This is a genomic window from Paenarthrobacter sp. YAF11_1, from assembly GCF_052113445.1.
In the GTDB taxonomy this organism is placed as follows: Bacteria; Actinomycetota; Actinomycetes; order Actinomycetales; family Micrococcaceae; genus Arthrobacter.
The window spans coordinates 1-56,906 of sequence record NZ_JBFRDF010000013.1 but is presented as its reverse complement, the minus strand read 5'-3'; the positions used below and the strand labels follow the sequence as shown (position 1 = coordinate 56,906).

The following is a 56,906-nucleotide window of genomic DNA, read 5'->3' as shown; positions in this document are numbered from 1 at the left end:
GGCCGCGTCGAGCGCCCGCAAGCACACCGCCATCACGGTGGATGCCCTCAATGCTGCGGCCGACCGCTTGGATATGGCCATAGCGGGCGTGCCCAACGGTCTTCTGCCCAGCGGGCTCAATGACGAACAGCTCGATTGCCTGGACCAACTCCGGGAAGCCACACGCGCAGCACTGTCGGATTCGAAGACGGACTCTTCAAACGCGGTCGACGGCGGCAGGCAACTCGCGCGGTCACGGCTCATGCTCATTCTGGAGCTGTGCGAACGGATGCTCGCGGCCAAGGAGAACCGTGAAGTGGTGTGGTTTTCCCGCAACAGCACGTTCGATCCCCAGCAGGGATACTCGCAACCTGACGAGACCGCTCCGGCCCTGATCAACATTGCGCCCCTGAGTGTGGCGGGACGCCTTCGTGAAGGTCTCTTCGCTGGTCATACAGTTGTGCTGACTTCCGCCACGCTGGCCATCGGCTCGGCTTTTGAACCGGCCGCAGGTGGACTTGGGCTGATTGGCGATGGAGCACCAAGCTGGACCGGGATCGATGTCGGCTCGCCCTTTGATTACCCCAAACAGGGTGTGCTCTACGTGGCCAAGCACTTGCCCAAGCCTGGCCGTGGAACCTCGCCCGAGGCCCTGGATGAATTGGAAGACCTCATCCGCGCTTCCGGTGGGGGAGCGCTGTGTCTTTTCTCGTCGCGGCGGGCGGCTGAGGAAGCCGCCGATGCCATGAGGCTTCGCCTCGACGTCAGTATTCTCTGCCAGGGTGAATCCACCATGGCAGCTCTGGTGAAGCAGTTCGCCGACGAGCCCGATACCTGCCTCTTCGGCACGATGTCGCTGTGGCAGGGTGTGGATGTCCCCGGCGGTTCGTGCCGCCTTGTGGTCATCGACCGCATCCCGTTCCCGCGTCCGGATGATCCGTTGATGACTGCCCGCTCGCGTGCCGTGGCACAGTCCGGAGGCAACGGATTCATGGCTGTGTCAGCAACCCACGCTGCCATCCGTCTGGCCCAAGGGGCAGGCCGGCTCATCCGTTCCACGGGGGATAAAGGGGTTGTGGCGGTCCTTGACTCCAGGCTCTCAACAGAGCGCTACGGGGGCTTCCTCAGGGCAGCCCTGCCGCCGTTCTGGGCGACGACGGACCGAACCGTGGTGCGGGGCGTGCTGGAGCGCCTGGGCCCTGCCAAAGCCTCCTAGAGGGATCGCAGGACCGAAACGACCTTGCCCATAATGGTGGCTTGGTCGCCGAGGATGGGTTCGTACTGGGTGTTCTGCGGAAGAAGCCATGTGTGGCCGTCGCGCTGGCGGAAGGTCTTCACCGTTGCTTCGTCGTCCAGCAGTGCGGCAACGATGTCTCCATTGACGGCGTCGTTCTGCCTGCGGACAACTACCCAGTCGCCATCGCAGATCGCGGCGTCGATCATCGAGTCGCCGGCTACCTTGAGCATGAACAGTTCGCCGTGGCCCACGAGTTGCCGGGGCAGGGGGATGACGTCCTCCACTGTCTGGTCAGCAAGGATGGGACTGCCGGCAGCGATCCGACCGACCAACGGGACCATGGCGGTGTCGCTGGCGCTGGCAAGCTCGGTCACGGCAAAGCCACCCGTGCTGCGAAGATTGGTGGGCGCTTCCACTCCCGGAATGGGGCCGCCATCGAGGGTCAATGGCATGAGGACTTCCATGGCCCGGGGGCGCTTTGGATCGCGGCGGAGGTAACCGAGCTTTTCGAGCTGGGAGAGCTGGTGTGTAACGCTCGACAGGCTGGCCAGGCCCACGGTGTCACCAATTTCACGCATGCTGGGCGGATACCCGTTGTCATTGACTGACCGCTGGATGGTCTCCAGGATCTTCTTCTGCCGGACGGTCAGGCTCTTGGGACTCTTTTGAGGCTGCTGGCTCCGCGGGGGTGCCCCGCCGCCGGTGGCTTTCGCTGCCATGTTCGCCAATGCCTTTCCATTCCGCCCGGAGTGTGCCCGGGGTCGTCGGGTCTGCAAAAAATGTCAGACCCTCCTGTTCCACTGAAACAGTGCTGTTTCTTCACTCAAACGTAGGGCAGCCACAGGCGTTTATCAAACATTTGTTCTAGCGAGTCTCGACACCGTTCGTTGATAAGTGCTAAAAATGTCTTAGCAAGGTTCGAATATGTGTTCTATAAACCTGGCGCTGACACCGGATGTTCGAACGAAGTGTTCGAACATCCGGGGTTGGACAGGGGAACGCACAGAATTGGCAGCCATGTACCGGGATCCGGCGCACGGCAATAGCTCAGAAGGGCTCAGCTCATGTCCGCAATCACTACGTTCGCTGATTTCCGCACCACTCAGGCGCCTGCGCGTCTGCGCCTGACCCGACGGGGACGGATGGTCTTCTTTGGCATCCCGGCCATGCTGCTGGTGGCTGCGCTGCTGAGCCTGGCTGGTTTTATCACGTCACCGGCCAAGGCCTCGGACTCGCAGGGGCAACTCCAGCCGCCCGTCGCCGTCTCGGTTACGGTCCAGCCGGGACAGTCCCTCTGGGGCATTGCCGGTGCCGCTGCGCCTGAACGGGATCCCCGCGATGTCATTACGGAGATCATTCAGCTCAACGACCTCCGTGGCGGCCGTATCCAGCCCGGCCAGCAGTTGTTCGTGCCCGCAAACTAGTGTGTTCCGTCCCGTGTGGGGCGGGCGCCCGGCGTCACAGTTAGTTCGGCAGTCCCGGCAGCCCTTAAACTGTGGTGGTGAGTGACCAGCTTGAGCGACTTGACCGACTACCCCTCCGGACCAACCTGCGTGGACTGAGCCCGTACGGCGCACCGCAGCTTGATGTCCCCATTTTGCTCAATGTCAACGAAAACACCCATGGCGTCCCTGCCGATGTGCAGGCGGCCATCACCGAGGCCGTGGCCGCTGCGGCCACGGGGCTGAACCGTTATCCGGACCGGGAGTTCACCGAACTTCGTGAAGCCCTGGCCGAGTACCTTGGCCACAATCTCGCTCCGGACAACATCTGGGCAGCCAATGGCTCCAATGAGGTTCTGCAGCAGATCCTCCAAGCATTTGGCGGGCCCGGCCGGAAGGCGCTGGGATTCCCGCCCACGTACTCCATGTACCCCTTGCTGGCCAGTGGCACGGATACCGAGTACGTCCGCGGGGTCAGGGCTGAGGACTACGGCTTGGACGCTGCCTCCGCTGCTGCGCAGGTCCGCGAAACCGGTGCCAACATCGTGTTCCTGTGTTCGCCCAACAATCCCACGGGAACAGGCCTGGGGCTGGATGTCGTAGAGGCCGTTTATGAGGCCGGAGAAGCCAGCCAGGCAATAGTGATCGTGGACGAGGCCTACCACGAGTTCGCGCACGACAATACCCCCAGCGCCCTGACCCTGCTGCCCGGTCGCGAGCGTCTGATCGTTTCCCGCACCATGAGCAAGGCCTTTGCCCTTGCCGGTGCCAGGCTGGGCTACATGGCCGCAGCTCCCGAGGTTACGGATGCCATTCGGCTGGTCCGCCTTCCGTACCACCTGTCGGCTGTTACCCAGGCAACCGCCCTGGCTGCGCTTAGCCACCGGGAAGCCCTCATGGCCGACGTCGAGGACATCAAGGTCCAGCGCGACCGCATCGTGACCGAGCTTCTGCGCATGGGCCTCAAACCTGCGGAGTCGGACTCCAACTATGTTTTCTTCGGCGGACTCGAAGATCCCCACGCGATCTGGCAGGGCCTGCTCGACGCCGGTGTGCTGATCCGCGACGTCGGTATTCCCGGCCACCTCCGGGTCACGGCGGGAACCGAACCGGAAACCACGGCCTTCCTGGCAGCGCTGGAAGCGCTGCTGGACGGCCGGGCGTCACAGCCCGCCTAAACTTGTCCATAGACCCAACCCACTCTTCGTGTATAAGGACGTCCCAATGAGCGAAACCGGCGCCACGCCGTCCGCTGCCCGCACCGCGCGCATGGAGCGCACCACCAGTGAATCCTCCGTCCTGGTGGAGATCAACCTGGACGGATCAGGTGTCTCGGACATCAGCACCTCGGTTCCGTTCTACGACCACATGCTGACGGCGCTGTGCAAGCACTCGTTGATTGACATGACCGTGAAAGCCACCGGCGATACCCACATTGACGCCCATCACACCGTTGAAGATGTGGCCATCACCTTTGGCGAGGTGCTGCGCACGGCTTTGGGCAACAAGGCCGGCATCCGGCGCTTCGGCGAAGCCACGGTTCCTCTGGATGAGGCACTGGCTCACGCCGTGGTGGACGTTTCGGGCCGGCCATACCTGGTTCACGGTGGAGAGCCGGCCGGCCAGGAGTATCACCTGATTGGTGGTCACTTCACCGGTTCGTTGACCCGCCACGTTTTTGAGGCCATTACGCTGCATGCCGGGATTTGCCTGCACATGAACGTGCTCGCCGGCCGCGATCCCCACCACATCGTGGAAGCGCAGTTCAAAGCCTTCGCCCGGGCGCTCCGTGCCGCGGTGGAATCCGATCCCAGGGTAGAGGGCATCCCCTCCACCAAGGGGGCGTTGTGAGCGTCCAGGTCCTTAAGGACGGGGCAGTGGCCGACACCATCGCATCGGTCAAGCCCGAGTCCCCGGAAGGCAAGCCCACCGTTACGGTGCTCGACTATGGTTCGGGCAATGTACGTTCAGCCGTCAGGGCGCTGGAACGTGCCGGTGCCCATGTAGTGCTGAGCTCCAAGCCTGAAGACGTGCTCAACGCGGACGGACTGGTGGTTCCCGGGGTCGGCGCGTTCGAGACCGTCATGAAGGAGCTGAAGGCCGTTGATGGCATCCGGATGATTGGACGCCGGGTTGCCGGCGGCCGGCCCGTGCTGGCCATCTGCGTCGGTTTGCAGGTCCTGTTTGAAGCCGGTGTGGAACACGGCACCGAGTCCGAGGGCATGGCCGAGTGGCCAGGCAAGGTGGAACTCCTGCCTGCTCCCGTTGTCCCGCACATGGGGTGGAACACCGTGGACGTCCCGGAAGGCTCCAAGCTTTTTGCCGGCGTCGAGCAGGAACGTTTCTACTTTGTGCACTCGTACGGTGTGCAGGAATGGAACTTCGATGTTGTGCAGCCCCGCATGGCCCCGCCGCAGGTGACGTGGTCCGAGCATGGTGCACGGTTCATTGCCGCTGTTGAAAATGGCCCGCTGTGCGCTACGCAGTTCCACCCGGAAAAGTCGGGGGACGCCGGGGCGCGGCTGTTGCGGAACTGGGTGGACGGCCTCAGGAAGACCCCCACTCCAGCGGCAGAAGCCTCCGAAAGCGGTGCTGCCTAGATGTGGTCTGTAGTCCTCATGGGCCTTGCAGGCGTGCTGGTAGGCGGCGGTATCTCCTTCCATCAGCAGAAGAAGCCCCGCTGGGTTTCCATCTCTTTCTACGTGCTGGCAGGCTTGTCCCTGTTGGCCGCCTACCTCCTGACGCTGCCCGGTAACTGAGCCGGTCACCAAGAACCCGCGTCAAACCTCGAACTCCAAGGACCCACATGACCACCTCCGCCCAGCCCGTTCTGGAACTCCTTCCCGCCGTCGACATCGTTGACGGCCAGGCAGTCCGCCTCCTCCAAGGAGAGGCCGGCTCGGAAACCAGCTACGGAACGCCTCTGGAAGCAGCTTTGAACTGGCAGAATGCCGGTGCTGAATGGGTTCATATGGTGGACCTCGATGCCGCTTTCGGTCGCGGTAACAACGCGGACCTCATCAGTGAGGTAGTGAAGCAGCTGAACGTCAAGGTGGAGCTGTCCGGTGGCTTGCGCGATGACGAATCGTTGGAGCGAGCCCTGGAACTGGGTGTCGCCCGGGTGAATCTTGGCACGGCAGCGCTGGAGAACCCCGAATGGACCCGCAGGGCCATTGACCGCTTCGGTGACAAGATCGCCGTCGGACTTGACGTCCGCGGTACCACCCTTGCCGGGCGCGGCTGGACCAAGGAGGGCGGCGACCTTTGGGAAGTCCTGTCCCGCCTTGAGGATGCCGGCTGCGCGCGCTACGTCGTCACGGACGTCACCAAGGACGGAACCTTGCAGGGGCCCAATGTGGAATTGCTGCGGCAGATGGTGGAGAAGACCGGAAAGCCTGTTGTCGCCTCGGGGGGCATTTCCAGCCTGGAGGATCTCCGCATCCTGCGTGAACTCGTTCCGCTGGGCGTAGAGGGTGCGATTGTGGGCAAGGCTCTCTATGCCGGTGCCTTCACGCTTCCCGAAGCCCTGGACGTCGCCGGTCGTCGCTGATGCCCCACGACGCCGGACACCCGCACGGTCACCAGGGGCACCCTGGTGCCGGGAGCCGGCACCTGCCGGGCCATATTGCTGCCGCTCTGGCCGGGGCCGGGGGAGCGACAGACTCTGCCGGCCAACCGTGGGCAGGCAGGAGCCTGAGTGGGGACGACGCCAGGATCCACAACTTTGAGGACGACGACGGAACTGCCGACGCCGGCTACGTCACCGCCCTTGCTGCGTTGATCAACGGCACCGGAACCGAGGCCGATGTTGTCGCCTCGCTGGCTACTGCACGGGTGTTTGTTCCCGTGGTTGCGCAGCTGGCCGAGGAAGCTGTTGGCGTTGACGGACTGCATGCTGACAAGCAAGCGGATATGGCATTGGTCACACTCAAGGCGCCCGATGGCCGCAAGGCCATGCCTGTGTTTACTTCGGCTGCAGCGCTCGAGGCTTGGCATGGGGACGCCCGTCCTGTGGCGGTTTACGCGGCCCGCGCTGCTCTTTCCGCGGTTTCCGAGGGTGCACAGTTGCTGGTGTTGGATCCAGGGTCGGACTTTGCGTTCGTGGTCCGCCGCCCGGCCATGTGGGCCCTCGCCCAACAGCGGGACTGGACGCCGTCATACCTTGATGATCAACTGGAGTCTGCTCTCGCTTCAACAGTGTCAGTTTTCCGGACTGTCCGCCGGCTGGAGACGCAGCCCGGCGCAGGCGTTGCGTCGCTGACGGCTGATGGACGGACGGTGTCCGGCGGTGGATCGGGTCCGGAGTTGCGGGTGGTGCTCTTCCTCGAAGATGGCCTCGACGCTGTGGCTGTGCAAACGCTGGTGGCCCAACTCAACGAGGCGTGGGCGCGGATGGAATCCTTCGCTGAGGGCGTTGACTCCATTGAAGTGAAATTGCAGCGTGCGGCGCAGGAGCCTGGGCCGCACTAACGGCAGCCGGTTCCCCGGCCTGCCCCGGGGGAACAAGAGGATTTAGCCAGTGAATTTCGCTCTCTACAAGGAGATGCTGTCCATCCGCCCTGTCCGGCGCTTGCTGGTGGTAGGCATGATCGCCCGTATTCCGCATTCTGCGGCCGGCATTCTCCTCACCCTGCACATCGTCCTGACTTTGGGCCATGGCTACGCCGCCGCCGGTGCGGCAGCGGCTGTGATGACCATTGGCATCGCCCTGGGTGCGCCGTGGCGGGGCCGAAGGGTGGACATGGTGGGCCTTCGGAAGGCCCTGATCCCGTCGGTGGTCTCCGAAACCGTGATCTGGTCGATCGTCCCGCACGTATCTTATGAATGGTTGCTGCCGCTGGTCTTTGTTGGCGGGCTCTTTACCCTGCCGATCTTCAGTGTTGTGCGTCAGTCACTGGGTGTCATGGTGGAGGGGGAGCAGCGCCGGTCTGCGTTCGCCCTCGATTCCATCGCCACGGAACTCGTCTTCATGATCGGCCCGGCCGTTGGCGCCATTGTTGCCACGAGCGGTTACTCGGCGATAGGTCTGACGGCGGTCGGGATCTCGGTTTCCGTGGCCGGGCTGTTCCTCATGTGGTTCAACCCGCCAACGCGAAGTGAAGCGGCCTGTACGCCGGAGGAGTCCGCGGACCGGGCAGCAGCGGACCTTGCTGCGGCGGAGGCGGCCATGGTGGCGTCAGCGCCTGCCCACGTGCAGGAAGCGGCATCGGAAATGGCGCCCTCAACCTCGCGCAGTGCAGCCCTCCGAAGCCGCGTCGCCAGGAATTTCACGTGGTTCACCGTCTCCGTGGCTGCTCTCTTCGCGGTGGCGGCGGGTTCAGGTATGGTGCTTAGCGGCTCGGATGTGAGCATCGTAGGCTTGCTGGAGCGCGGCGGGCACGAAAACGAAATCGGCATTGTGTTCTTCTTCTGGTGCGCCTCATCCGTGGTGGGCGGATTGATCTACGGCTCCATGAAGCGTTCCATTTCGCCCATGCTGTTGCTGTTGGGGATGGCCGCACTGACTATCCCCATGGGGTTTGCCCAGGACACCTGGACCCTGGCCTTCCTGTCACTCCTGCCGGGCTTGTTGTGCGCACCCGTCCTGTCCGCTTCGTCGGAGAAGGTCGCCGACCTCGTGGACGAGGAACGCCGCGGCGAAGCAATGGGCTGGTACGGCTCTGCCCTGACGGCCGGCGTTGCGTTGGGCGCTCCCTTGGCCGGCGTTTTCATCGACACTGTGGGTCCTTCAGCGGGATTCGCAGCCATCGGTTCGGCAGGCGTCGTGCTCTGTATCGCGGGCCTGCTTTTGACGTCGTTGCGTCGACGCTCCGCCCGCGTCTGACGCGCCAAGCAGAGGAAAGCACGACGGCGGGTCAACCACATGTGGTCGACCCGCCGTCGTTGAAACCTGTGGCAGTTGCCGGCTAGTTCACCGGACCGGTGAACTTTTCACCGGGGCCCTTGCCCGGAGCGTCGGGAATCAGCGATGCCTCGCGGAAAGCCAATTGCAGAGAGCGGAGCCCATCACGCAACGGGCCGGCGTGCTGTGAACCGATTTCCGGGGCGGCTGCGGAAACAAGGCCGGCAAGGGCCGTGATCAGCTTGCGGGCTTCGTCGAGATCCTTGAGGTCCTCGGCGTTGGGATCATCCGCCAGGCCCACCTTCACGGCAGCTGCGCTCATCAGGTGAACGGCGCCAGTGGTGATGACTTCTACGGCCGGAACTTCAGCGATGTCGCGGATCTGCTGGGAAACCCCGGCATCAGCGGCTGGGGAGGCGGCGTTTTCGCTGTAGGAGTTGCGGGAATTGCTGTCTTCAGTGCTCATACTGGTAAGCTTGTCACAGACCGACTGGAAGTCGTTATTCATGGCCAGAAGTTCACGGCCAACACCAGCAGTAATGCTCCCGCCACGTGCAATGTGCACTTGGTGGGTTGTTTCTGTAGAATTGTCTTTCAGTTTGCAAGCGGAGTTCTCTCCCACCCGCGTCAGCCGTTTCCCTCCAGGGACGTGATCCCTTTCGGGACAAGAGGTTGCCGGGTACCTGGTCGGACACGTGGGTGGCACAGCCACCCATAGTGCGTACTTCCCGTTAGGGGAGTGCAGCCGATCTTCGAGGCCTTCGATTGCACCAGCAATTGGGGGCCTTCTCTATTTGCCGGTGAAATCACCACAACCACAGGAGCTTTAACATTAGCGAGCCAAGAATCAATGAGCGTATCCGCGTCCCCGAGGTGCGGTTGGTCGGCCCTGCCGGCGAACAGGTAGGAATTGTCCGCATCGAGGACGCCCTGCGTCTTGCTGCCGAATCCGATCTCGATCTCGTTGAAGTTGCCCCGCAGGCTAAGCCTCCTGTTTGCAAGTTGATGGACTTCGGCAAGTACAAGTACGAGGCTGCAGTCAAGGCCCGCGAAGCCCGCAAGAACCAGACCAATACGGTTCTGAAGGAAATTCGCTTCCGCCTCAAGATCGACAAGCACGACTACGAAACCAAGCGCGGCCACGCACTTCGCTTCCTCGGCGCCGGTGACAAGGTCAAGGCCATGATCCAGTTCCGCGGTCGTGAGCAGCAACGTCCGGAGATGGGCATCCGCCTGCTCCAGAAGTTTGCTGAAGATGTTGCCGAGGTTGGCATCGTTGAGTCCAGCCCGCGCATTGATGGCCGCAACATGGTCATGGTGATCGGTCCGCTGAAGAACAAGGCCGAAGCGAAGGCAGAAGCCCGCCGTGCCGCCCAGCGTGCAGAAGCCAAAGCCCAGAATGAGGCCAAGGCGACGGGACGCGTGGACACCAATGGTGACCAGGCTCCCCTGACGCAGACCCTGGGTGACCTTCTTCCGGCCGGCCTGCTGGCTGGCGAGGAAGAGACCACGCAGGAAACTGTGGAGGCTCCCGAGGTTGAAACAGCCGTTGCCGAAGAGGCCCCGGTTGTTGAAGAAGCCCCGGCAGCTGAAGAGGCAGTGGCAGTCGAGGAAGCTCCTGTTGCAGAGGAAGCTCCGGCGCCTGTTGTCGAAGAAGCCCCCGTAGTCAAGGAAGCCCCGGCTCCCAAGGCTGAACCGGCCAAGGCAGCACCTGCAAAGACCGCACCGGCCGAAAAGGCTGCGGCAACCAAGGTCGCTCCGGCAACCAAGGCCGCTCCGGCCGAAAAGGCTCCGGCAGCGAAGGCTGCCCCGGCCGAAACGCCGAAGCCTGTGGTTGCGGCCACTCCGAAGCCCGCGGTTCCTGCGGTTCCGAAGCCTATGGCCAAGCCGGCAGCTCCCAAGCCGGCAGCTCGGCCCGCGGCCCCCAAAGCCGCGCCGAAGCCTGCTTCACGCAAGACCAACTAACTAGTTCAACGCCGCGGAGGCTCCGCCTCCACCGGCAAGCAACCAGCATGCAGGCCCTCGCAGGCCGGCTGCGCGAAAGAATCGCGGACTTGTCCGTGGATACGTAAGGAGATCGGTTCCCATGCCGAAGATGAAGACCCACAGCGGTGCTAAGAAGCGCTTCAAGCTGACCGGTACCGGCAAGCTGAAGCGTCAGCAGGCCAACCGCCGTCACTACCTGGAGCACAAGTCCTCCAGGCTGACCCGTCGCCTCGCAGGCGACAAGCTCGTCTTCAAGGGCGATGCCAAGGTCATCAAGAAGATGCTCGGCGTCTAAGTTCCAAGTTCTTTGGTTGCTGCCATCCGGCTGCGACCAACTACACCAAAAGCCTTCTCAGGCCGGCCGGGTTTCCGGCAGTAGCAGCTTGGGATAAAGATTTCTGAAGGAGTACGCACGTGGCACGTGTGAAGCGGGCGGTAAACGCCCACAAGAAGCGCCGGGTTGTCCTCGAACGCGCAAAGGGTTACCGCGGTCAGCGTTCGCGCCTGTACCGCAAGGCCAAAGAGCAGCTGCTGCACTCGTTCGTGTACAGCTACGGTGACCGCCGTAAGAAGAAGGGTGACTTCCGTCGCCTCTGGATCCAGCGCATCAACGCTGCATCCCGCGCCAACGGCCTCACCTACAACCGCCTGATCCAGGGCCTGAAGGCCGCTGAGGTTGAGGTTGACCGCCGCATGCTGGCCGAGCTGGCTGTCTCTGACGCCAACGCTTTCGCCGCTCTGGTGAACGTTGCCAAGGCTGCACTGCCGGCTGACACGTCCGCTCCGGCTGCCAAGGCCGTAGCTGCTCCGAAGGCTGCAAAGGTTGCTTCGGCCGCCGCTACGGCAACGGCTGTCAAGGCTGTCGTTTCCGAGAAGCCCGCCATCGATGGCGCAGTTGCCGCTGATGGCGACGAGGCTCCGGAAGGCTACGCCATCAAGGGCAACGCCGAGTCCAAGAAGTACCACGTTCCGGGTTCCACCTGGTACAACACCACCGCTGCTGAATACTGGTTCTCCACAGTTGAGGCTGCAAAGGCTGCCGGCTTTGAGCCTGCAGGTGGCGAAGCCCGCCAGCAGATCAAGAACTAGTCGCAACAGCCACTAAAGTTCTTATATGAACGAAACCGGGCGCCCGCAAGACTTTTCGATGACCAACCCCCGAGCTGATCGGGTGAGGGATGTCGCCAAGCTTGCCGGGCGCCCGGCGCGTTTAAAACGCGGACGCTTCCTCGCGGAGGGTCCGCAGGCGGTACGCGAGGCGTTGAGCCTGCATCGTGAGCGCACGACGGCGGGAGGTTCCGCCGTCGTGCATGAAGTTTTTGCCAGCGAAGCGTGCTTGGACCGCCTACCGGAGCTTGCAGACCTCGCGCAGGGTACGCCGCTCCGGCTGGCGAGTGACGAAGTTTTGGCTGCCATGGCGGATACGGTCAACCCGCAAGGGATTGTGGCGGTCTGTAGTTTTGTGGACGTGACCCTGGAATCAGTGCTGGACGCCAGTCCGCGCTTGATCGCGGTCATGTGCCAGGTACGGGACCCCGGCAACGCAGGCACGGTCCTTCGCGCAGCGGATGCCGCCGGTGCCGACGCCGTGGTTCTGACGGGTTCCAGCGTGGACATCTACAACCCCAAAGCTGTCCGATCCACCGCTGGTTCCTTGTTCCACCTCCCAGTGGTGCTTGGAGTCGATGTTGAGGATCTGGTGGTGCGCTGCAGGGAGCGCGGTATCGGTGTCCTGGCCGCGGACGGCTACGGAACCGTCAACCTGGACAAACTCCAGGACGAGAATGCTGCCCGGAGGCTCGGGAATGATTCTGTAGCCTCTGAGTACGCCCTTGAGGCGCCTACAGCGTGGCTGTTCGGCAACGAGGCTCAGGGTTTGTCAGACGACGAGCTGTCGCTGGCAGACCACCGCGTGGCTGTGCCGGTCTACGGGGCGGCCGAGAGTTTGAATCTGGGCACGGCGGCCACCGTGTGCCTCTACGCCAGCGCGCGTTCCCAACAGGGCGCCACTGTGGGGAATGTGTAAACAGTGCATCGCCGGGTACGGTAATGCTTGCGAGATCAGCCGATGACGACTCTTCTTGTCTCTTTCCTCAGTTTCCCTATCCCGAAGAGGTGAAGCTTTCGTGGCTGCAGGTGGCGGTACAAAAGCGATCGTGGCGGCTCTCGCCGCCAATCTGACCATTGCCGTTTTGAAGTTCATAGCATTCTTCCTGACGGCGTCGTCGTCCATGCTCGCCGAAGCCATCCACTCGGTGGCGGACTCCGGCAACCAGCTCCTTCTGCTGGTGGGCGGCAAGCGCGCCAAGCGGGCCGCCAGCCCGGAGCATCCGTTTGGCTACGGCCGCGAACGATACATCTATGCGTTCATCGTTTCGATCGTGCTGTTCAGCGTCGGCGGCCTTTTCGCCCTGTACGAAGCCTGGGAGAAGTTCCAGCACCCGCACGGCATCGAAGGTGACTTCTGGTGGGTTCCGCTGGCTGTCCTGGTGGGTGCCATCCTTGCTGAGTCGTTCTCTTTCCGCACGGCTATCATCGAATCCAACCACATCCGCGGCAAGCAGTCCTGGGTCAAGTTTGTCCGCAACGCCAAGCAACCCGAACTTCCGGTGATCCTTCTGGAGGACTTTGGCGCGCTCCTGGGCCTGTTGTTCGCACTCTTCGGCGTGAGCATGACCCTGGTCACGGGCAATGGTGTGTGGGATGCTCTGGGCACCGCCATGATCGGACTTCTGTTGGTGGCCATCGCTGTGGTCCTCGCGTTGGAAACCAAGTCCTTGTTGTTGGGGGAGTCGGCTACCAAAGAGGACGTCCAGCGCATAACCGACGCTTTGGAAGCGGGCGGCACCCGCATTATCCACCTGAAGACCCTGCACCTGGGGCCTGAAGAGCTGCTGGTTGCCGCGAAAATCTCCATGGAGGCCTCTGAGACCGGTGAAGAGATTGCCAAGGGGATCGACGACGCGGAGCAGCGGATCCGCGCGGCCGTCCCCATCGCGAGAGTCATCTACCTGGAACCCGACATTGAGAGGGTCCAAGCCCCGCAGGCCTAGGGGTACCTCGCCAACTGTTTAACAAAAATGGGCTCCGCAGGTGCGGAGCCCATTGTCGTTGTACGCCCAGCATGGGCATTTGCTTGGAGGTGTGAGTCCTCTGAAGGAGAAGGTGGTTTAACTTCTAGCCAATGGCAACTGCGTCATCGTGAGGTGGGGTGGGAAGGAAGCCGGAGGCAAATCCCTGCACCGAGGGACACGAACCGCATAGAAGGCATGCTGGTTGGGGTAAGCCAGCAACGGATGGTGAAGCCCGTTCCACCGAAACGGCCAGTGTGTAAATGCGGCGGCGGCAGGGTGAAAGTGAATGTTCTTATCTGGGGAGATCTGTCCCAGTGCGTCACCTGTTTGTTGGGTGGAGCGGTGCGGCTCTAAGGGCCGTCACTGATGGGGCAGGAGTCAGCTGAGGTCATAGTACCGGCGGGAATCTTCATGATTGCCGGGAAGGGCTGAACGCTGGGAATTGATGGTTTGAAGCGGTGCTTCTCGTGTGTTCCACAAGAATCGCAGCCAACCCACGGGAGTGGTGGGACAGAGAGTGAAGGAGCGAACGGTGAATCCGGGATGGCCCCTGTCTGTGCGTAGTGAGGACCCGGCGGGTATCGGGGAGAACATCAGGGATGCATCGGACCGGTGGGAGGAAGTATTCTCCCGACGGAATCTGATGATCGCGTTGAAGCGTGTTGAGCGTAACCGGGGTGCTGCCGGTGCTGACGGGTTGCGCACGGAGGAACTCCGTGCGTGGTGCTTAGGGCACTGGGCAGAAACGCGGGAGGCGTTGGACGCGGGTACTTATGCGCCGGGCCCGGTTCGTCAGGTGATGATTCCCAAATCTGACGGCGGGGAACGGAAGCTGGGGGTACCGTCCGTGCTGGATCGTTTGATCCAGCAGGCAGTCGCGCAAGTCCTGTCTCCGGTCTTTGATCCGGGGTTCGTGCCGGTCTCGTATGGGTTCCGGCCGGGCAAGAGCGCTCACGATGCGGTGAAGGTTGCCAGGACGGTGATCGGTCAAGGGTATCGGTGGGTGGTCGAGGTTGATCTGGATGCGTTCTTTGACCGGGTGAACCACGACGTGCTGATGGCCAGGGTTGCGCGGAAAGTGAAAGACAAGCGGCTCTTGAAGCTGATTCGGCGCTATCTCGAAGCGGGAATCATGGCTGATGGGGTGCGGCAACCGACGCAGGAGGGAACCCCGCAGGGGTCACCTTTGTCGCTGTTGCTGTCGAACATCATGCTGGACGATTTTGATCAGGAGTTCTGGGCTCGGGGGCACCGCTTCGTGCGGTATGCCGATGACATCAGGGTCTTTGTGAAGTCCGAGAGAGCCGCGGAACGGGTGCTGGACCAGGGCACGAAAGTTCTGGAGAAGGACCTGAAATTGAGGGTCAACCGGCAGAAGTCCACGATCAACCCGGCAAACGTAGCTACATTGCTGGGTTTCGGGTTCTACTTCGTCAAGGGCGGGGTGAAGACCCGGATCGCTCCGAAGGCGTTCAAACGCATGAAGGACCGCATCAGGGAACTGACCTCGCGCAAATGGAGCATCTCCATGGCTGACCGCATCCAACAACTGAACCGCTACATCCGGGGATGGATGGGCTACTTCCGGCTGTCACAGACACCGAAGAAGTTCGCCGCCCTCGATAAATGGTTCAGACGAAGGATGCGCCAAATCCGCTGGAAGGAATGGAAACTCCCGCGAACTCGGGTGGCAAATCTGCGGCGTCTTGGGATCAGGCCGGACCTGGCCTACCAATGGGGCAACAGCAGCCGAGCCTACTGGCGGGTCGCGAAGTCGCCCATTCTTCACAGAGCCCTGCCAGCCGAGTACTGGGCAGGGCACGGCCTCATTTTCTTTCGCGCTGCGTGGGACCGCTTTCAAACGACCTAGCGAACCGCCGTATGCGAGGCCCGCACGTACGGTGGTGTGAGAGGTGGGACGGGAAACCCGTCCCACCTACTCGATTCACTTTGGCTATTCAGGCTTTGCTGCCTGGGACACTGAGGATCGGATCAGGTGGCGAGTGGTCGTTTGCGTTCCAAGAGGCCGCTGAGCAGGGCCACGCCCAGGCCCAGAATGGCCAGTACCGCGCCTACAAGCGCGGGCGCTACGTAGCCCCAACCCCACGCGATCACGGTGCCACCCAGGAAGGCTCCGAGGGCGTTGGCGATATTCAGGGCCGAGTGGTTCAGCGACGACGCCAGGGATGCGGCTCCCGGGGCAGCGTCCAGAAGCCGGGTCTGCAGTGCGGGGGCCAGCATCGAACCGACGCCTCCCACAACGAACGCCATGATGAACGCCGCCCATGCCCAGTGCGCCGCAATGGCGTAGACCACCAGGGCTACGGCGATGCCCGGCATGACCCAGTAGATGGTGCCCATGACGGATTTGTCGGCGATGCGTCCGCCCACGATGTTGCCCACCACCATGCCTAGGCCGTAGAGGGCCACGACAGCTGGAATCAGGCTCTCGGGGATTCCAGCCACCGAGGTCATGGTGTGGGCAATGTAGGTATAAACGGCAAAGAATCCGCCGAAGCCGATGATGCCGATGAGCAAGGCCAGCCACACCTGCAGGCGCTTGAGGGCACCAAGTTCACGACGGATGCTGGCGTCCGGGTGGGCTGCTTCGAAGGGCACGAACTTCCACACCATGGCAACGGTCACGAGCCCGATGGCACCAACAATGATGAAGAGAAGCCGCCAGCCAAAGGTTTGTCCCACCCAGGTGGCCAAGGGCACGCCGATAACGTTGGAAACTGTGAGGCCGGCCATCACCATGGAGATCGCCCACCCGCGCTTGGTTGGAGCAACGAGCCCGGCGGCGATGACGGCGGCCACGCCGAAGAAGGCCCCGTGCGGAAGTCCCGAGGCGAAGCGGGAGAGCAGCATGAAGCCGTAGTCGGGTGCGATGAAGGATGTCAGGTTCGCCAGTGAAAGGAACAGCATGAGTCCCAAGGCGAGGTGCTTCTTGGGGAGCTTTGCCCCGAAGGCGGCGAAGATCGGTGCGCCGATGACCACGCCAAGGGCGTAGGCCGAGATCAGGTTTCCTGCCTCGGGTGTGCTGATGCCGAGTCCCTCCTCCACTTCCTTCAGGAGGCCCATCATGGCGAACTCGGTGGTACCTATGGCGAACCCGCCCATGGCCAGCGCCAGAATGGCCAGGCCAAGGTGGCGCCTTGTTGCTTTAACGGCGGTGGGCGGGGACACAGTGGTAGTCATAAACCTATTTCTTGAGGGTGCCTTGCGGGCTGGGGGAATGTGGAGAAAATCCGATATCAAGTTTAGTCCCGTGGCTTGTCCTTGACGCAGGAATGTGACGATGCCCATCAAACGGCCGCCCCTAGACTGGGGGAGTGACTGCACTGATAAACGTTGTTGGCGCTGCGATCGTCGACTCCCTCGAAGCACCCACCCGCCTTCTTGCTGCGCGCCGCTCAGCACCACCGCAGTTTGCCGGTATGTGGGAATTTCCCGGGGGCAAGGTGGAAGCCGGGGAGACTGCCGAGGCAGCCCTGCACCGCGAATTGGCCGAAGAGCTTGGCATTGAGGTTCAGCTGGGACACGAGTTGGAGTCAGGTCAACCGGAAGGGTGGGTCCTGAACGAACGGGCCGCCATGCGGGTCTGGTTTGCGGAACTGACAGCCGGCGAGCCCGCTCCGCTGGAAGACCACGACGAACTGCGGTGGGTGTCACTGCTGGGCGGCGACGAGGCTCTGAGCCTTCCCTGGATCCCGGCGGACTTCCCCATTGTCAGGGCTCTGCTGGACCGCGTAGTCGCACCTGCTTAAGAGGGTCAGCTTAGAACAGTGGCTGCTGTCCAGGAAGTGTGCCTGCGCCCACTTCAGGGGCAGAAGATTCCCGCGCCGGGCGGGCGTTGCGGTGGCTGAATCCTGAGGTCCGGGTGTAGCCGTACTTCGCTTTGAAGTGGGTGATGCGGCCGGTCAGCCAGGTGCTGTATTCCTTGGATACGTAAGAGCCTTGGCCGTAGAGGCGGCGGTACTTGCCTGCGAGTTCGGGGTGCTGGGCCGCCAGCCACTGCATGTACCACTCCCGCGTTCCTGGCTTCAGGTACAGCGCTCCGGCGGTGACGCCAGTGGCGCCGGCTTTGGCGAGTTCGCTGAACAAGGAATCGAGGGCCTCGTCAGAGTCCGTCAGCCACGGCAGGATGGGCATCGCCATGACGCCGCAACCCAGTCCAGCATCCCGGAGCCGGGAAATCAGTTTGAGCCGCGCCCTGGGCGAAGGGGTGYCGGGTTCCACAAGCTCAGCGAGATCTTCATTGGTCATGGCGAGCGAGATTCCGAGGTCCACTGGCACCATGGTGGCAGCGTGCTTGAGCAGGGGGATGTCCCTCGCCAGCAGGGTGCCCTTGGTCAGGATGGAGAATGGTGTGCCCGAGTCCGCCAGTGCCCGGATGATTCCGGGCATCAGGGCGTAGCGGCCTTCGGCGCGTTGGTAGGGATCGGTGTTGGTCCCCAAGGCCACCTGATGCCGTTCCCAGGACGGTTTGGCGAGTTCCCTGCGGAGGACTTCGGCTGCATTGATCTTGACCACCACTTGGGAATCGAAGTCACGCCCGGCGTCGAACTCCAGGTAAGTATGGCTTTTGCGGGCAAAGCAGTAGACGCACGCGTGGCTGCAGCCGCGGTAAGGGTTTACCGTCCACTCAAACGGCATGGCAGAACCCGAAGGCACCTTGTTGAGCACTGACTTTGCGGTGACCTCATGGAAGGTGACTCCGGAGAATTCGGGTGTTGAGATGGAACGCACCAGCCCGGCCAGCGGCAGCAAGGCATCCATGGCCGGGGCAGGGCCTGGAGCTGACATGCCGCCATCGTCGGACGCCGGCCCACGGTTGGGTGAAAGTGCTTGTGCGTCCCATCTCATGGACTCCATTCGAAGGTATGTTCGAATAAATGTCAAGGACCCCCACAGCGAATTGCCACAAGCCGCGGGCTGGGCGTTGCTAAGGTTGGCCCATGATTCTGCTGACTGGCTTCGAACCGTTCGGCCGGGACGATGTCAATCCGTCCTGGCTCGCCGTGCGCCGCGCACAGGACATCCTCCGGGCTGAAGGCCTGGCCGTCGAAGCCCGGGAATTGCCGTGCGTTTTTGGCGAGTCAGCCCAAACACTCAGCGAGGCAATAGCCACCACTAGGCCAGCGCTCGTGATCTGTGTGGGCCTGGCTGGCGGACGCGCACGGATATCCCTGGAACGAGTGGCGATCAACTGCGATGACGCCCGGATCCCCGACAACAAGGGCCAGAAGCCTGTGGACGAGGAAGTGGTCCCCGGCGGCCCGGCAGCGTACTTCTCCACCTTGCCCATCAAGGCTGCGTTGCGGGACCTCCAGATTGCTGGAATCAAGGGCGAAGTTTCGCAGTCGGCAGGAACCTATGTGTGCAACCACCTTTTCTACGCCTTGATGCACCTGCTGGCATCGAGCCCAACCATCCGCGGCGGCTTCGTGCACATCCCCTATCTCCCGGAACAGGTGTCCCCGGAAAGCGATACCCCGTCTATGCCCCTGGAATCCATGGCGGAGGGTCTTGCCGTCGTGGTACGGACGGCCTTACGGACGCAAGTGGACGCTGCCTTCAGTGCTGGCGCCCTCCACTAGAGAAGTTCCCATTCCACGGTGACGCTGGCCGTGACGGAGGACTCTCCGGCCTCAACAGGCATCGATTCAGCGGAGAACGATGCCCTGACCATCCCGCCCAAGGGGATGGGGGCGCCATGTGCGGGCTCCTGGGCAATGGATTTCACCTGCCCCAGCCGGGCAGAAGCCAGCGATGCGTACTGTTGTGCACGGGCCAGTGCGTCCAGCCACGCCGCTTCCTGTGCCTGTGCGGTCACCGAGGTTGAATCGGCGAAGCCTTGCTCGATCCCATTGATCCTGATGTCGTCGCCACCGGCCGCAACGGCGGCCCCGATGGCTGCCGGCGCGTCAGCGTGCGAGCGAATTCCCACCTGCAGGGTAGTGGATGCTACATATGCCGTGACCTTCTGGCCTTGTCCTTCCACCCACACCAGCTCCGCCCGAAGGTTCAGGCCGCTGGTCCGCAGGTCGACGTCGGTGACGCCGCCCTCGCGCAAACTGGCCGCGACAGCCCCGGCTGCCTGACCGGCGTCGTCATAGGCCTTGGCGGCAGTGTCCCGGCGCGTTTCCACGCCGAGCGTCAAAGTGACCATGTCCGGAACTGCTGCGGCGCTCGCAGTCCCCGTAACAGTGATGGTGCGTTTCATGAGGCCTCGATTCCGTTGCCGGCAGGTTTGTCCCGCCGATGGTGGTCAGTGTCAATGTATCCGCCGGCCGCGAGCCCCGCCTGGCGCTCGAAGAAGTTGTTCGACGCCGGGTTGCCGCTGCGGAGCATGGACCAGCCGGCGGCGATGCCGTAGAGGGCAAGGAACGGCAGGCCCAGGCAATAGGCGTATTGGGTGCTGTGCCGTTCCTCGTGCCCCAGCAGCACGGCATTGCTGCCTGCCATCCCGTGGGGTGCGCGGTACAGAATGACGTTGCCCAGCGTGAACGCCCCGGCGTGAGGGAGCTTCCAGCGATAACCAGCCGCGATCAGGAGTCCGCGCGGCCCGCGCGACACCGTGGTTCGGGATGCGACGGCGACCACCAGTCCCAGCGGCGTGGACAGGTTCGCGACATTGGCGAGCTGCCGTAAGCGTTGCGCGGGTGTCATGAGGCCAATGCTAGACCCGCCGTGTATGGCACGGCGCGGACGGCAAGGTTACGCTGATCGGGCACCCGCCGGTGCAGGGGGAACCACTATGGGGGAAGAGGATTAATGAACGCGAAACGCGCCATGGGCGTCATCGGTGTCCTGATCGCGGTGATGGTGGCTTTGACCGGTTGCGTCAAGCTCAACATGTCCGTCAAGGTCAACAACGAAAAAAGCGTGGACTACGAGGTTGTCTACGCCATTCAAAAAGCCGTACTGGGGGATAAGACCTTCGACGAGTTCATGGACTCGAACGGAAGCGGCGGCGAAATGGACATCCCCGAAGGTTCCACGGTGGTGGACTACGAGGACGAGAAGTACAAAGGCAAGCGCATCACCGCAGCCAATCTCGATCCTGCCAAGCTCGCAGAGTCCTCCAGTTCCGAAAATCCCTTCCAGTTGAAGAAGGAAGGCGATTTCTACGTCCTGACCATGGGTGGCGTGACGGGTGCCGACAATGGGGATCCGTCGGCGTCAAACATGGCAAAGTCCATGTTCGACGAAGCCTCCGTCAAGTTCACCTTCCCGGGCAAGGTTGTTGAGGCCCAGGGTGCCACTGTGGAGGGGAACACCGCGACGTTCGACATGTTGTCCGTGAAGGAATCAGTGGTCCAAGCCAAGGCCGAAGCCAATGCGGGCGTCCCGATGTGGATCATCTGGATCCTGGTGGCCGTGCTGGTGATCGCCGCTGGGTTGGTGCTCCTGTTCGTGCTGCTGCGCAGGAAGTCCGCGCAGCAAACGCCCGCGCTCGCAGGTGCTGCGCCCTACGCCCAACCGGCCGACGCGCTCCACCCAAGCGCCTACCCCCAGCAACCAACGCAGTCACCTCAAGCGGACTGGGCAGGGCAGGGCTACACCCCGGGGGCGCCGCCGGCCCAGGTGCCGCAGCAGCCTGTTCCCCAGCCCCCAACGCAGCAGCCGCCGGCGACGCCACCCGTCCAACGGTACGACGACGGTCAGTCGCCACCGCCGCCGCCGGCACCGCCCGCCTAGGGCCGGAGGGCACTCATGGCGACTTCCGTCGTCGTGCCGTTCACATAGCGGGACGCGCCTTGCTGGGTTAAATCCCGTCCGTGACGTTCAACTAGACTGGAGGGTAGTGCCTGCCGCCCGCGGCAAGCACTGCCCTTTCGTTTTGAAGGCCTGCCTTGCCGGCCGCTCCCTACTCGTAGCTAAGAACAGTAGATGACTGACACTTTGCCAGGCGCTGCCATCCCGAACCCGCTGGATGAAGCCGCTATCACCGCCGCCGTCGAGGACGCCATTGCCGCAATAGCGGCAGCCTCCTCCCTCGAAGAACTCAAGGCTGTCCGCCTCGCCCACACCGGCGAGAAGTCGCCATTGAGCCTGGCCAACCGTGAAATCGGTGGGCTCGCCAAGGAGCACAAGGCTGCGGCCGGCAAGCTCATGGGGTCCTCCCGTGGCCGCGTTAACCAGGCGCTCGCAGCCCGGACCGAGGTTCTGGAAGCAGAGAACGACGCCCGCATCCTGGTAGAAGAAACCGTGGATGTGACGGCCGCTCCGCGTCGTCGCCGGGCAGGTGCGCGCCACCCGCTGTCCACGTTGCAGGACCGCGTCTCGGACATCTTCGTTGGCATGGGCTGGGAAATCGCCGAAGGGCCCGAGGTGGAGTCCGAGTGGTTCAACTTCGATGCTTTGAACTTCAAGCCGGACCACCCTGCCCGCGAAATGCAGGACACGTTTTTCGTAGAGCCTCCTGAGGCGCACTTGCTGATGCGTACCCATACATCGCCCGTGCAGGTCCGCTCCATGCTGGAACGTGAAGTTCCCATCTACGTGCTGTGCCCCGGCAAGGTGTTCCGCACTGACGAACTCGATGCCACGCACACGCCTGTCTTCCACCAGTTCGAGGGCCTTGCGATTGACAAGAACCTGAGCATGGCGGACCTGCGCGGCACGTTGGAGCACTTCGCCCGCCAGATGTTCGGCGACGAAGCTTCCATCCGGCTGCGCCCCAACTACTTCCCGTTCACGGAGCCTTCCGCCGAACTGGACATCTGGCACCCGGGTGCCAAGGGCGGTCCCCGCTGGATCGAGTGGGGTGGCTGCGGCATGGTCAACCCCAACGTCCTCCGGGCGGCCGGGATCGATCCGGACATCTATTCAGGTTTTGCTTTCGGCATGGGCATCGAGCGCACGCTCATGTTCCGCAACGAGGTCGGCGATATGCGCGACATGATCGAAGGCGACGTACGTTTCAGCGAGCACTTCGGGATGGAGATCTAACAGTGCGTATCCCACTTTCCTGGCTGCGTGAATTCGCGCAGGTTCCGGCCGATGCTACGGCCGAAGACGTCATGGCTGACCTGGTCAAGGTTGGCTTTGAAGAAGAAGAAGTCCACCGTCCCACGGATGAACTGACCGGCCCTGTTGTGGTTGGCCAGGTTCTGAGCCTGGACAAGGAACCGCAGACCAACGGCAAGACCATCAACTGGTGCCAGGTCCGCGTCGTTCCCGAGGGTCAGGAGCAAACCCTCACCGGCAAGGGCATTGATCCTTCCGGCGTGCAGGGCATCATTTGTGGTGCGCACAACTTCGTTGAGGGCGACAAAGTGGTTGTCACCCTCCCCGGCGCAGTGCTGCCTGGAAACTTCCAGATCTCTGCGCGCAAAACCTACGGTCACCTGTCCGCGGGCATGATCGCTTCCGTCCGTGAGTTGGGCATAGGCGACGACCACGACGGCATTCTGGTCCTCTCAAGCATCGGCCTGGACCCGGAAATCGGCACCGACGCGATGGAACTCCTGGGTCTCTACGATCAGGCAGCGGAAATCAATGTCACCCCGGACCGCGGCTACGCCTTCTCCATCCGTGGCGTAGCGCGCGAGTACGCCCACGCCACCGGAACCACCTTTGTGGATCCGGCGTCGAAAGTCACGGCTCCGGCCACCCTGCAGGGTGGCTACGGCGTCAAGCTCAACGACGACGCTCCCATCTACGGCAGGCCGGGCTGCGATCGCTTCGTGGCCCGCACGGTCCGTGGTGTGGATGCTTCGCGTCCCACGCCGCCGTGGATGTCCGCCCGCCTTCGATTGGCCGGCGTTCGGTCCATCTCGCTTCCGGTTGATATCTCCAACTACGTGATGCTGGAGCTCGGCCAGCCGAACCACTGCTACGACCTCGACAAGCTCGCGGGCGACATCGTGGTGCGTCGTGCCGTGGCGGGGGAGAAGATCACCACCCTCGATGACAAGGAGCGCACGCTCGACGTCGAGGACCTGCTGATCACTGATGATTCGGGTGCCATCGGCATCGCCGGGGTCATGGGCGGTGCCCACACTGAGGTGTCCGATTCCACCACCAACATCCTGGTGGAAGCCGCCCACTTCGACGAAGTGTCGATCGCCCGTTCCCGCCGCCGCCACAAGCTGCCGTCCGAGGCTTCCAAGCGCTTCGAGCGCGGGGTGGATTGGCACGTCGCCAACATTGCCGCCCAGCGTGTGGTGGACCTCCTGGTGGAGCTCGCCGGTGGCACGGCAGATGAGGCCGGGACCGACGTCGGAACCGCTCCTGACGCGGTCACCATCGAACTGCCGGCAGAGTTCGCCGCTGCCCGGATCGGCATCGACTTCACTGAAGAGCAGATCACCACCTCGCTGGTGGACCTTGGGACCACCGTGGAGAAGACCGCCACTGGCTACCTGGTGACGGCTCCAAGCTGGCGCAACGATCTTGAAACCAAGGAAGACCTTTCCGAGGAAATCGCGCGGCTGGTGGGCTATGACAACATCCCGTCCACCCTTCCGGTGGCGCCTCCGGGCCGTGGCCTGAGCCGCAGCCAGCAGCAAAAGCGCCGGGTTGTCCAGGCGCTGGCTGATGCCGGACTTACCGAGGTGCTGTCCTACCCCTTCGTCTCCAAGGCAGCCAACGACACGTTCGGTGTTGCTGCTGAAGGAGCGGCGCGTCCGGCGTTGAAGCTGGCGAACCCGATCAGCGAAGAGCAAGGTTTCCTTCGCACGTCCATCCTGCCGGGCCTGATCGAGGTTGCCCGCCGTAATCACTCGCGCGGATTCCGCGATCTTGCACTTTATGAGGCCGGTTCGGTCTTCCTCCCGGGCGAAACGCTGGGCACGGATTCCATTCCGCCGCTGGGCGTCAAGCCTGCCGATGAGGTTCTGGACGGACTGTACGACGGCGTCCCGCACCAGCCGCTGCACATCGCCGCTGTTTTCACCGGCCATGATTCTCCTGCCGCGGCCACGCACACACCCCGTGCGTGGGACTGGGCTGATGCCTTGGACGTTGCCCGCCTCATTGCCGACGTGCTCGGTGTTGAACTGGTAGTCAGCCAGGGCAGTCACCAGGCCTTCCACCCGGGCCGCGCAGCCCAGCTCGCGCTGCGCAACGGAGATGTTGTTGGATACGCAGGTGAGCTTCACCCGAAGCTGCTGGCTGCACACGATATGCCTGCACGTTCAGTGGCGCTCGAGATCAACGTGGAAGCACTATTCGAGGCTGCTGCGGACGTGATTGTGGCCAAGCACATCTCCGGGTTCCCTGTAGCGACGCAGGACGTTGCCTTGGTTGTCCCGCAGGACGTGCCGGCGGACCAGGTCCTCTCGGCACTGCGTGAAGGTGCTGGCGAACTCCTCGAAGACGTCGCGTTGTTCGATGTCTACGTGGGTCCTGGCATCGAGGAAGGCAAGAAGTCACTGGCCTTCGGCCTCCGCTTCCGTGCGGATGACCGCACGCTGACGGCGGATGAGGCTTCCGAAGCCCGTGCCGCCGCCGTTGCTGTTGCCGCCGAGCGCTTCGGAGCCGTCCAGCGCTAGCACTCCGTTTATCGAGTGAATCCCCGGGACCTGATGGTTCCGGGGATTTTCTTTTTATTGAGATAGAGCTCCCAGCATCTTGACAGACCATTCACGCATGTATGACAGTTTTGTCATGCACATGTGAAACATGTGTATCACATCCCTCGCACGGTTCTCCTCTGAGCCGTCCCTTGAAAGGTACCCATGAAGAAGCAGAACGTTGCTTTGCTTGTTGGAGCTGCAGTGATGGCTCTGACGTCCTCGCTTGGTGGAGCCGCTGTCGCGTCAGAGTCGACGCCGCAAGTAGCCGCCGCCGAGGTCCAACCTGTTTCGCACACCGTGAACCCGTCGCAGGCTTCGGGATCCGCCGCGTCGCCGCTGGCAGACAAGTACACGATTGCCGCACCTTCCAAGAATGGCGGAGCGTCCACGGACTCAGTCATTGGTGCTGATGGCCGCGTCCGCATCACCAACACCACGGCGGCACCGAACAGGTCCATCGTTCAGATCGAGTTCAACGGCGGCTACATCTGCTCCGGTGCGTTGATTTCCGACGACACTGTGCTGACGGCGGGTCACTGTGTCCATGAGGGTGGAACAGGCTCCGAGGCCGACTACTCCTGGGGCGTCAAAGTAGCTCCCGGCCGGAACGGCTCTACCGACCCCTACGGCACCTGTGGTGCTACCAAGATTTACACCGATCAGCGGTGGATCGATTCTGCCAATACCAACGCTGACTGGGGCGTCATCAAGCTCGACTGCACCATCGGCAACACCACTGGCTGGTTGAACTACACCGGCACCACCGCCAGCCTGAATGGCACCAACGTGACCGTTCGTGGTTACCCGGGCGATAAGGCTTTCGGCACGATGTGGTCCATGACCGGCCCCATCGAGACCACCACCACGGAGAAGGTCTACTACAAGATGGACACCTACGGCGGGCAGAGCGGTGCACCCGTCTACAACAGCTCTAACACCATCATGGCCATCCACACCAACGGCGGAAGCTCCAACTCGGGCACCCGCATCACGCCCACGCTGGCGAACTACCTGACGTCGGTGAAGTAGCCCGCTTGGGTTAATCCAGCCAGCAGTGTTCCCCGCAGCAGATTCATGGCTGCGGGGACGCGTGCTTTGGCGCATAGAGGAGCCCGCCAAGCACAAGCTACATTTTGCAGGGGACAAAGTTCTCTATGGGGTAACGGGTGTGTGGATTGGCCCGCGGGCGACCTTCCCTTGGCTGACCACGTTCTTGGCTAGGCGCGACCCACCCCTGTTAGACTCGGGCGGTGAAAGCTGCCGCAATTTTGGCGTTTCCTCGCCGCTGCTTCAGGGCGCTCCTGTCATTGCAGGGGGTTGCATGAGTCGAAACTCATTTCCGTCCAACTCTCATTGTCACGGGTTCTCTACCGGAGGAGACTATGAGGCTACGGCATCCCATCTCGGACCGCCTGCGAGGCCACCCGGCTGCGGGGCCTCACAGTAGCTTGTAGTGGCCTGGTGGATCAATGAGTTCTATGACACCCATCGAAAAGGCCGCTCAGCGGTCACGCCATCTCTTGCCCTTGCTGACTATCGCACTGATTGGATGTCTCGGCGGGTGCGAGTATGAGTCCTACGACGAATCCCTGCCGTCTGCCAGTTCTCCGATGACGGAGGCTCGCACCGTCCCACCGCTGCCTGAGAATCGCGACCCTCGCACGGTCCCGCCGCTGCCGAAGAGTGGCGATATCGATGCCGGCACGTATCTAGTACCCGTCGACGGCTACAAGGAGCCTTTCGAGATCACCGTTCCAGGCGGCTGGTCTGCTCTCGACGGCAACAGCCTGGGCAAGGATGACCCGGAACACCCGGCTGAATGGGCCGTCCACCTGACTCTTGGGTCCGCGTTCTATGTGTCGATGGACGCATGCAACTGGAGGGGTGCCCTTGCCGATGTCGGTCCTGCGGACTGGGCCTTCACTAGGGCTATGGCGGCGCAATCGTCAACGGCAAGCACTCCTCCTGTCAAGATCATGGTGGGCGATTACCCCGGCTTCGAGTTCGACCATTCCGTCGAGGGCGACGTGGACATCCCGGCCTGCGACAGCGGCAAGTTCTGCATCCACTCAGAAATGATGTACCACTGCACACACTGGTACTCGACTCAGAATGAACACGAGACCTACCGGGTGGTCGACCTGAACGGCAAGCGGGCTGTCGTCGCGGTGGGCTATATCGACGAATCGATCAATCCGGAGCTGAAAAGAGAGGCGCGCGCCGTTTTCGACTCGATCGTGTTCGAGTCCTACAAAGTGACCAGCTGATCCGATAGGCGATCCCGCCCGCGGTCTCCGACTCCTTCTCTGAACTCACCCGGGTGTCTCATAGCCTCAGTGTCTCGAAAAGCTGGGGTTTCGAGGCGAGATCGAGCCGGCGCCGGAGGAGGATGCCTGCTGGTCCGCAATAGCCTTGGGAGAGTGATTCGAGGGCGACAAGCCGTGGAAGGGCGTTGCGCTTCTAGGATGGTGATACGACAAGGACTTGAGGGGGATGCATGACGCTGGGTCTGGTCTTCATAGGGATCGGCCTGGTGTGGCTGTTGTTTAGGAGACCAATCGCGCGCCGGCAGCACTGGATCAGCTCACAAATGATTGGCCGGAGAGGGGAGCACTCTGAATCCGAACCTCCGCATGAAGCCGGTGCGGAAGCAGATGGGGAGCGGGTCAGGGGCTTCGAGATGCTCGGAGTGTTCTTCTGTTCAGTGCTGATCGTGGGTGGTCTGCTGATTGTGGTGCTGACGCTGATCTTCAGGCCCCCATGGGCAGGGGAGTAGATGGGCGATCCGTTCTTAGGGCTCGTCGGCGCATTCCTCATACTTAGCGGCCTGGTGCTGTATCTGATGCGCAACTTGATGGCACGATCCGGCGTTGATGGTTGGGCGTGGTTGCCCGAGGGCACGCAGTTCAAGACGTATGAGTATCAACTCGTTCTGTCGAAGGTAGCGGCTGCTATTCCGGCAATGTCAGGGGTGGTCTTCTTAGGCGTTTTCCTGTGGCCAAGGTAGTGCGTCAGTTGGCGGGAGAACACCTTGACTGAGCCGGACGGGTTCAGGTTCCGCACCGAAGACGCGGACCTGCGCGAGGAGATCGATGAAGGCGTCAAGCGCTGGCATGACCGCGCTGTTGCCGCGGGCCAGGAGCGGGTCCTTGCCCGGACCAAGGACGGTGATCTCTACAGCTACCACTGGGACGAAATCACGTTCGGCGGTAAGTACGTGCCAATAGTTGAGTCAGTTTGGTCCATGACAATTTTCGCAGGGGTGATGGCCGCCATGACTCTTACAGCGCTGGTGGTCTACGTTCCGTTCTCAGCTTCGGACGGTCAATGGGGGCGGTTGTTGGTGCCAGCTGGCTTTGGTCTCTTCGATTGGCTTCTGGTCTTTTGGGCACGTCAGGACTGGGCTGCCCGGGCGCGGCGGGAGGAACGTGGTGTTCCTGAGCCAAAGACGGGCAAGAGGCCGGTGCAGATTGACTTCGGCTGGCCGCCACCACGAATGCGGGGACGGGGAGACGCTTCTCGTCTGTGAGCGTCAGCGAGTGATGCGGTTGCCGATCAAGGGTTGTCGGCACAAGCGCACAGGTGGAACACCGCCAGAGGGGTCAAGACGGGCGTTCATCGTGCTGTTGTGAAGACGGTCCAGAGCGAGCCGGCAACGAACATGACTCCCATCAGCATGTACATGAATCCCATGCCTTTGATGGTCGGTACGTCAGCAATCGTGAAACCATCCGGGGCGATGTTCTTGCTTTCCCTATAGAGAAGGGACCACGTTGTGGCGGTGTTCCTGATGTCCCTGAAGATGCAGAATCCCAGAGAAAACACTGACACTCCGGCCAACGTGATGGGGATCAAAACGGCCCAGAACGGCAACTTCAAGGCCGCCAGGATGAACGACAAAATGAAGAACGCAGGAAAACAGAGCATCAGTGCTTTGGCCGGCTGGGGCCACTCGACGTAGATCCGCCGCATGAGTCCAAGGTTCCTGATGATCACTCCTTAGTTCGTTGCCAGGAACTTAGGCAAGCTTTCCGGCGCCAGTACCAGCTCCGGAGAAGAAACCAGCAGCCCGGAAGCTACGCCTGTTTCTGCTCCGGTAGTTGCGTTCTGCCCGTCTCATAGTGAAGTTCGTCGCTGTTCTGCATAGTAAACAGCTTGTCGGCGACGAGCTGTGACAAAGCTTCGTTGCAGGACACAGCGAAGAACCGCGGAGACATGACATCAAGGATGCATCCGAGCTGGGCGAGTTCAGTAGCCAGCGGTTGCCAAGCATCCGGGTCGTCCGTTTTCAGCATGATACGGAAGGTGAAGTTCGATGCGTCGTGGTCGAGTCCTGTGGCAACGACGGCGTCCTCTTCTGAGTGCATGACCTTCACCCTGTCGCCAAAGTTAATGTCGTAGAGATACGCCGGCACTGCCAGAACAGTGGCTGTGCCGTTTGCTTCAACTCGGCCGCGAAGTCCTTCCCACATTTGCTCGGTCTCCGGTTCCGGAGGCAGCGCAAACCAGATGGTGTCAGGCGCTTCCAGGGCTTCGGGAAGCGGCTGGAAGGAGCCTTCGTGCCAACGCGCCACGACGCTGGGGTGTTGCCGATAGTCAGTCACCAGCTGAGACTACCGAATAAAGTTGAGCGATAAGCCAGCGGCGCGGGCGCCCTCGTGCGGAACGAATACACTGGGGCGAAATGGCCGGGGTCTTCTCGCTGAGATCAAGCGCCAGCACGTAGTTGTATCCCGCATCTAGAACAGGCAACGATCAATGACAATTGGCGACTGCGTTTCCCCGCCGACTGAGCTACATCTGCGGGATGGCCGCAAATGAAGCCGCCCGCACGCGAAACCTTGACGGTGATCTGGGACGCCGACGGCGGACAAGAGGAGATTCCGGGATTCATCGTTTATGGGCTGGTCGATCCGGAGCGTTGGGTTGAAAGGTCCTTCCCGCTCGGCTTGTGGTCTGCCGGAACGGATGCAGCAGAATCCCGTCTTTACGGTGAGTTCTGGGAAGTGAAACTTTGGGATGTAAGGGTCCAGGAGTTTTTGAGTGGGAAAGCCTGGACAACGGCCGTTCATGGGACGTTGCAGACGATCATCGATGCCGGATGCAGAGTGGCCTGGGTCAGCAGCGAGGGCTTTCCTTTTGTCGATCCGCCCTTCCTGTTTCTGCCGGAGCATATGTCCGGGAGTGTTCTCTCTGCCCTCACTTCTGATGGCGAATTCTTCTGCCCTCTGGACCCGAACCAGCCGATTCGAGCAATCTCAGATGATCAGTTGCTGCGATTACGTGTTCACGCGGATGGTCTCGCTGATGCCAACTCCTGATGCTCCACGTAGACCAATACTCTTGCGGGTGGCTGTAGGGATGGCCTCCGGGATGCCTGATGGTAGGTTCTGTTCATGAATGCCGAGAATGCCGCTCTGCCTCCGGGGTGGCACATGTCTGAGCAGCCCACAAGCCCGTTGCCTGCCGGTTGGTCAGTCAAAGGGTTTGAGGAGGAACTGTCGTGGCTAGGAGAAGACGTCGTCAACGCAGCTGGGACGGCCGTTCTTCCACCTGGTTGCGAAGACAGTGTCTGGATTCTCCACAATCAATACGTGTGTCCCGTGGGTGTTGATCCGGGTCTGCTCGCTGAGGAGGATAAAGGACCGATCTACCTTGTGGCCCCGCCGTCTGAGTTTGTCAGGATCAGGTGGAGCGAAGTGGCCAATATCAAGGGCGTTCCGCTGCGAGGGGCGTTCCGGGGGTTGGAAGTTCCTCCATGTTTTCGTTGGGACGCGATGCTGGGGTGGGATGAAGCCGGGCTTGTTCTGCCTGGTGCTGAATTTGTGTACCAACCCAAGGATGCGACCATCGGTCAGGTGGAGCTTGAAGCGCTTCTACCCCTGCTGCAATGCGCGACACAAACTCATCGGGCGGAAGGAATGTTCGCCTATGCGGATCGATTCGCGGACGACATATTGGGCCTGGTGGTCGGTGCCGAAGGAATCATCCTACGGCAATGCTTCTCCTTCGAACTCGACGCACTCCTGCCTGCACTGCTGGAACCAACTCTTCCCAACCACACGCCTGAGTTTTGGTGGCCGGAGGACCGGGCGTGGGCTGTTTGGACTGACTGGGATCTGCTGGGATCCAAGGTCTTCGGCAGTAAAGAACTGATCGAGACCCTCCGGCGGCACCCCGACCTCGAAACACTGGACTGGTTCCCGGTTCGACCAGACCGCCAAACACCCCTGGATCCTGTCAGGGAACAGCGAGCCTGAGTCGGGCTCGTGGACTGACCTGGCCGCCACAAAGAATGCCGGATAGGGAGATGCTTCTCGTCTGTGAGGGGGCTCCGGTGTTAGGGCGGTCGAATGTTGGTCGATTTCTCGCTGCGGTGGAGCGTCCAAAAATTCGTGGAGAATAGGCGGATGGACGGGGCATACGTTGTCGATTCAGTGACGAGCGAGACCGCGCCTTGGGTTCATGCGGCAACCCTGGAGCACGCTCAGTTCGTGCGCCAGGCGCTCAGAGGAGCTGACGTTCTGGTTGTCGACCTGAATGGATCCAAAATGCCCACCCTGGATCAGCTCTTCGCAGAGTACAAGCAGAATTTTTCATTTCCGGACTACTTCGGTGGGAACTGGAGCGCCTTTGACGAGTGCCTGAAAGACGTGGAGTGGCGCCCTGCATGACGGTATTTGACCATCATCAGCCACGGTACGTCTGCTGCTCTGCACATTCTCTGGACAGCACCAAACTCACCTGCTGAAAGGGGAAAGCTGAGGGTGTCGTCGGTAGACAAAAGCCGGCTTAGATGTCCGTAATCGGACTTTTCTCTGTACAGAATGCCGCGGGGGTTGCCTCGGCAGCGTGAGTCTTGCAGATACCCGATTTGGGCATGGACACGGGGCGATGGCAGAGTCGTTTGAAGCCTCACAGAAGGGGAAATCCACCCATAGCTGTTGCGATATTGGGCTGGGGACTTAGCCGTGAGAGGAGGGCATGATGCAGAATCCGGTGCTTGACCTGCGGAGGCTCGATGAGACGCCCGGCGCAGGTGACCCGCTTGAACTGCTCGGCCAGCTGGCCCTCGAGCGCGCTCTTCGCTTCGCCAACCCCGCAGACCGTGAAGAGTTCATTGCAGGGCGGGTGGCCTTGCTGGACTTTGCCGCTGCGCTCCTCGAAGTGGATCCTGCTCGCCTCGTCCCTTCCTATCACTGCCCGCAGTGCGGCCCCGGCCAGGACCATGGTCGCCCTGGGTTCACGCTCGACGGCGGCCCTGCACCTCTGGCGCTCAGCGCCTCCAGAGCGTCGGGCTGGGTGCTGCTGGCCGGCGTCGTGCATCCAGCGGATGGCCTGCGGCTGGGCGTGGACCTTGAATCGGTCAGCGGGGTTGGCTTTGACGGCTTCGACGACGTCGCGCTGACCGAAACCGAGAAGCATTTCCTGGCGTCACTTCCGGAGCGTGAACAGACCAAACAGAGAGCGCGCCTGTGGGCGCGCAAAGAGGCGTGGCTGAAGATGACGGGGGAGGGCCTCAGGCGTAGCCCCGCGGAGCTGGAGGTGCTGGACCTGCCCGGCCTGCGCGATGTCACGGAAAGGGCACTGCCTGACGATTTGGTCGCAGCCCTGGCCCTCGGCTAACGCGCTGAAGGCAGAGGAGGAAGCCCAGCCTCGTAGAGCCATGGCCGGAGAATCAAGGCGCAATCAAAGCCCGGAATGAACGAATCCGCGGCCTCAATGAACGCGTCCGTGGACACGGAGCTGTGCCGGTTGCTGGCAGTCCAGTGCTGCAGGAAGCCAAAGAACGCCTCATCCCCGGCCGCCATCCGCACCGCATGCACGGCAAGGGCTCCCCGCTTATAGACGCGGTCATCAAACATCAACTCGGGACCGGGGTCGCCCACCAACAAGTCCTGCGGCCCGGCGTCGAGCCTCTTCCATGCAGCCGTTGCCCGCGCAGCAACAGTCATGGTCCGGGATTCTTCGGACCACAGCCACTCTGCGTAGCAGGCGAAACCTTCATGGAGCCAGATGTCTTTCCAACTGCTCAAGGTCAGTGAGTTGCCAAACCACTGGTGGGACAGCTCGTGGGCGATCAGGCGCTGCGCATCCCAGGATTCGCGCATGTGGTTTCGGCCGAAGATGGAGACAGTCTGGGCTTCCAACGGGATTTCCAGTTCGTCTTCAGTGACTACCGACGTGTAATCCGTGAACGGGTAGGGGCCAAAGCAATCCTCGAAGGTCCGCATCATGTCGGGCTGGCGTCGCAGGCCTTGAAGAGCATCCACCGCCATCTCGGGCGTGACTGCTACGAACTGCGGCACCCGATGATGGGTGTCGTCAACGTGCAAGGGAACTTTGACGTACCGGCCAATCTGCACCGTAGCAAGGTAGGTGGCCATGGGTTCAGCTTGTTCGTAGACCCAGGTCTCCCTGCTGGACTTGCGGGAGTGGGAGATCAAGGTGCCGTTGCACACCGGGCGGTAATTATCGTCGGTGGTCACGGAGATGAGGAAGCTGGACTTGAAGCGGGGATGGTCGTTGCAGGGGAACCATGACGCCGCACCATTGGGCTGGCCGGCCACCAGGACGCCGTCGTTCAGTTCTTCCCACCCCACGTCACCCCACAGGCCGCGCCGCGGCTGGGGATTGCCGTCATAGCGGATCTCCAAGGAGAACTGCTGACCTGACTTGAGCGGGGACGCGGGGGCAAGCACCAGATGCTCTGCCCGGTGGCTGAACTTCTGGAGCTTCTTGCCGTCGAACTGAACTTTGCTTGYCCGCAGGCCCACCAAATCCAGGACGATCTGCGGCGTGGATTCCAAGGCAGTGCATCGCAGGACCGCTTTGCCGATCAGCTTGTTGCTGCCCAGCCTGACATCGAGGTCCAACTCGTACCGGTCCACACGGTAGCTGGTGCTGCCGTGGTCCAAAGTGTAGGGGTCGGCGTCGGTTTTGGGGGTGGGGATTGGTGCGGCCATATCCGTCCAATCTACTTGAGGCGCGGCGCTTGTGCTGACGGACCCACCCACGGGCTCACCGGGTTGCCCATCCAGTACGTTCCGGCCGGCACTGTCTCACCACGCATAACCAACGACGCCGGACCAACAGTTCCGCCGTCGCCGATGCTGGCGGCGGGGAGGATGACGCCGTGCGGACCCATGGTGGCTCCGTTACCGAGCGTCACTGTGTCCAGGCTCATCACGCGGTCGTGGAACAGGTGCGTCTGAACGACGCAGCCACGGTTGACGGTGGAGTTCTCACCGAGCGTCACGAGGTCAGCTTCGGGCAGCCAATAGCTTTCACACCAGGTTCCACGGCCGATCTTCGCTCCGAGGCCGCGAAGCCACCACACCAAGGCCGGAGTTCCGGCGGCGGAGCGGGCAAACCACGGAGCGCTCACCATCTCGATAAAGGTGTCCACTACCTCGTTGCGCCAAATGAACGAGCTCCACAGGGGGTGTTCGCCTGAACGGATGGTGCCCACCAGAACCCATTTGGCCACGATGGAGCTGAGTGCTGCTGCTGCGCCTGCTGCCAGCATCACCACGCCACCCAGGACTGCCGCGAGCCAGTAACCCCATCCACGTGCGATCCAATCCAGAACCAGCATCACGCTGACGGCGATAGCCACTGTGAGGATGACCGGTATCAGGCGGCACAGTTCCCAGAGCGCCCTCGCGATCTTCAGCTTGAGGGCCGGGCGGAAGGTGCGGGTCTGATCGGCATCGACGGCGGTGCGGCGCAACCTGACAGGCGGACTGCCAAGCCACGAGGTGCCGGACTTTGCTTTGGCGGGCGTGGCAGACAGCACTGCTACGAGGGAATTCTTGGGCACGTTCCGTCCCGCGGCGGTCATGCCTGAGTTGCCCAGGAAGGAGCGCTTGCCGATCTTGGCCGGCGCGATTTTCATCCAGCCGCCACCCAGTTCGTAGGAGGCCACCATGGTGTCGTCAGCCAGGAAGGCGCCATCGCCGATGGTGGTCATTTTCGGAACCAGCAGGACGGTTGAGGCTTCCACGTTTTTCCCGACCTTGGCTCCCAGAAGGCGCAGCCAGATCGGGGTAAAGAGGCTTGCGTACACCGGGAAAAGAAGGTCCCGTGCCATGTCCAGGAGTCGTTCGGTAGCCCAAACCTGCCACCCGATACGGCTGCGCACCCGGTAGTAACCCTCTTTCAGTCCCAAGCCGAGGAGCCTGGCAACAATCAGAATCAGCACCAGGTTGCCCAAGAACCACACGAGGGCAGCCAGGGGAACGGCCAGGGCAATCTGTGGAAGAGCTGTCTCCAACGACTCGTGGCCTTGGATGAACGCCAGGACCACCAGGGCGCCGGCGAACGCCGAAACATAGGGGATAAGAGCCAGCAAAGCCGAAGCGCTGGCAAAGGCGGAGAACCAGAGCCGGTCAACCACGGGCCGCCTGGTGATTGTTTCCGGCCATTCGTGCTTGGCTTTTCCGCGGCGCTCCGCGGGGGAGCCGGCCACAAGGTGTCCGGCTTTCACTTTGCCCAGCACAGCGGATCCAGCGTCGACATGAGCGCCCGCGCCGATGGTGGCTCCGGGCATCAGGGTGCTTCGGGCGCCCACTACTGCACCGGCTCCCACGTGGATCTGGCCGATGTGGACGGAATCACCGTCAACCCACCAGCCGGAAAGGTCCACTTCGGGCTCGATGTTGGCTCCGCTGCCCAAGGACAGGAGACCGGTGACCGGCGGCAGCGAGTGCAGGTGGACGTCCTTGCCGATCTTGGCTCCGAGGGCCCGTGCGTAGTAAGGGACGAATGGGGCGCTGGCAAGACCGATGGCGCCCGACAGGTCTTGTATTTGCTCGGCCAGCCACAGTCGCAGATGGGTCTTGCCTGAACGCGGGTAGGTGCCGGGTTGGATCCTGCCAAGCAGCACCTTGGCTGCAACCACTGAGATCGCCATCCGGCCCAAGGGGCTGACAAAGATCAGCCATGACGCCGCGATCCACCACCACGACACCACGGGTGCGGCGGCAAATCCGGCGAAGTCTGCCAGCAGCCTGTTGGCGGCCATGAGGTAGGTAAGCCAACGCATTCCCACCAGGATGTGCAATGGCACGCCCATCAGGACCTGGAATATCTGCGACTTCAACGCGGTAGGGCGGACAGTGCGCTCAGCAGCGGGTCCCGCCACGCCGCCGTCGGGGAGTGATTGCCGGGCGGCATCGATCAAGGCACCGACGCGCGGCGTGGCATAGATGTCTGCCACGGTGATGGTGGGGTAGCGGACGCGAAGGGCGGAAACGAGTTGGGCCGCAGCCAAGGAACCGCCACCGTAGGCGAAGAAATCGGCGTCGAGTGAACTCACCGGACTGCCCAGCACCGCCTCCCACTGCTCAACCACCCAACGGGCGTCATCGGGCAGGTTCAGCGGGGCGTTCCCGGCCTCGGTGGCGCCGGCTCCCGCCAGCGGCCAAGGCAATGCGTGACGGTCGACTTTTCCGCTGGTCTTGGTGGGGAGCGAATCCACCACGGTCAGCAGGGGGATTAGGGCGGCCGGAAGGCTTTCGCCCAACAGGCGGCGTGCCTCGTCCATGGACACGTCATGGCCGTCAACGGGGGCTAGGTATCCAACAAGGATCTGGTTGCCGGCGGCCGTGGTCTGCACTGCTGCAGCCGCGCCGGCGACACCAGGCAAAGACTGCAGTGCTGCATCCACCTCGCCCAGTTCGATCCGGCGTCCTCCGAGTTTGACCTGTTCGTCGGCACGGCCCATGAAGATCAGGCCTTCGGCTTCGAAGCGCACCAGGTCACCCGATCGGTAGGCCCGGTCCCATCCCAGCGTTGCCATCGGAGCGTACTTCTCGGCATCTTTGGCAGGATCGAGGTAGCGGGCCAGCCCCACACCTCCGATGATCAGTTCACCGATCTCACCTTCGGCTACCGGGACGCCTTGGGGATCGACGACGGCGAGGTCCCAGCCGTCCAGTGGCAGGCCGATCCGGACGGGGCCGGGTCCGCCCAAGGGAGCGGCGCAGGCAACGACGGTAGCCTCTGTGGGCCCGTAGGTGTTCCATACTTCACGGCCGTCCACTGCCAAGCGTTCAGCGAGTTCGGGCGGGCATGCTTCGCCGCCGAAGATCAGCAGGCGGACATTTTCGAGGGCTTCGGCAGGCCACAGCGCGGCAAGGGTGGGGACGGTGGAGACAACCGTGATGCCGTGGTTGATGAGCCAGGGACCCAGGTCCATTCCGGTTCGAACAAGGGCTCGCGGTGCCGGTACCAGGCAAGCACCGTGGCGCCAGGCAAGCCACATTTCCTCGCAGGAAGCGTCGAAGGCCACCGAAAGGCCGGCCAACACCCGGTCCTGGGGTCCAATGGGCTCGGCTTGAAGGAAGATCCGGGCCTCGGCGTCAACAAACGCGGCCGAGGAGCGGTGTTGGACAGCAACGCCCTTGGGGGTTCCTGTGGATCCCGAGGTGAAGATGATCCAGGAGTCGTCCTCCAAGCCGGGGGTGGAAGGCAAGGAGACGGGTTCCCGTGCATCGCCGGAAAGGTGGATGTCCAGGCCCGCAGCGATGATGGCGCCCACCTTGGCTTCGCCAAAAACCAAGCGGGCGCGTTCGTCGGGGTCGTCAGCATCCACTGGAACGTAGGCAGCCCCGGCCATAAGGATTCCCAGGATGGCAATGTAGAGCTCGTTGGTGCCGGACGGGATCCGGACGCCGATCTTGTCGCCGCGGCCAAGACCGGCAGCATTGAGCTGGGCAGAAAATCCGCGGACAGCCTTGAGGAGATCGGTATAGCTCAAGGACTGGTGCCCGTCGTCCAGCGCCGAGGCCTCAGGGAATGATGATGCGGTTTCTGTCAGGATGTCAACGAGGGTGCGCTCGGCCGGGGCGGCGGCGCCTCCCGGTAGCTGGGGGCGGTATGTGGTCAAGGCAGGCGTATGCCCGGCCCCCAAAGGATGTTCTGTGCTCACGTTCGTCAGCTTTCCGCAGAAAGATGAACAAAAGGTGTCCGGCGTTTCCCGCGCGTCAGACTTTGTTGCACTGTTGTTTGCCTGCAGGTCACTGGCTGTTGGGAACCGGGCATGGGCAGTTTAGGGAACCAGCAGGACTTTGCCGGTGGTACGGCGGCCTTCGAGGTCCCTGTGCGCTTGGGCTGCTTCCGCCAGTGGGTACGTTGCGCCCACCCTGACAGCGAGGGTGCCGTTGGCGGCGGCGTCGAAAATCTCGGCCGAGCGCCACCTGCGTTCCTGCGCGTTCTGCACAAAGTGCCCCATGGTGGGCCTGGTCAGTGTGAGTGATCCGGCTGCATTCAAACGCTGGGGATCGAAGGGCGGCACGGGCCCGGATGCAGCGCCGAAAAGCACCATGGCGCCGCGGATGCGCAGGCTCTTCAGGGAATCGTCAAACGTGTCCTTGCCAACGCCGTCGTACACCACGTTGACGCCTTGGCCGTCAGTGAGTTCGCGGACCTTGTCAGCGAATCCGTCGTAGCGGAGTACCTCGTCGGCGCCGGCAAGAGTGGATAGATCGGCCTTTTCGTCCGAGGACACGGTAGTGATCACACGGGCTCCGCGGGCCTTCAGCAGTTGCGTCAACAGCAGGCCAACGCCACCTGCGCCTGCGTGAAGCAGAACGGTGTGGCCCGGCTCAACCCGGAACGATGAGTTCATCAGGTAATGGGCGGTGATGCCCTGCAGCGGCAGGGCTGCGGCGGTGTGATCGTCGACGCCGTCAGGAACCGGAAGTGCCTTGCCCGCCTCCACCACGGCGTACTCTGCGTACGTCCTGGACCCCTCGGCCGTGGCAACCCGGTCACCAACGGAAAATTCTTCGACACCTTCGCCAACGGCCTCCACCGTGCCGGCGGCCTCAGCGCCCGGGGTGAAGGGGTATTCCACCTTGTAGGTGCCGCCGCGTTGGTAGGTCTCAATGAAATTGACCCCGGCAGCTGCGACCTTGATCAACAGCTGGCCGGGGCCAGGTTTCGGTGTTTCCACAGATGCGTACTCGAGGACCTCAGGTCCTCCGGGCTGCTGTGCAACGATGGCGTGCGTCATGGTGGCTCCTCACTCCGGGGCGGTCCTTCCGGTGCCCGGTTTCAGATTCCATCCTAGGGAAGTTGGGGCTTCCCTTGTTGAACGCCTAGAAGCGTCCGTGCGTCGAAGCTACCGGGCAGTCGAAGCCGCGGCCTGCTGCAAGGCCCACATCATTGAGGTATCTGACCACGATGCCGTAGGACTGCATCAGTGTGGTTTCGGTATAGGTAATGGAGTGCTTGGCGCAGAACTCGCGCACGATCTTTGTGGCCTTGTACAAATGCGGGCGAGCCATGTCTGGGAACAAGTGGTGCTCCACCTGGCGGTTGAGTCCACCCAGGAGGAAGTCCATGAAGAGGCCACCGGAGATATTCCGCGAGGTCAGGATCTGGCGGTTGAGGAAGTCAACGCGGCTGTCCTTGGGGAGAACGGGCATGCCCTTGTGGTTCGGGGCGAACGAGGCTCCCATGTAGAAGCCGTAAACCATGATCTGGACACCCAGGAAGGCGAACGCCATGCCGATGGGCAGGAAGGTGAAAGCCAGAACCGGGAGGGCGGCAAGCCTGGTCACGAGGATGGGCGTCTCCACCCAGCGGTGACGTACTTTCTGCTTGCCGAAGACAAAGCGAAGGGAGTCGAACTGCAGGCTCAGGCCCAGGAGCGTCAGGAGCGGGAAGAAGAACCAGCCCTGCTTCTTGGTGAGGAAAGCCAGGCGGCCCTTACGTTCGGCTGCAGCGTCCTCGTAAAATACCAAGGCGTTGTTGCGGATGTCAGGGTCCTTGGAGATGACGTTGGGGTGATTGTGGTGGGCACCATGCTTCTGTTCCCACCAGGAGTAGCTGATGCCGGCAACGCCGGTGGCCAGGAGGCGGGCGGACCAATCGTTGGCGCGCCGTGAAGCGAAGATCTGCTTGTGACCTGCCTCGTGGGCAAGAAAGCTAAGCTGCGTGCACAGGATGCCCACGGCGGCGGCGATCAGGAGCTGGTACCAGGAATCGCCGATCAGTGCGAAGCCGAGCCAGGTGCCGGCCATGAGCAGTACCAAGGCCACGAAGACCCAGATGTAGAAGCCGCTGCGGCGTTCAAGGAGTCCGGCTGCCTTGACGCTCTTGAGGAGCTCTGAATAGCTCTGGACGACGGGATTTGGTTGAATTGCGCGAGCTTTGGGGCGCTCAGCGGTGGACGTGGGTGACATAAATGTGCCCCGTATCGCTAACGGGCAACGCTGCAGCCGACGTTCGGACTGCACGGTCTGGATCACCCTCCACTAAGCATACGGCCAATCTCCAAAATAATGAGACTGCTCACAACGGCATGCATAAATATCGGACAGCATGAATATTCTTGCTGTACAGTTGGAGTCATGACTATTTCTGTTGCCGTCTCCGGTGCCAGCGGCTACGCCGGGGGAGAAGTGCTGCGCCTGCTGGCAGGCCATCCGAACGTCACCATCGGTGCCATCACGGCTCACAGTAACGCCGGTTCCAGACTAGGGGAGTTGCAGCCGCATCTCCACGGTTTGGCCAGTCGGATTCTGGAAGATACCACGGTGGAAAACCTGTCCGGCCATGACGTTGTGTTCCTGGCGTTGCCACACGGCGCTTCGGCTGAGATCGCTGCCCAGCTGCCGGAGGGAACAGTAGTGATCGACGCCGGCGCGGACCATCGCTTGCAGGACGCCGCCGCATGGGAAAAGTTCTACGGATCTGCTCACGCAGGAACATGGCCCTACGGGCTGCCCGAACTGCCTGGTCAACGGGAAGCCCTCAAGGGCGCCACCCGCATCGCTGTTCCGGGTTGCTACCCGACGTCGGCCCTGCTTGCCTTGACGCCTGGGTTCGCCAACAATCTCCTCCTGACGGACGACGTCGTGATTGTCGCAGCCTCGGGTACCTCCGGTGCCGGAAAGGCCGCCAAGGTCAACCTCATTGGTGCCGAAGTCATGGGTTCCATGAGCCCCTACGGCGTGGGCGGCGGCCACCGACACACTCCTGAGATCGAACAAGGACTGTCCAACGCGGCAGGGGAACCGGTAACGGTCTCCTTTACGCCCACACTGGTTCCGATGAGCCGCGGCATCCTCACCACGGCCACGGCCAAAGTTGGTCACGGCGTTACCGGGACAGAGCTCCGCCAAGCCTGGAATGACGCCTATGACGACGAACCCTTCGTGCACCTCCTTCCGGAAGGTCAGTGGCCCACCACCAAGTCGGTACAGGGCTCCAACCACGCTGTGATGCAGTTGGCCTTCGATGCCCACACGGGCCGCGTCATCGTCACGTGCGCCATCGACAACCTCACCAAGGGGACCGCCGGCGGAGCCGTGCAGTCCATGAACATTGCCCTCGGCCTGGATGAAACCGCCGGCCTGAACCTGCAGGGAGTTGCACCGTGACCATTACCGCACCCAAGGGATTCCGCGCCGCCGGCATCAAAGCCGGCATCAAGGCTTCGGGCAACCCGGACCTGGCCCTGGTAGTCAATGACGGGCCGCAAAAGTCGGCAGCCGCTGTCTTTACCTCCAACCGCGTGGCTGCTGCGCCGGTTCACTGGTCACGCCAGGTGGTCAGCGACGGCCGCGTGGATGCCGTGGTTCTGAACTCCGGAGGAGCAAACGCCTGCACCGGTCCGCAGGGTTTCCAGAACACCCACGCCACGGCAGAAAAAGTGGCAGAGGTGCTGGGAGTCTCAGCTTCCGACGTCGTGGTGTGCTCCACTGGCCTGATTGGCGAGCAACTTCCCATGGACAAGATCCTCCCGGGCGTCGATGCTGCTTTCCGCGAGCTGTCCGAGGACGGCGGCTCTGCGGCTGCAACCGCGATCATGACCACGGACAGCGTGTCCAAGGAAGCCGTCTTCACTGGCACCGACGCCCAGGGCAAGCAGTTCACCGTGGGAGGCATTGCCAAGGGCGCCGGCATGTTGGCGCCGGGCCTGGCGACGATGCTGGTGGTCCTGACCACCGACGCCGAGGTTCCGGCGAATGAGCTCGACGTCGTCCTCCGCGACGCCACGCGCGTCACCTTTGACCGGGCGGATTCGGACGGCTGCATGTCCACCAACGACACCGTGGTCCTGCTGGCATCCGGCGCGTCTGAGGCCCTGCCGTCGGCCGAGCAGTTGAGCGAAGCGGTCACCAACGTCTGCGCCGAACTGGCACGCAAGCTCATCGGTGACGCCGAAGGCGCCAGTCACGACATCGCGATCCGGACCTTCAACGCAGCCAGCGAACGCGACGCCGAAATCGTCAGCCGCAGTGTTGCCCGGTCCAACCTCTTCAAAGCTGCCATCTTCGGCAAGGATCCCAACTGGGGCCGCGTGCTCTCGGCTGTGGGGACAACTGATGCCGTTTTCGAGGCGGACCAGCTCAACGTCGCCATGAACGGTGTGCAGATTTGCCGCAACGGCGCTATCGGTGATGACCGCAACCTGGTGGACCTGGAGCCGCGCGAAGTCTTGGTCGAAATTGACCTGCAGGCAGGCGACGCCGAGGCGACCATCTGGACAAACGACCTCACGCACGACTACGTGCATGAGAACAGCGCCTACTCGAGCTGAGCTTATGACTATGACTGCGCATACCCGCGAAACGAACTCCATGAGCGACGCCCAAGATAAAGCCGGCACTCTGATCGAGGCCTTGCCGTGGATCCAGCGTTTCGCCGGCACCACCATGGTGATCAAATACGGTGGCAACGCCATGGTCAACGACGACCTTCGTCGCGCCTTCGCGGAGGACATCGTGTTCCTCCACCACGTGGGCATCCACCCCGTGGTGGTTCATGGCGGCGGCCCCCAAATCAACTCCATGCTCGGCCGCCTCGGCATCGAGTCGGAGTTCAAAGGCGGCCTGCGCGTCACCACACCCGAGGCCATGGACGTGGTCCGCATGGTCCTGACGGGTCAGGTTGGCCGTGAACTTGTAGGGCTCATCAACTCCCACGGTCCCTATGCCGTGGGCATGTCCGGCGAGGATGGCGGCCTGCTGCGCGCCGTCCGCACGGGCACCGTTGTGGATGGCGAAGAAGTGGACCTCGGCCTGGTGGGCGAAGTAGTGGGCGTGGATCCCGCCGGCATCACGGACATTCTCGACGCCGGTCGTATCCCCGTGATTTCAACCGTTGCCCCGGAGATCGTGGACGACGGCAACGGCTTCCAGACCACCGGCCAGGTGTTGAACGTTAACGCGGACACCGCAGCTGCCGCCGTCGCGTCGGCCCTTGGTGCCACCAAGCTCGTCATCCTGACCGACGTTGAAGGCCTGTACGCCAACTGGCCGGACAAATCGTCGCTGATCTCGTCGCTGACAGCCTCGGAACTCCGCGACATGCTGCCTCGCCTCGAATCCGGAATGATCCCCAAGATGGCCGCCTGCCTCAAAGCCATCGACGAAGGCGTGGAGCGCGCACACATCGTGGACGGCCGCCTGCCGCACTCGATGCTGCTGGAAACCTTTACGACGGCAGGCATCGGCACCCAAGTAGTCCCCGACGAGGAAGTGAACGCATGAGCACCGAACTGAGCCATTCCGCCGAAAGCCGCAGCAGCGATGGGGGGCCGGGTGTGGTCGGGCACCGCGAAGCGGGCGGGGCTCCCATCGCTGCGGAGGCTGCCGCAACCGCGCTCGTTTCCCAGAGCTCAGGCGCTGACTGGCTGGCCCGTTACTCGTCCTCGCTGATGGGTGTCTTTGGTACCCCGCAGCGTGTCCTGGTCCGGGGTACCGGGTGCCTCGTGTGGGACGCYGATGGCAAGGAGTACTTGGACCTTCTCGGCGGCATCGCAGTGAACGCCCTGGGCCACGCCCACCCTTTCGTCACGTCGGTGATTTCCAGCCAGCTGGCCACCCTCGGCCACGTCTCAAACTTCTTCACGAGCCCCACGCAGATCGCCCTCGCCGAGAAGCTGCTGTCCATCAGCAAGGCTCCGGCTGGTTCCAAGGTCTTCTTTGCCAACTCCGGTACGGAGGCCAACGAAGCAGCGTTCAAGCTGGCCCGCAGGAATAACTCCGAGGGGACGCGCACCAAGATCATTGCCCTGGAGGGTGCCTTCCACGGCCGCACCATGGGTGCCTTGGCGCTCACGGCCAAAGAGGCCTACCGTGCGCCGTTTGAACCACTGCCCGGTGGCGTGGTCCACGTTCCGTTCGGTGACATCGAGGCCCTGCGCGCCGCCGTCGACGATTCCACTGCTGCTGTGTTCCTGGAACCCATCCAAGGCGAAGCGGGCGTTCGGCCGCTCAGCGCCGAATACCTGCAGGCAGCCCGTGAAGCTACCACCGCTGCGGGTGCATTGTTGATCCTGGACGAAGTCCAGACCGGCATCGGCCGCACCGGAAAGTGGCTTGCCAGCGAAGACGCCGGAATTGTGCCCGACGCCGTCACGCTCGCCAAGGGTCTTGGCGGCGGGTTCCCGGTGGGCGCGCTGGTCACCTTCGGAAGTACGACGTCGGCCCTGCTCACCGCAGGGCAGCACGGCACCACTTTCGGTGGAAACCCGGTGGCTACGGCCGCCGCGCTGGCCACGCTGCACGCGATCGAAAGCCAAGGGGTCCTGCAGAACGTGCTGGGCGTCGGAGCGCATCTGCGCGAGGGATTGGCTGCCATTGATGCTGTCACTGAAGTCCGCGGCGAGGGCCTGCTGATTGGCTTCGATGTGAACGCCGACGTCGCACCCGCGATGGTGACCGCAGCTTTGGATGCAGGCTTCATCATCAACAGTCCTGGCCCGCGGACCATCCGGCTTGCACCTCCGTTGATCCTGACCATCGAGCAGGCTGACCGTTTCCTCGATGCTCTTCCCACCCTGATCGCCACGGCTACCGCCCAAACCGCTAAGGACGCACAGTGAGCACGTCAACCACCCGTCACTTCCTCAAGGACACGGACCTAAGCCCTGCCGAGCAGGCTGAGGTCCTGGAACTCGCCGTCCGGATGAAGGCAGCGCCATACAGCGTGCAGCCCTTCGCCGCAGAGGGCAACGGCCGCAAGACCGTTGCCGTGATCTTTGACAAGACCTCCACCCGCACGCGTGTTTCCTTCGCCACCGGTATTGCGGACATGGGCGGCAATGCACTGATCATCAACCCGGGTGAAGCGCAGATCGGCCACAAGGAATCCGTGGAGGACACGGCGAAAGTTCTGGAGCGCATGGTGTCCACCATTGTGTGGCGGACCGGTGCGCACTCCGGACTGGTGGCCATGGCGGAAAACTCCAAGGTCCCCGTGATCAATGCACTGTGCGACGATTACCACCCTTGCCAGCTTTTGGCCGACCTCCTGGCCGTCAAGGAACACAAGGGTGAGCTGGCCGGATTGAGCATGGCGTACCTGGGCGATGCCGCGAACAACATGGCCAACTCGTATCTGCTTGCCGGCGTCACTGCAGGGATGCACGTTCGCATTTCCGGGCCGGAGGGCTACCTGCCTGCCGCGGAGATTGTTGCCGCTGCAGAGGAACGCGCTGCAGAGACCGGCGGCTCGGTACTCATCACCAGCGATGCCGCCGAGGCCCTCAAGGGCGCCGACGTCGTGGCAACGGACACTTGGGTGTCCATGGGCCAAGAGTCCGAGAAGGAAGCGCGGATGCAGCTCTTCCGTGAGTATTCCGTGGACGAGGCCGCCATGGCTCAAGCTGCGCCGGATGCCGTGGTGCTTCACTGCCTTCCCGCTTACCGTGGTTACGAGATTTCGGCCGGCGTCATCGATGGCCCGCAGTCAATCGTGTGGGACGAGGCGGAGAACCGCCTCCACGCCCAGAAGGCGCTCATGGCATGGTTGATGCACCGCTCGGGACTTGCTTTCGTGGAGGGCCTTTCACCTGTTGAAGGTACCGGGGAGAGCACGTTCTAGTGTCCACCAACCCGTCCGTGCCGGGCGCCAGCCCAGCCACCAAGACTGCCCGCCAGGCGCGCATCACCGCGATCCTGACAGGGGAGTCAGTGCGCTCCCAGGCAGAGCTTGCAGCCCTGCTGGCGGACGACGGCGTCCAGGTCACCCAAGCAACGTTGTCCCGGGACCTCGTGGAGTTGGGCGCAGTCCGGGTTCGCGGAAAGGAAGGCGCGTTGGTTTACGCCGTTCCGGGGGAGGGCGGCGACCGCAACGCCAAGAGCGGCGTGACCCAGGAAATTCTTGATGCACGGTTGACCCGGCTGTGCGGCGAACTCCTGGTGACCGCGGAGGCCTCGGGCAACATCGTGGTCCTCCGGACTCCGCCCGGAGCAGCGAACTTCCTTGCCTTGGCCGTGGACCACTCGGTGATGCCCTCTGTATTGGGTACGATCGCAGGCGACGACACTTTGCTGTTGGTCGCCCGGGACCCCGATGGCGGGGCGGAACTGGCAGCGCGTTTCCTGCGCATGGCCGAAGAAGCCGGGCCGGCCAACCAATAGATTTTCCAAGCATTGATTCACACCAATTGATTCGAATGAACCAAGCAATAACAAAGGAGCACTCTCGTGACTGAGCGCATTGTTCTGGCCTACTCCGGTGGCCTTGATACGTCCGTAGCCATCGGCTGGATCGGTGAAGCCACCGGCGCCGAGGTCATCGCTGTGGCCGTCGACGTCGGACAGGGCGGCGAGTCCCTGGAGACCATTCGTCAGCGTGCGCTCGGATGTGGCGCCGTCGAGGCGTACGTGGCCGACGCCCGCGATGAGTTCGCCAACGAGTACGCCATGCCCACCTTGAAGGCCAACGCCCTCTACCAGGGCCACTACCCGCTGGTTTCGGCCATCTCCCGCCCGGTCATCGTGAAGCACCTCGTGAAGGCGGCCCGCGAATTCGGCGCCACCACCGTTGCCCACGGCTGCACCGGCAAGGGCAACGACCAGGTCCGCTTCGAAGTTGGCATCCAGACCCTCGGCCCGGACCTGAAGTGCATCGCACCCGTCCGTGACCTCGCCCTGACCCGCGACAAGGCCATCGCCTTCGCCGAGGAAAAGGGATTGCCGATCGAGACCACCAAGAAGAACCCGTACTCGATCGACCAGAACGTCTGGGGACGCGCCGTCGAGACCGGTTACCTTGAGGACATCTGGAACGCTCCCACCAAGGACATCTACGACTACACCGCCACCCCGGAATTCCCGCCGGCACCGGACGAGGTCACCATCTCTTTCCAGGCCGGCGTGCCGGTAGCAATCGACGGCGTCAAGGTCACCCCGCTGCAGGCCATCCAGGAACTGAACCGCCGTGCAGGCGCCCAGGGCGTTGGCCGCATCGACGTCGTCGAGGACCGCCTTGTTGGCATCAAGTCCCGCGAAATCTACGAAGCCCCGGGTGCCATGGCGCTGATCACCGCGCACAAGCACCTCGAGGACATCACCATCGAGCGCGAGCAGGCCCGCTTCAAGGCCACCGTTGGCCAGCGCTGGTCCGAGCTGGTTTACGACGGACAGTGGTTCTCCCCGCTGAAGCGCTCCTTGGACGCTTTCATCGAGGACACGCAGCAGTACGTTTCCGGTGACATCCGCATGGTGCTCCACGGTGGCCAGGCGATCGTCAACGGTCGTCGCTCGGAAACCTCGTTGTACGACTTCGACCTTGCCACCTACGACACCGGCGATACCTTCGACCAGTCCATGGCACGCGGCTTCATCGAGCTGTGGGGCATGTCCTCCAAGGTTGCCTCGGGCCGCGACCTCCGCGTTGCAGGGCAGTAATGACGTCCGCAACGAACGAAGGCGCACTGTGGGGCGGCCGGTTCGCCGGCGGCCCCGCGGATGCGCTGGCCGCACTAAGCAAGTCCACCCACTTTGATTGGCGGCTTGCCCGCTACGACATCGCCGGGTCCAAGGCGCACGCCCGCGTGTTGGCCAAAGCAGGTTTGCTGGACGACGCCGAGCTCGAAGGCATGCTCGCTGCCCTCACCCAGCTGGACGAGGACGTCGCGAGCGGCGCCTACCTTCCGGCCGAGAGCGATGAGGACGTCCACGGTTCCCTGGAACGCGGCCTCATTGAGCGCGCCGGAACCCAGCTGGGTGGCAAGCTCCGCGCGGGCCGCTCCCGCAACGACCAGGTGGCCACTCTTGGCCGCATGTTCCTGCGTGACCATGCCCGGATCATTGCGGGCGGTGTCCTTGCCACCATCGACGCCCTGGTTGAGCAGGCCAAGGCCCACCAAGGCGTTGCCATGCCGGGCCGGACACACCTGCAGCACGCCCAGCCGGTATTGCTGAGCCACCACCTCCTGGCTCACGCCTGGGCTTTGCTGCGCGACGTGCAGCGGCTCCAGGACTGGGACAAGCGCGCCGGTGTTTCGCCGTACGGTTCCGGCGCTTTGGCCGGTTCTTCGCTCGGCCTGGATCCCGAAGCTGTTGCTGCTGACCTCGGATTCTTCTCGGCTGTCCACAACTCGATCGATGGCACCGCCTCCCGCGACGTCTTCGCCGAGTTCGCCTGGGTGTGTTCCATGATTGGCGTGGACCTGTCCAGGATCTCCGAGGAAGTCATCTTCTGGGCAACCAAGGAGTTCTCCTTTGTCACGCTGCATGACTCGTACTCCACAGGGTCTTCGATCATGCCGCAGAAGAAGAACCCGGACGTCGCTGAGCTTGCCCGTGGCAAGGCAGGACGCCTCATTGGCAACCTGACCGGGCTGCTCGCAACACTGAAGGGACTGCCGCTCGCGTACAACCGCGACCTGCAGGAGGACAAGGAACCGGTCTTCGACGCCGCCGACACCCTGGAGCTCTTGCTTCCGGCCGTGTCCGGCATGATCGCCACGCTGAAGTTCAACACCGAGCGCATGGAATCGTTGGCTCCCCAAGGCTTCGCGCTGGCCACGGACATTGCGGAATGGCTGGTCCGCCAGGGCGTTCCCTTCCGCGAAGCCCATGAGCTCTCCGGTGCTGCCGTTAAGCAGGCCGAAGGCCGTGGCGTGGAACTGTGGGACCTGACGGACGAGGAATACGCAGCAATCTCGGAGCACTTGACTCCCGAGGTCCGCAGTGTCCTCAGCACCGAAGGTTCGCTCAACAGCCGCAACTCGCAGGGCGGAACGGCACCGGCCGCCGTCGAACGCCAACTGACGGCGCTTCAAGCGGAGCTGGACGCAGCGCGTTCCTACGCCAGCTAGACCACACTCGGGACGGCACGTCGCGGCCATGCCTTCGGGCAGGGCATCGCGAGGTGCCGTCCCGCTGTGCGTTAACATGGCGCTATGACTCAGATCACCCCCGAGACGTTGCCCGCAGAGCTTCACAAAGCCGCCGGCACCGTTACCCGCCTCCTCGCCAAACTGGACGACTCATCCGTCGCTGAACCGTCGGAGCTTCCAGGCTGGACCCGGGGTCACGTTCTTGCCCACCTTGCCGGAATTTCCAAGGCGATGGCCCGGCAACTTGAGTACGCCCGCCGCGGCCAATCCGTGGAACTCTACGACGGCGGCATGGACGGCCGTAACAAGGCCATCGCACTCTCGGCGGGGCACAGCCTCGCGCAGCACAAAGAATCCGTCACCACAGCGGTGGATGCGGCGATGGCCGCGTTCGATGACTTGGGTCCCGAGGGCTGGCAGGCTCGTATCGCGTACCGGGACGGGACAGTGCTCGACGGCGGCCTGGCGCTCTGGCGGGAACTCACCATCCATGCGTCGGACCTGGGCCTGGGGTTCGGGCCGGAAACGTGGAGCCGCCCGTTCTGCGAACACCTCATCGGGTTCCTCGCCGCTCGCGTTCCGGACTCCTGCAAATTTGTCCTCCAGCCCACCGGCCTGCCCCAAAGAACCATCGGTACTGGTGGCACGTCCATAGCCATCACCGGCATGCTGACCGACATTGCCGCGTGGCTTGCGGGCCGGGAGCCCAGCCTGGGCAGCCTTCGCGCGACTGCGGCGGCCGACGGAGTGGACCTGCCGGAGCTGCTGCCCTGGCCGGCACCCCAGCCCGCAGCCCGCTGAGACGCGAACGCTCTCTCACGTCCCTCGTGGTAAACCGGGTCGCTCTCTCACGTCCCTCGTGGTAAACCGGGTCGCTCGCTCACACCCGGCGGCTACTGGCTTCGGATTTTCGCCGCTGCGGCCAGCCACAGGTGCATAGTGGCATACGAACGCCACGGGCTGACCTCCCTGAAATCGGCGCTCAGTCCAGTGCAGGCGGGCAGGACCTTCAAGCCGTTCCGGACCGCGGCATCATTCGCCAGGAAAACATCCGGAGCGCCCAGGACGCGCATTGCTGCATAGCCAACGGTCCATGGCCCCACACCGGGTAAGGGCAGCAGCTTGCTTTCGAGGCTGGTGGGATCGTCGCCGTAGCCGAAATCAAGTGCTCCGCTGGCCATTGCTTCGGACGCGGCAACAATGGAGTCAATCCGGCGCTGAGGTCCACGGAGGAGCGCCCGCCCGTGTTCGGCGAGTTCAGCCGCCGTCGGAAACAAGCGCTCCAAACCGGGGATGGCGCTATCCACGCGGGATCCGGCAGCAGATAACTGGGTCAGGGCCGTTCGCGCGGCAGCTACGGTGATTTGCTGGCCAATCATGGCCCGGATGAGTAGTTCGTGAGGATCCACAGCCCCCGGCACACGCATTCCTCGGATCGCGGTCACGCTGGCCGTCAGCCTCGGATCCGTTCCCAAGGCGTCATCTATCGCCTGTGGATCAGCGTCAAGGTCAAACAGCCGCCGGACCCGGCTCAAGAGTGCCGGCAGATCGTGGAGGTCCACCAGCGCAGCTGTGAGTTGCAAGGGTTTGCCGGGAGCTGAGGGGTTGTATGTGACAGAGAAGGAGGCACTGCCCCGCGGCAGGCGTAGGGTGCGGGCGTAAGTCCTGCTTCCATCGGCTCCAGTTCCGTCCGCCGAGGTGCTCGCCGCCTCGACGCCCGGCACCGCGCGTACAGCCAGGAATTCGAAAATACCCGGGTCGAGGGGCTCCCGGTACGGCAGGTTCAATGTCAGCGCCGCTGGGGCTTGCGCCGTAGCAATGGCACCCCGGCGTTGCCCGGACTTGGCCCCGGTGGCGCGCACCGCCGTCGGGGTCATCGCGAAAACCTCGCCGATGGTGTCATTGAATTGCCGCACGCTGTTGAACCCCGACGCGAATGCAACGTCGGCCAGGAGCATGTCGGTGGAGACCAGCAGGGTCCTGGCGGTTTGTGCCCTGCTGGCCCGTGCCAGCGAGAGCGGACCGGCGCCGAGTTCGGTGCTGAGGATGCGGTTGAGTTGCCGCGCGGAGTAGCCCAGGCGGTTCGCGAGGCCGTCGACGCCTTCGCGGGTTATCACGCCGTCGTTGATCAGCCTCATTGCGCGGCCGGCGACGTCGGAACGGATGTTCCACGCGGGCGTTCCGGGGACAGCCTCGGGCAGGCACCGCTTGCAGGCGCGGTACCCGGCTTCGTGGGCAGCGGCAGAGGTTTCGTAGAACGTGACGTTCTCGGCTTTGGGTGTTCTGGCGGGGCACGATGGCCGGCAGTAGATGCCGGTGGAACTGACGGCCGTGAAGAACTGACCGTCGAACCGTGTGTCGCGGGCATCGATTGCCCGGTAGCGCTGCCAGAAGTCCATGGCTTCATCCTGCCAGCCGACCGAGACCACTGCTAGCGGAAATCGGACATGGCCGCTGGAAGTTTTGCTAGGGTCTGGGCATGGGCTCGTTCACGGAAAACGGAATCGGTCACCCCGACCACGTGCGCAGTTTCCTCCAAGGCGATGCTCGCGCCATCGCGCCGTTGACTCTGGGAGCAGTCCTCACGCACCACTCCGATGCCGGCCCCGTCTCCGTGAGGCTCACCGAAGTGGAGGCCTACATGGGCCCCCGCGGTTCAGAACATCCTGACCCCGGATCACACACCTTCGGTGGCCCGACGGCCCGTAATGCGCCCATGTTCGGTCCACCCGGTTTCCTCTACGTCTACTTCACGTACGGGATGCACTATTGCGCCAACATCGTCTGTGGACCGGACGGATTCGCATCCGCGCTGCTCCTGAGGGCAGGAGAAATTGTGGACGGGGATGAGCTCGCCGCGGTTCGCAGGCCGGCCTCCAAAGCGCACAAGGACCTCGCCAGCGGACCGGCGAGGCTCGCGTCCGCGTTGGGTCTCACGACGGCGGACACCGGCCGTGACGCGCTCGCTTCACCGTTCAGCTTGTGGTTGCCGCCGACACCCGCTGCCGCCATCGCCAGCGGACCGCGGGTGGGCGTGGCGGGTCCGGGCGGAACCACGGAGTATCCGTGGCGTTTTTGGATTGAAGACGATCCAACGGTGTCACGGTACAAGGCAGCACGGCCTCGAAATCGGGTCGTTCCGCCATAACCGTCCCACCACATGACTTGTACCCCACGCGTTTACCAAAATCGCTGTAGAATGGACGGTCTGTCTTTTGCGATAGGGGTTACGGTTCGATGCACGACGCTGATTTGGTCCACGAGCAGGAATATGTGGCCGGGCTGTACGCCCGGCTCGATGAGCTGCGCGCTGAAAAGCGCGCCCAGCTGGCGCAGGTGCGCAAGGCCGGCGCGGTGGGAACCATGCAGAACGTTTCCGAGCGTGACGCGTTCGCGGCCTTGTACGAAGACCGCCTCGCCCAGCTCGACGCCGTCGACGACCGCTTGGTCTTCGGCCGCCTTGACCTTGACTCCGGTGAAGCACAATACATCGGACGCATCGGTCTCTCCACGGCCGATCTCCAGCGGCTGATGGTCGACTGGCGTGCGCCCGAAGCCGGGCATTTCTACCAGGCCACGGCCTTCGACCGTCAAGGCGTGCGCCGCCGTCGCCACCTGATCCTTCAGGGGCGCGATGTGAAAGCGATTGAAGACGATGTCCTGGACGCGGGGATGCTCGCAGACAACGACTCCCTTCAAGGTGAAGGCGCACTGCTCGCAGCACTGAACTCCAAGCGCACGGGCCGCATGTCGGACATCGTGGGCACCATTCAGTCCGAGCAGGACCGGATCATCCGCTCCTCCATCTCCGGCGCTTTGGTAGTCCAGGGCGGTCCCGGAACGGGAAAAACCGCCGTTGCCCTGCACCGCGCTGCCTATCTGCTGTACACGCACCGCGAACGGCTCAAGAGCGCCGGCGTATTGCTAGTTGGGCCGTCGTCGTCCTTCATGCATTACATCGAACGCGTGCTGCCGTCCCTCGGCGAGACCGGCGTGGTCATGGCCAGCCTCGGCCGCCTGATGCCCGGCATCCACGCCATCCCCGAGGACGACGCCGACGTTGCCGCGCTCAAGGGCAAGCTGGACATGGCCAAGGTGGTGGCCAACGCCGTCGCCAACCGTCAAAGAACTCCCGCTGAGGACCGTATCCTCGAAGTCGATTCGCGGAAGCTCACTCTGACTGTCCGCCAGGTCCGCCGTGCCCGGGAAAAGGCGCGCGCCACAGGGAAGCCCCACAACGAAGCCCGGCTGACGTTCGTCAAGATCCTCCTTCGCGAGCTCACGGAACAACTGACGGACCTCGTCGAGGAAGGCAACATCGGCAACAACGCGGATCGCGCCTACCTTGCGGAAGACGTCCGGTCGGCGAGGGACGTGCGCATTGCGCTGAACCTCTGCTGGATGCCGATGACGCCGGAGAAGCTGATCTCCGAGCTCTTCAGCAAGCCGGCCATCCTTGAAGCCTGCACGCCGCACCTGACCCCTGAACAGCGTTCGTTGCTGCAGCGGCCCGTGGACGCGCCATGGACGGAAGCAGATGTTCCGCTGCTGGATGAAGCTGCTGAACTGTTGGGCGAACTGGATCCGGCCGCCGGCAGGGGATTGGCCCAGCAGGAAGCTGACCGCGCACGTGACATCGCCAATGCCAAGCAGACTCTTGCCAACATGGAAGCCATGGGTGTGGACGTCCTGGTGTCGGCCGAAGAACTTGCTGACCAGAACCAGGAACGCGAAGGTCGCCTGACTGCCGCGGAACGCGCCACCAGCGACCGTTCGTGGGCCTTCGGCCACATTGTGGTTGACGAAGCACAGGAACTTTCTCCCATGCAGTGGCGGCTCCTGGTACGTCGCTGCCCGTTAAAGTCGTTCACGATCGTCGGTGATATCGCCCAGACGAGTGCTGCGGCAGGTGCCAATTCGTGGCAGAGTGCGTTGGCGCCGTCGTTCGGTGACCGCTGGACTCTCGAAGAACTCACCGTCAACTACCGCACGCCCTCGCAGATCGCCGAAGCAGCAGTCCGTATGGCCAACCGTGCCGGACTGGTGGTCTCGGCTCCCAAAGCCGTGCGCGAAGGTAAATGGTCGCCCATTGTGGACCGCGTCGACGCGGACAGCATCGTGTCCCACTTGGTGGAGGTCCTGCCCGAGGAAGTTGAAGCGATCGACGGCGGCCTGCTGGCTGTCATCGCCGACGGGCCCCTGCTTCCGCAGGCCACCGCTGCACTGCGGAAGGTCTACGGACGCCGGATTGGCGCGGGGGCCGGCAGCTACGAACAGGACATCGTGGTCATCAGCCCCAAGGAAGCAAAGGGCCTGGAATTCGATGGTGTGGTGGTCCTGGAACCGGCCGCGATGCTGAATCATGAGCATGGCAAGGTGGGCGACCTCTATGTAGCCATGACGCGGGCCACGCAGCGTTTGCGCCTCATTGCCGCCGCCCCGGTACCTGCGGGCATCGAGCGCTAGGAAAAAGGGCCCCTGCAATCCTGCTAACTTAGATCTCGTGTCACACGTAAACAACCTCGAGTCCCAGCACAACGATCCCGCTTTTGCCAATGTCTGGCAGGAGCTCAAATGGCGCGGCCTGATCCACGTTTCCACTGATGAAACGGAACTGGAAAAGCTGCTCGCCGGGGACCCGATCACGTATTACTGCGGCTTCGATCCCACCGCGCCCTCCCTGCACCTGGGCAACCTCGTGCAGTTGCTGGTGATGCGACGCCTGCAGTTGGCAGGCCACAAGCCGCTCGGTCTGGTGGGTGGGTCCACCGGCCTGATCGGTGACCCGCGTCCGACGGCGGAACGCACCTTGAACACCAAGGACACCGTTGCTGAGTGGGTTGGGTACCTGCAAGGCCAGGTGCGCCGCTTCCTCAGTTTCGAGGGCGAAAACCCGGCACGCATGGTGAACAATCTGGACTGGACAGCGCCGCTGAGTGCTATCGACTTCCTGCGCGAAATCGGTAAGCACTTCCGTGTGGGCACCATGCTCCGCAAGGATGCTGTGGCGTCCCGGCTGAACTCCGACGAAGGCATCAGCTACACCGAATTCAGCTACCAGATCCTCCAGGGCATGGACTACCTCCAGCTCTTCCGGGATTACGGCTGTGCGCTGCAGACCGGCGGCTCCGACCAGTGGGGCAACCTCACCAGCGGAACCGAACTCATCCGCAAGGTGGAAGGCAAGAGCGTCCACGCACTGGGGACGCCGCTCATCACCAACTCCGATGGCACAAAGTTCGGCAAGAGCGAAGGGAACGCCATCTGGCTGGACCCGGACATGTGCAGCCCGTACACGTTCTACCAGTTCTGGCTGAACACCGCGGACGCGGATGTTGTGGACCGACTCAAGGTGTTCACCTTCCTTTCACGTGCAGAGATTGAGGCACTTGGGGAAGCTGTTGCGGAGCGTCCGTTTGCCCGCGAGGGCCAGAAGAAGCTCGCTTTCGAAGTGACCTCCCTCGTCCATGGCGTCGACGCAACGGAGAAAGTCATTGCTGCTTCGGCGGCACTTTTCGGCAACGGCGACCTCACGGTACTGGATGAGCGCACCCTTGAAGCCGCCACCGCGGAACTTCCGTTGGTGAAGATCGGCACCGACGGTTTGGGAATCATCGACCTCCTGGTTGCCTCGGGTCTGTCCGACAGTAAGTCGGCTGCCCGGCGGACCGTAGGGGAGGGCGGCGCGTACGTGAATAACACCAAGGTCTCCGATCCTGACGCAGTCATTGCCCAGGATCAACTGCTGCACGGACGGTACTTGCTCCTTCGTCGTGGCAAGAAAAACCTTGCCACGATCGAGGTTTCTGCTTAGGTTCTCTTTTCCCTCCAGTTCCGAAAGGGCCGGCACCTTCATGGGTGTCGGCCCTTTTCGCGTTTCCTCGCTTGTTGCTCGAAGGCGACGGGCGCCGATGCATGGATGGTGGCGGAGGCGGCGGTCATCCTCGGCGCGCTCGGTTGTGCCGCGTCCCCTTTCCGGCCCTCTCTCATGTCCCTCGGGCTTCAGGCCGATGCTCTCTCTCATCCCTCGGGTTTCCGGCTGACGCTCTCTCGCATCCCTCGGGTTTGACGGCGTCGCTCTCTCGCATCCCTTGGTCTTTGAACGGGTCGCTCTCTCACTTCCCTCGGGTTTGGGCCCGACGCTCGCTCACTTCCCTCGGGTTTGGTTGGTGTTCGACGGCGGTTGTTGGGTTTGGTGCTGGGGCGGCTGGTGAGTGGGGGCTTGGGTGTGTGACGGGCATCACCTGTGTTGTTTTGGGCGGGTTCGGGGTGGTTCGTGGGTCGTTTGGCTTTGTTGGGCCCGTGTTTGCGGGGTTTTGGGTGGTGTTGGGGTTGATTTGTGCCGGGGCGCGTGGGCGTGTAATGTCTTCTGAGTCGCCGCGAGTGAGACAGCCTGGRGCTGAGAGCCGCGGAGACCGAACCCCTTTGATAACAGCCTGAAAAATGGTTCGCTTTTGAGCGTTCCTGTGCAGGGTGGGGCCGAGGGCTGGATCGGGAATCGCGGAAACGTTGATTTGCCAAGATCTRGTTGWTCGGGTAAGTTTGAAAAGTTGCTCCGGAGCGATCCTGGACCCCTTGTGGGTGTGGGTGGTGCYGGTAGTGTCTGTTGTTTGAGAACTCAATAGTGTGCCAAGTTTGTTGATACCGATTGTTTTATCAATTGGTTGAAATTATGGCCAGTACTGTCGCGCACCCCCGTGTGTGGTGGTCTGGTTTTCAGC

General features: G+C 62.8%; 54 protein-coding genes (1 of these 54 running past the window's edge). 41 read left to right on the top strand and 13 right to left on the bottom strand.

The window, feature by feature from the left end; all coding sequences use genetic code 11:
- Positions 1-1,195, top strand: partial view of an ATP-dependent DNA helicase gene (locus AB4Y77_RS18060; protein ID WP_442014884.1) — the 3' portion only. Its footprint begins 866 nt before the window's first position; only the last 1,195 of its 2,061 coding nucleotides appear in the window; its start codon lies beyond the left edge, outside the window; the stop codon is at positions 1,193-1,195.
- On the opposite strand, the gene lexA is transcribed toward AB4Y77_RS18060, so the two are convergent.
- On the bottom strand, positions 1,192-1,935 hold the full coding sequence (gene lexA, locus AB4Y77_RS18055; protein WP_311214250.1) for a transcriptional repressor LexA: 744 nt from the start codon (positions 1,933-1,935) through the stop codon (positions 1,192-1,194). The two genes, AB4Y77_RS18060 and lexA, sit on opposite strands and share 4 nt — an antisense overlap.
- A 345-nt stretch (positions 1,936-2,280) precedes the next feature.
- Here lexA and AB4Y77_RS18050 point away from each other — a divergent pair, with 345 nt between their 5' ends.
- From AB4Y77_RS18050 to AB4Y77_RS18015, 8 genes are all read left to right on the top strand, one after another.
- Complete coding sequence (locus AB4Y77_RS18050; RefSeq protein WP_442014883.1) at positions 2,281-2,640, top strand: LysM peptidoglycan-binding domain-containing protein; 360 nt, start codon at positions 2,281-2,283, stop codon at positions 2,638-2,640.
- A gap of 77 nt (positions 2,641-2,717) precedes the next feature.
- Positions 2,718-3,836, top strand: coding sequence for a histidinol-phosphate transaminase (locus tag AB4Y77_RS18045; RefSeq protein WP_311214252.1), 1,119 nt, complete (start codon positions 2,718-2,720; stop codon positions 3,834-3,836).
- Positions 3,837-3,882: 46 nt separating this feature from the next.
- Positions 3,883-4,509 carry an imidazoleglycerol-phosphate dehydratase HisB gene (gene hisB, locus AB4Y77_RS18040; RefSeq protein ID WP_089594411.1) on the top strand — a complete coding sequence of 209 codons (627 nt, stop codon included), beginning with the start codon at positions 3,883-3,885 and terminating at the stop codon, positions 4,507-4,509.
- Complete coding sequence (gene hisH / locus AB4Y77_RS18035; protein ID WP_442014882.1) at positions 4,506-5,258, top strand: imidazole glycerol phosphate synthase subunit HisH; 753 nt, start codon at positions 4,506-4,508, stop codon at positions 5,256-5,258. Before hisB ends, hisH begins: the two co-directional genes overlap by 4 nt.
- Entirely contained in the window at positions 5,259-5,417 is a 159-nt protein-coding gene (locus tag AB4Y77_RS18030; protein ID WP_198318392.1) for a hypothetical protein, read from the top strand. It begins immediately after the preceding gene.
- Between the two features lie 47 nt (positions 5,418-5,464).
- Positions 5,465-6,208, top strand: coding sequence for a bifunctional 1-(5-phosphoribosyl)-5-((5-phosphoribosylamino)methylideneamino)imidazole-4-carboxamide isomerase/phosphoribosylanthranilate isomerase PriA (priA, locus tag AB4Y77_RS18025; protein ID WP_442014881.1), 744 nt, complete (start codon positions 5,465-5,467; stop codon positions 6,206-6,208).
- Entirely contained in the window at positions 6,208-7,128 is a 921-nt protein-coding gene (locus AB4Y77_RS18020) for an SseB family protein (protein WP_442014880.1), read from the top strand. Before priA ends, AB4Y77_RS18020 begins: the two co-directional genes overlap by 1 nt.
- A gap of 49 nt (positions 7,129-7,177) precedes the next feature.
- A complete protein-coding gene (locus AB4Y77_RS18015; protein ID WP_311214256.1) occupies positions 7,178-8,482 on the top strand; it encodes an MFS transporter in 1,305 nt (434 codons plus the stop codon).
- Positions 8,483-8,564: 82 nt separating this feature from the next.
- Here AB4Y77_RS18015 and AB4Y77_RS18010 read toward each other — a convergent pair whose 3' ends face one another.
- Entirely contained in the window at positions 8,565-8,966 is a 402-nt protein-coding gene (locus AB4Y77_RS18010; RefSeq protein WP_089597300.1) for a DUF1844 domain-containing protein, read from the bottom strand.
- A gap of 407 nt (positions 8,967-9,373) precedes the next feature.
- Between AB4Y77_RS18010 and infC the strand changes: the two genes are divergently transcribed.
- From infC to ltrA, 6 genes are all read left to right on the top strand, one after another.
- Positions 9,374-10,465, top strand: a complete 1,092-nt coding sequence (gene infC / locus AB4Y77_RS18005; RefSeq protein ID WP_442014879.1) for a translation initiation factor IF-3 — start codon at positions 9,374-9,376, stop codon at positions 10,463-10,465.
- A 121-nt stretch (positions 10,466-10,586) separates the two neighbouring features.
- A complete protein-coding gene (gene rpmI / locus AB4Y77_RS18000) occupies positions 10,587-10,781 on the top strand; it encodes a 50S ribosomal protein L35 (protein ID WP_011774324.1) in 195 nt (64 codons plus the stop codon).
- 119 nt (positions 10,782-10,900) lie between these two features.
- Positions 10,901-11,575, top strand: coding sequence for a 50S ribosomal protein L20, sunset domain variant (gene rplT / locus AB4Y77_RS17995; protein WP_442014878.1), 675 nt, complete (start codon positions 10,901-10,903; stop codon positions 11,573-11,575).
- Between the two features lie 25 nt (positions 11,576-11,600).
- Positions 11,601-12,512 carry a TrmH family RNA methyltransferase gene (locus tag AB4Y77_RS17990; protein WP_442014877.1) on the top strand — a complete coding sequence of 304 codons (912 nt, stop codon included), beginning with the start codon at positions 11,601-11,603 and terminating at the stop codon, positions 12,510-12,512.
- A gap of 100 nt (positions 12,513-12,612) precedes the next feature.
- Positions 12,613-13,539 carry a cation diffusion facilitator family transporter gene (locus AB4Y77_RS17985; RefSeq protein WP_442014876.1) on the top strand — a complete coding sequence of 309 codons (927 nt, stop codon included), beginning with the start codon at positions 12,613-12,615 and terminating at the stop codon, positions 13,537-13,539.
- A 664-nt stretch (positions 13,540-14,203) separates the two neighbouring features.
- Complete coding sequence (ltrA, locus tag AB4Y77_RS17980; protein ID WP_442014875.1) at positions 14,204-15,430, top strand: group II intron reverse transcriptase/maturase; 1,227 nt, start codon at positions 14,204-14,206, stop codon at positions 15,428-15,430.
- A gap of 122 nt (positions 15,431-15,552) precedes the next feature.
- Here the strand turns inward: ltrA and AB4Y77_RS17975 are convergent, their stop codons facing one another.
- Positions 15,553-16,761, bottom strand: coding sequence for an MFS transporter (locus AB4Y77_RS17975; protein ID WP_442014874.1), 1,209 nt, complete (start codon positions 16,759-16,761; stop codon positions 15,553-15,555).
- A 134-nt stretch (positions 16,762-16,895) separates the two neighbouring features.
- Between AB4Y77_RS17975 and AB4Y77_RS17970 the strand changes: the two genes are divergently transcribed.
- Positions 16,896-17,330 carry a (deoxy)nucleoside triphosphate pyrophosphohydrolase gene (locus tag AB4Y77_RS17970; protein WP_311214260.1) on the top strand — a complete coding sequence of 145 codons (435 nt, stop codon included), beginning with the start codon at positions 16,896-16,898 and terminating at the stop codon, positions 17,328-17,330.
- 10 nt (positions 17,331-17,340) lie between these two features.
- Here the strand turns inward: AB4Y77_RS17970 and AB4Y77_RS17965 are convergent, their stop codons facing one another.
- The gene (locus tag AB4Y77_RS17965) at positions 17,341-18,429 is read right to left on the bottom strand and encodes an Rv2578c family radical SAM protein (protein ID WP_442014873.1); all 1,089 of its coding nucleotides are present in this window, start codon (positions 18,427-18,429) and stop codon (positions 17,341-17,343) included.
- A gap of 92 nt (positions 18,430-18,521) precedes the next feature.
- Here AB4Y77_RS17965 and pcp point away from each other — a divergent pair, with 92 nt between their 5' ends.
- Positions 18,522-19,163 (top strand): pyroglutamyl-peptidase I, encoded by a 642-nt coding sequence (gene pcp / locus AB4Y77_RS17960; protein ID WP_311214262.1) that lies wholly within the window; start codon positions 18,522-18,524, stop codon positions 19,161-19,163.
- Here pcp and AB4Y77_RS17955 read toward each other — a convergent pair.
- Together AB4Y77_RS17955 and AB4Y77_RS17950 are read right to left on the bottom strand one after the other, a co-directional pair.
- A complete protein-coding gene (locus tag AB4Y77_RS17955) occupies positions 19,160-19,789 on the bottom strand; it encodes an SIMPL domain-containing protein (protein WP_442014872.1) in 630 nt (209 codons plus the stop codon). The genes pcp and AB4Y77_RS17955 overlap by 4 nt on opposite strands.
- A complete protein-coding gene (locus AB4Y77_RS17950; protein WP_442014871.1) occupies positions 19,786-20,235 on the bottom strand; it encodes a hypothetical protein in 450 nt (149 codons plus the stop codon). The genes AB4Y77_RS17955 and AB4Y77_RS17950 overlap by 4 nt, the downstream gene beginning before the upstream one ends.
- A gap of 105 nt (positions 20,236-20,340) precedes the next feature.
- Here AB4Y77_RS17950 and AB4Y77_RS17945 point away from each other — a divergent pair, with 105 nt between their 5' ends.
- From AB4Y77_RS17945 to AB4Y77_RS17910, 8 genes are all read left to right on the top strand, one after another.
- Complete coding sequence (locus AB4Y77_RS17945) at positions 20,341-21,267, top strand: LppM family (lipo)protein (protein WP_442014870.1); 927 nt, start codon at positions 20,341-20,343, stop codon at positions 21,265-21,267.
- Between the two features lie 192 nt (positions 21,268-21,459).
- Positions 21,460-22,521, top strand: a complete 1,062-nt coding sequence (gene pheS, locus AB4Y77_RS17940) for a phenylalanine--tRNA ligase subunit alpha (protein ID WP_311214266.1) — start codon at positions 21,460-21,462, stop codon at positions 22,519-22,521.
- A 2-nt stretch (positions 22,522-22,523) separates the two neighbouring features.
- Positions 22,524-25,067: a phenylalanine--tRNA ligase subunit beta gene (pheT, locus tag AB4Y77_RS17935; protein WP_442014869.1), complete on the top strand. Its 2,544-nt coding sequence runs from the start codon at positions 22,524-22,526 to the stop codon at positions 25,065-25,067.
- A gap of 186 nt (positions 25,068-25,253) precedes the next feature.
- Positions 25,254-26,120 carry a trypsin-like serine peptidase gene (locus tag AB4Y77_RS17930; protein ID WP_442014868.1) on the top strand — a complete coding sequence of 289 codons (867 nt, stop codon included), beginning with the start codon at positions 25,254-25,256 and terminating at the stop codon, positions 26,118-26,120.
- A 440-nt stretch (positions 26,121-26,560) separates the two neighbouring features.
- The gene (locus tag AB4Y77_RS17925; RefSeq protein WP_442014867.1) at positions 26,561-27,358 is read left to right on the top strand and encodes a hypothetical protein; all 798 of its coding nucleotides are present in this window, start codon (positions 26,561-26,563) and stop codon (positions 27,356-27,358) included.
- 230 nt (positions 27,359-27,588) lie between these two features.
- Positions 27,589-27,867 (top strand): hypothetical protein, encoded by a 279-nt coding sequence (locus tag AB4Y77_RS17920; protein WP_442014866.1) that lies wholly within the window; start codon positions 27,589-27,591, stop codon positions 27,865-27,867.
- Positions 27,868-28,098, top strand: coding sequence for a hypothetical protein (locus AB4Y77_RS17915; RefSeq protein ID WP_442014865.1), 231 nt, complete (start codon positions 27,868-27,870; stop codon positions 28,096-28,098).
- 24 nt (positions 28,099-28,122) lie between these two features.
- Positions 28,123-28,620: a hypothetical protein gene (locus AB4Y77_RS17910; protein ID WP_442014864.1), complete on the top strand. Its 498-nt coding sequence runs from the start codon at positions 28,123-28,125 to the stop codon at positions 28,618-28,620.
- Between the two features lie 86 nt (positions 28,621-28,706).
- Here the strand turns inward: AB4Y77_RS17910 and AB4Y77_RS17905 are convergent, their stop codons facing one another.
- Both AB4Y77_RS17905 and AB4Y77_RS17900 read right to left on the bottom strand, forming a co-directional pair.
- Positions 28,707-29,087 (bottom strand): hypothetical protein, encoded by a 381-nt coding sequence (locus AB4Y77_RS17905; RefSeq protein ID WP_442014863.1) that lies wholly within the window; start codon positions 29,085-29,087, stop codon positions 28,707-28,709.
- Positions 29,088-29,167: 80 nt separating this feature from the next.
- The gene (locus tag AB4Y77_RS17900) at positions 29,168-29,695 is read right to left on the bottom strand and encodes a DUF4265 domain-containing protein (protein ID WP_442014862.1); all 528 of its coding nucleotides are present in this window, start codon (positions 29,693-29,695) and stop codon (positions 29,168-29,170) included.
- A gap of 213 nt (positions 29,696-29,908) precedes the next feature.
- Here AB4Y77_RS17900 and AB4Y77_RS17895 point away from each other — a divergent pair, with 213 nt between their 5' ends.
- The 4 genes from AB4Y77_RS17895 (at position 29,909) to AB4Y77_RS17880 (ending at position 32,717) form a co-directional block, all read left to right on the top strand.
- Positions 29,909-30,412 (top strand): hypothetical protein, encoded by a 504-nt coding sequence (locus AB4Y77_RS17895; protein ID WP_442014861.1) that lies wholly within the window; start codon positions 29,909-29,911, stop codon positions 30,410-30,412.
- Between the two features lie 600 nt (positions 30,413-31,012).
- Positions 31,013-31,351, top strand: a complete 339-nt coding sequence (locus AB4Y77_RS17890; RefSeq protein WP_442014860.1) for a hypothetical protein — start codon at positions 31,013-31,015, stop codon at positions 31,349-31,351.
- 93 nt (positions 31,352-31,444) lie between these two features.
- Complete coding sequence (locus AB4Y77_RS17885; protein ID WP_442014859.1) at positions 31,445-31,765, top strand: barstar family protein; 321 nt, start codon at positions 31,445-31,447, stop codon at positions 31,763-31,765.
- A 310-nt stretch (positions 31,766-32,075) separates the two neighbouring features.
- Complete coding sequence (locus AB4Y77_RS17880) at positions 32,076-32,717, top strand: 4'-phosphopantetheinyl transferase family protein (RefSeq protein ID WP_442014858.1); 642 nt, start codon at positions 32,076-32,078, stop codon at positions 32,715-32,717.
- Here the strand turns inward: AB4Y77_RS17880 and AB4Y77_RS17875 are convergent.
- The 4 genes from AB4Y77_RS17875 to AB4Y77_RS17860 form a co-directional block, all read right to left on the bottom strand.
- Complete coding sequence (locus AB4Y77_RS17875; protein ID WP_442014857.1) at positions 32,714-34,057, bottom strand: M1 family metallopeptidase; 1,344 nt, start codon at positions 34,055-34,057, stop codon at positions 32,714-32,716. The two genes, AB4Y77_RS17880 and AB4Y77_RS17875, sit on opposite strands and share 4 nt — an antisense overlap.
- Positions 34,058-34,068: 11 nt before the next feature.
- Positions 34,069-38,025 carry a Pls/PosA family non-ribosomal peptide synthetase gene (locus tag AB4Y77_RS17870; protein ID WP_442014856.1) on the bottom strand — a complete coding sequence of 1,319 codons (3,957 nt, stop codon included), beginning with the start codon at positions 38,023-38,025 and terminating at the stop codon, positions 34,069-34,071.
- Positions 38,026-38,145: 120 nt separating this feature from the next.
- On the bottom strand, positions 38,146-39,111 hold the full coding sequence (locus AB4Y77_RS17865) for a quinone oxidoreductase family protein (protein WP_442014855.1): 966 nt from the start codon (positions 39,109-39,111) through the stop codon (positions 38,146-38,148).
- Between the two features lie 85 nt (positions 39,112-39,196).
- Positions 39,197-40,285 carry a fatty acid desaturase family protein gene (locus AB4Y77_RS17860; RefSeq protein ID WP_311214279.1) on the bottom strand — a complete coding sequence of 363 codons (1,089 nt, stop codon included), beginning with the start codon at positions 40,283-40,285 and terminating at the stop codon, positions 39,197-39,199.
- 168 nt (positions 40,286-40,453) lie between these two features.
- Between AB4Y77_RS17860 and argC the strand changes: the two genes are divergently transcribed.
- The 9 genes from argC (at position 40,454) to AB4Y77_RS17815 (ending at position 49,986) form a co-directional block, all read left to right on the top strand.
- Entirely contained in the window at positions 40,454-41,485 is a 1,032-nt protein-coding gene (argC, locus tag AB4Y77_RS17855) for an N-acetyl-gamma-glutamyl-phosphate reductase (RefSeq protein WP_442014854.1), read from the top strand.
- The gene (gene argJ / locus AB4Y77_RS17850) at positions 41,482-42,648 is read left to right on the top strand and encodes a bifunctional glutamate N-acetyltransferase/amino-acid acetyltransferase ArgJ (RefSeq protein ID WP_442014853.1); all 1,167 of its coding nucleotides are present in this window, start codon (positions 41,482-41,484) and stop codon (positions 42,646-42,648) included. Before argC ends, argJ begins: the two co-directional genes overlap by 4 nt.
- Before the next feature lie 10 nt (positions 42,649-42,658).
- A complete protein-coding gene (gene argB, locus AB4Y77_RS17845; RefSeq protein WP_311214282.1) occupies positions 42,659-43,600 on the top strand; it encodes an acetylglutamate kinase in 942 nt (313 codons plus the stop codon).
- Positions 43,597-44,937 carry an acetylornithine transaminase gene (locus AB4Y77_RS17840; RefSeq protein ID WP_442014852.1) on the top strand — a complete coding sequence of 447 codons (1,341 nt, stop codon included), beginning with the start codon at positions 43,597-43,599 and terminating at the stop codon, positions 44,935-44,937. The genes argB and AB4Y77_RS17840 overlap by 4 nt, the downstream gene beginning before the upstream one ends.
- Complete coding sequence (argF, locus tag AB4Y77_RS17835) at positions 44,934-45,938, top strand: ornithine carbamoyltransferase (protein ID WP_311214284.1); 1,005 nt, start codon at positions 44,934-44,936, stop codon at positions 45,936-45,938. Before AB4Y77_RS17840 ends, argF begins: the two co-directional genes overlap by 4 nt.
- Positions 45,938-46,477, top strand: coding sequence for an arginine repressor (locus AB4Y77_RS17830; protein ID WP_089594443.1), 540 nt, complete (start codon positions 45,938-45,940; stop codon positions 46,475-46,477). The genes argF and AB4Y77_RS17830 overlap by 1 nt, the downstream gene beginning before the upstream one ends.
- A gap of 66 nt (positions 46,478-46,543) precedes the next feature.
- Positions 46,544-47,749, top strand: a complete 1,206-nt coding sequence (locus tag AB4Y77_RS17825; protein ID WP_026541618.1) for an argininosuccinate synthase — start codon at positions 46,544-46,546, stop codon at positions 47,747-47,749.
- Complete coding sequence (gene argH, locus AB4Y77_RS17820; RefSeq protein WP_442014851.1) at positions 47,749-49,164, top strand: argininosuccinate lyase; 1,416 nt, start codon at positions 47,749-47,751, stop codon at positions 49,162-49,164. The genes AB4Y77_RS17825 and argH overlap by 1 nt, the downstream gene beginning before the upstream one ends.
- Before the next feature lie 84 nt (positions 49,165-49,248).
- A complete protein-coding gene (locus tag AB4Y77_RS17815; RefSeq protein WP_442014850.1) occupies positions 49,249-49,986 on the top strand; it encodes a maleylpyruvate isomerase family mycothiol-dependent enzyme in 738 nt (245 codons plus the stop codon).
- A gap of 92 nt (positions 49,987-50,078) precedes the next feature.
- On the opposite strand, the gene AB4Y77_RS17810 is transcribed toward AB4Y77_RS17815, so the two are convergent.
- Positions 50,079-51,584 carry a DNA-3-methyladenine glycosylase 2 family protein gene (locus AB4Y77_RS17810; RefSeq protein WP_442014849.1) on the bottom strand — a complete coding sequence of 502 codons (1,506 nt, stop codon included), beginning with the start codon at positions 51,582-51,584 and terminating at the stop codon, positions 50,079-50,081.
- An 80-nt stretch (positions 51,585-51,664) separates the two neighbouring features.
- Here AB4Y77_RS17810 and AB4Y77_RS17805 point away from each other — a divergent pair, with 80 nt between their 5' ends.
- The 3 genes from AB4Y77_RS17805 (at position 51,665) to tyrS (ending at position 55,999) form a co-directional block, all read left to right on the top strand.
- Positions 51,665-52,333 (top strand): DNA-3-methyladenine glycosylase, encoded by a 669-nt coding sequence (locus AB4Y77_RS17805; protein WP_442014848.1) that lies wholly within the window; start codon positions 51,665-51,667, stop codon positions 52,331-52,333.
- A gap of 89 nt (positions 52,334-52,422) precedes the next feature.
- Positions 52,423-54,651, top strand: a complete 2,229-nt coding sequence (locus AB4Y77_RS17800) for a HelD family protein (RefSeq protein WP_311215428.1) — start codon at positions 52,423-52,425, stop codon at positions 54,649-54,651.
- A 37-nt stretch (positions 54,652-54,688) separates the two neighbouring features.
- On the top strand, positions 54,689-55,999 hold the full coding sequence (tyrS, locus tag AB4Y77_RS17795; protein ID WP_442014847.1) for a tyrosine--tRNA ligase: 1,311 nt from the start codon (positions 54,689-54,691) through the stop codon (positions 55,997-55,999).
- Positions 56,000-56,906: the final 907 nt, after the last annotated feature.

What these genes read in the sequence shown, in the direction of transcription:
- lexA (WP_311214250.1), bottom strand. Translation starts at nt 1,935, where the DNA reads ATGGCAGCGAAAGCCACCGGCGGCGGGGCACCCCCGCGGAGCCAGCAG.
- AB4Y77_RS18050 (WP_442014883.1), top strand. Translation starts at nt 2,281, where the DNA reads ATGTCCGCAATCACTACGTTCGCTGATTTCCGCACCACTCAGGCGCCT.
- hisB (WP_089594411.1), top strand. Translation starts at nt 3,883, where the DNA reads ATGAGCGAAACCGGCGCCACGCCGTCCGCTGCCCGCACCGCGCGCATG.
- AB4Y77_RS18030 (WP_198318392.1), top strand. Translation starts at nt 5,259, where the DNA reads ATGTGGTCTGTAGTCCTCATGGGCCTTGCAGGCGTGCTGGTAGGCGGC.
- priA (WP_442014881.1), top strand. Translation starts at nt 5,465, where the DNA reads ATGACCACCTCCGCCCAGCCCGTTCTGGAACTCCTTCCCGCCGTCGAC.
- AB4Y77_RS18020 (WP_442014880.1), top strand. Translation starts at nt 6,208, where the DNA reads ATGCCCCACGACGCCGGACACCCGCACGGTCACCAGGGGCACCCTGGT.
- AB4Y77_RS18010 (WP_089597300.1), bottom strand. Translation starts at nt 8,966, where the DNA reads ATGAGCACTGAAGACAGCAATTCCCGCAACTCCTACAGCGAAAACGCC.
- rpmI (WP_011774324.1), top strand. Translation starts at nt 10,587, where the DNA reads ATGCCGAAGATGAAGACCCACAGCGGTGCTAAGAAGCGCTTCAAGCTG.
- AB4Y77_RS17990 (WP_442014877.1), top strand. Translation starts at nt 11,601, where the DNA reads ATGAACGAAACCGGGCGCCCGCAAGACTTTTCGATGACCAACCCCCGA.
- ltrA (WP_442014875.1), top strand. Translation starts at nt 14,204, where the DNA reads ATGATCGCGTTGAAGCGTGTTGAGCGTAACCGGGGTGCTGCCGGTGCT.
- AB4Y77_RS17975 (WP_442014874.1), bottom strand. Translation starts at nt 16,761, where the DNA reads ATGACTACCACTGTGTCCCCGCCCACCGCCGTTAAAGCAACAAGGCGC.
- pcp (WP_311214262.1), top strand. Translation starts at nt 18,522, where the DNA reads ATGATTCTGCTGACTGGCTTCGAACCGTTCGGCCGGGACGATGTCAAT.
- AB4Y77_RS17955 (WP_442014872.1), bottom strand. Translation starts at nt 19,789, where the DNA reads ATGAAACGCACCATCACTGTTACGGGGACTGCGAGCGCCGCAGCAGTT.
- AB4Y77_RS17950 (WP_442014871.1), bottom strand. Translation starts at nt 20,235, where the DNA reads ATGACACCCGCGCAACGCTTACGGCAGCTCGCCAATGTCGCGAACCTG.
- AB4Y77_RS17945 (WP_442014870.1), top strand. Translation starts at nt 20,341, where the DNA reads ATGAACGCGAAACGCGCCATGGGCGTCATCGGTGTCCTGATCGCGGTG.
- pheS (WP_311214266.1), top strand. Translation starts at nt 21,460, where the DNA reads ATGACTGACACTTTGCCAGGCGCTGCCATCCCGAACCCGCTGGATGAA.
- AB4Y77_RS17930 (WP_442014868.1), top strand. Translation starts at nt 25,254, where the DNA reads ATGAAGAAGCAGAACGTTGCTTTGCTTGTTGGAGCTGCAGTGATGGCT.
- AB4Y77_RS17925 (WP_442014867.1), top strand. Translation starts at nt 26,561, where the DNA reads ATGAGTTCTATGACACCCATCGAAAAGGCCGCTCAGCGGTCACGCCAT.
- AB4Y77_RS17920 (WP_442014866.1), top strand. Translation starts at nt 27,589, where the DNA reads ATGACGCTGGGTCTGGTCTTCATAGGGATCGGCCTGGTGTGGCTGTTG.
- AB4Y77_RS17915 (WP_442014865.1), top strand. Translation starts at nt 27,868, where the DNA reads ATGGGCGATCCGTTCTTAGGGCTCGTCGGCGCATTCCTCATACTTAGC.
- AB4Y77_RS17895 (WP_442014861.1), top strand. Translation starts at nt 29,909, where the DNA reads ATGAAGCCGCCCGCACGCGAAACCTTGACGGTGATCTGGGACGCCGAC.
- AB4Y77_RS17890 (WP_442014860.1), top strand. Translation starts at nt 31,013, where the DNA reads ATGTTCGCCTATGCGGATCGATTCGCGGACGACATATTGGGCCTGGTG.
- AB4Y77_RS17885 (WP_442014859.1), top strand. Translation starts at nt 31,445, where the DNA reads ATGTTGGTCGATTTCTCGCTGCGGTGGAGCGTCCAAAAATTCGTGGAG.
- AB4Y77_RS17880 (WP_442014858.1), top strand. Translation starts at nt 32,076, where the DNA reads ATGATGCAGAATCCGGTGCTTGACCTGCGGAGGCTCGATGAGACGCCC.
- AB4Y77_RS17865 (WP_442014855.1), bottom strand. Translation starts at nt 39,111, where the DNA reads ATGACGCACGCCATCGTTGCACAGCAGCCCGGAGGACCTGAGGTCCTC.
- AB4Y77_RS17860 (WP_311214279.1), bottom strand. Translation starts at nt 40,285, where the DNA reads ATGTCACCCACGTCCACCGCTGAGCGCCCCAAAGCTCGCGCAATTCAA.
- argC (WP_442014854.1), top strand. Translation starts at nt 40,454, where the DNA reads ATGACTATTTCTGTTGCCGTCTCCGGTGCCAGCGGCTACGCCGGGGGA.
- argB (WP_311214282.1), top strand. Translation starts at nt 42,659, where the DNA reads ATGACTGCGCATACCCGCGAAACGAACTCCATGAGCGACGCCCAAGAT.
- argH (WP_442014851.1), top strand. Translation starts at nt 47,749, where the DNA reads ATGACGTCCGCAACGAACGAAGGCGCACTGTGGGGCGGCCGGTTCGCC.
- AB4Y77_RS17815 (WP_442014850.1), top strand. Translation starts at nt 49,249, where the DNA reads ATGACTCAGATCACCCCCGAGACGTTGCCCGCAGAGCTTCACAAAGCC.
- AB4Y77_RS17810 (WP_442014849.1), bottom strand. Translation starts at nt 51,584, where the DNA reads ATGGACTTCTGGCAGCGCTACCGGGCAATCGATGCCCGCGACACACGG.
- AB4Y77_RS17805 (WP_442014848.1), top strand. Translation starts at nt 51,665, where the DNA reads ATGGGCTCGTTCACGGAAAACGGAATCGGTCACCCCGACCACGTGCGC.
- AB4Y77_RS17800 (WP_311215428.1), top strand. Translation starts at nt 52,423, where the DNA reads ATGCACGACGCTGATTTGGTCCACGAGCAGGAATATGTGGCCGGGCTG.